Origin of the sequence: Bartonella sp. OC68QHHN (assembly GCF_042193875.1) — a bacterium.
Taxonomy (GTDB): Bacteria; Pseudomonadota; Alphaproteobacteria; order Rhizobiales; family Rhizobiaceae; genus Bartonella; species Bartonella grahamii_A.
The window spans coordinates 1-57,482 of record NZ_JBHIME010000037.1 but is presented as its reverse complement, the minus strand read 5'-3'; the positions used below and the strand labels follow the sequence as shown (position 1 = coordinate 57,482).

Here is a 57,482-nt window from a genome sequence, read left to right as displayed (position 1 = left end):
AAAGGACGTAAAACAAAACAGTCCCTTCAGGCTATTTTAGGTGTACGCTATAGTTTTTAATTATATGGTTATTTTTTGATTGATCTCAATATGTGTAGAAGGATTTTTAAACCTAGATCGAAGTGTCTAGGTTCGTCCTCTTTAAAGAAGAAGGCTTTCAAAAAGGTATATATTTTGCATGTTAGGCTTTTCTTATGATTTTTTATTGCTTCAATGATAAATTTTATGAGAAGCATTTAAGATTATGCAAGAAGATTCAATATTTATTGAAAGTCGGTAGAGCATCTTTATGATGGGATGAGCAATTACAAGTATTTCTATTAAAGTTTTCTTTATAATTCATTCTATATTTTTAAGAATTTGTGTAGATTTTTGCAGAGTCATTTGGCAAAGTCGTTCTTGTTCGTTATAGAAATAGCGAGAGAATGTTATAAATAAAATAAAGGTGGTTAAATGGCTTTAGAGCGTACTTTTTCGATGATTAAACCAGATGCAACCCGTCGTAATTTGACTGGCGCAATTACTAAAATGCTTGAGGAAGCGGAGCTACGTGTTATTGCGTCTAAACGTGTCTGGATGAGCAAACGTGAGGCTGAAAATTTTTATGCTGTTCATAAAGAACGCCCCTTTTTTAGTGAATTGGTTGAATTCATGTCTTCTGGTCCAACCATTGTACAAGTTTTGGAAGGCGAAAATGCAATAGCTAAAAACCGTGAAGTAATGGGGGCTACGAATCCTAGTGATGCAGAAGAAGGGACAATTCGTAAGGTTCATGCGTTATCGATTGGCGAAAATTCTGTTCATGGATCTGATAGCGCTGAAACGGCAAAAACAGAAATCGCCTTTTGGTTTTCTGAGGTAGAAATTGTTGGTTAATAAAGCGTTTATAATAATAAAGCGTATATAAGAAGCAAAAATCCGAAACACTATATTTCGGTTTTTTGCTTATAAGATTATAGATTTTTTTGAAAGCATAGGGAGCATTCATCATTTTTTAGCTTTCAATATTACAATTGCTTTTGCGAGAATATAAAATCTATTTACTCTTTTTTGAAGGGATTTTATCTACATGCCACCCTTATTTGTAATGTACAAAAAAGTGTTTTATTGATTTGTCATTAATAGATTTAAAATAAATCAATCTTATGCTATTCTCATCTCTTATTTAAGTATAAAAGATAAATCTCCATACTCTTCATAGGATAACGTGTTTTAAACCTGCACGAAAATAATCCCATCCTGTCCACAATGTAAGGAGAGCAGCAATCCACAGCATAGTAATGCCAAACTCTACTGTGTAAGGGAAAATTTTATTACCGGCTGGTCCAGCTAAAAGAAATACAATAGCGATCATCTGTACAAAAGTTTTCCATTTTGCAAGACGAGAGACAGGAACACTAACTTTTAACTCAGCCAAATATTCACGTAATCCCGATACAAGAATTTCTCTGCAAAGAATGATAATAGCTGCCCATAGTGTCCACCCAGCGATAGTACTGTCTGCGGCAAGCAAGAGCAAACAAGCAGAGACAAGAAGTTTATCGGCAATTGGATCTAACATGCGACCAATATTGGATGTTTGTTCCCAAATACGAGCAAGGTAACCGTCAAGAAAGTCAGTAATGGATGCAACGATAAAAATGGACACAGCAATCCAGCGAGTGATATCACTTGATTGTAGTCGCCCTTCTAAAAAAAAGCATGCAACAACCATTGGGACTGCAACAATTCGTGCATAAGTTAAAATATTTGGAAAAGAAAAAGTATGATTTTTCATGGAGCCATTTTCAATTCTTGTGAAAGAGAATATATTTCCTAAACGTAACAAGGCGAAGGTTATGAAACAAGTCTATTTTTCATGAAAATGGTTATGAATTTTTTGTGCAATTGTCATGGAGATTCCTGTAACTTTTTTTAAATCTTCAAGTGAGGCACTAGCAACAGCCTTGGCACTTCCAAAATGATGAAGCAACGCACGCTTTCTTGTCGGACCAATATTTTCGATTTCATCAAGTGGGTTTTTGAATGTTGTTTTTTTTCGTTTTATCCTATGAGCTCCAATCGCAAAACGGTGTGCTTCATCACGCAGACGTTGCAAAAAATAGAGGATAGGATCACGTGGAGGAAGTGTAAAGGGGGGGATACCTTTTATAAAAAATCGTTCACGTCCCGCATGACGGTCAACACCTTTGGCGATTCCAACAACTGTAAAGAGGTCATTTAATTGTAATTCAGCAAGTATTGCATGTACGCTGTTGATTTGTCCTTCACCACCATCGATTAAGATAAGATCAGGCCAAATGGGAAAAAGATTATCATCTTTTATGTCATGACTTCTATTTGGCAGATCATGCTCTTCGATAAGGCGTGAAAATCTTCGTTTAATCACTTCTTTCATCATGCCAAAATCATCGCCAGGCGTGATATCTATTGAGCGAATGTTGAATTTTCTATATTGATTTTTAACAAATCCCATTTGACCAGCAACAATCATAGCCCCTACAGCATTTGTTCCCATGATATGAGAATTGTCATAAACTTCTATCCGGCGTGGAGGAAAAGGTAGTTGGAATGTTTTAGCAAGACCTTGAAGCAATTTTGTATGGGTGGCTGTTTCAGAAAGCTTATGTTCAAGTGCTTCATAAGCATTGAGATAGGCGTGTTTAACAAGAGTTTTCCGTTCACCTTGTTTGGGTAAAGAGAGAGACACTTTGTGATTTACTTTGAGATTCAATGCTTCTGTAAGAAGTGTCTTTTCTTCAATTTCTTCAGATAAAAGGATGCTTTTTGGAGGTGGTTTATCATCGTAAAATTGGGCAAGAAAACTCGCTAAAATTTCAGTACGGGAAAAAGAGAGGTCTGCTTTAGGAAAATAGGCACGGTTTCCCCAATTTTGTCCCATGCGAAAAAAGAACACTTGAATACAGGTCATTCCTTCTTTTTGTGCAATTGCAAATACATCCGCTTCTTTTATCGTTTGAGGATTAATACCTTGATGGCTTTGTATATGAGAAAGGGCTGATAAGCGGTCACGATAGGAAGCTGCTTGTTCAAAATCAAGATTTTCTGCAGCTTTATGCATAGCTTGAACCATATCGTTTTTAACAGATTGATTTTTTCCCGAAAGGAACGCTTTGGCTCCTCTCACCAGTTCTTTATAATCATTGTCACTAATTTCATGGGTACAAGGTGCAGAACATCGCTTAATTTGATAAAGCAAACAGGGGCGTGTACGGTTTTCAAAAACTGAATCAGTACAGGTTCGTAATAAAAAGGCGCGTTGTAAAACATGAACTGTTTGTGTCACTGCACCAGCAGAAGCAAAAGGACCAAAATAGTGAGCTTTTCGTGTTCGAGCACCACGATGTTTGTAAAGTGCAGGCACTCGATGATCATCTGTAATCATAATATAAGGAAAACTTTTATCATCACGTAGTAATACATTAAAATGTGGATGCAATCTTTTGATGAGATTTGCTTCTAAAAGGAGTGCTTCTGTTTCTGTATGGGTGACGATAAATTCCATATGATATGTTGCACGAATCATGCGGGTAATACGATTATTGTGTCCTTGTTCACGTGTATAGTTTGAAACACGTTTTTTGAGATTACGGGCTTTGCCAACATAGAGAATATCACCATTTTTACCAATCATCCGGTAAACCCCTGGCTTATGCGGAAGGTGTCTAACAAACTCTTGTATGAATTTGATACCTTGGAATTGATTTTTTTCATTGCTTTGATTGGCATTATTCCATGTAATGTTAGAGAGAAAAGAAAGCTTTTCTCGTTCGTTTTGCGGACAATTTGTATTATGTTTCAGGACCATTCCGTTTATTAAGAATATGTTTTTTGTTTAATATATGAAATATTCTTTTTTATTAAATAACGATTATTTATGTCTTTATTAATTTTTTTCTATAAATATATCTTATAGCATAAGAGTATGATTTTAGAGAGCTGATCTTTCATAAAAAAGATGAGAGTTGTTATTCTAAGACAGCTTTATGAATTTGCCCAATTTATCCATTAAAATGATTGGAATAGGAAATCCATGATGATGAAGAGGATAGACTTTCTAAAAGGAAAAAAATTAATTCACGCTGATCGTTATTAGCGTATCATTATAATAATGTTGATCTTATCCAAAGAATGAAAGAACTTTATCATTCAAAGCCTTTATATCTTACAACATGATATTCGATTTAGGAAAAATATAGAGAAAGATCTAACATAATAGAGGTTCTTTTTGAATCCACTTATGCGTTATTTGAGCATTTTCATCTTGTCCTAGACGGTTGATAAGAAAGGGGCTGAGTTTTTTCATTTCTTCTTCCAAAAGGTAGGGAGGGTTAATAATAATCATACCACTTCCATTCATTGTCGGTGGACTTGAACTTTTTCGGATACGCATTTCAAGCTGTAGAATCTTAGGAATTCCTGTTTGATAAAGTGCGTGAAGAAAACTTTCAATTTCTTTGTCATATTTAACAGGATACCATAAAGCGTAGACCCCTCCAGAAAAGCGACGATAGGCTGTCGTTAATCCCTCAATAAGGCGGGAAAATTCTCCAGTTTTTTCAAAGGGAGGGTCAACAAGGATAAACCCACGTTTTTCTTTTGGTGGTACATGAGCATTTAAGGAAAGCCAACCATCTAAATGCAGAACTTTTGTCTGATAATCTCCTGCAAAGTTTTTTGCTAAAATATGATAATCTTCATTGTGTAATTCTATTGCGGTAAGGCGATCTTGTTTCCGTAATAATTGACGAATAAGAACAGGAGATCCAGGATAAAATACAATTTCTTTTTCTCCTTTATTGAGGGTATCAATGATATCACTCCATGGACAAAGGAGTGCTCTTAAATCTTCTGGGATAGGAGTTGAAAAAAGTCGTTGGACACCTTCGCGCCACTCTCCTGTTTTATGTGCTTCTAAAGAAGAAAGGTCATAAATACCGATTCCAGCATGTGTATCTATAACGCGAAAAGCTTTTTCTTTGCGTTTGAGATATTCTACAATGCGAGTGACAATAATGTGTTTAAAAACATCAGCAAAATTGCCAGCATGGTAAATATGCCGATAATTCATGGAGTAAACTCTATCATGTGTATAACTGTACCGGATTATTAGCATAGAATAATAGAATTGATATCCATAAAAAAACTCTTGTATAAATCAAAAAATACCCTCACTCCTAAATTATACACTACAGAAAAAAATATTAATGTCATGGGAGCATTTATTCATTGGGCTATTTTTATATTATGAGATTAATCGTTAAGATTTTAAATTTTTTATATGAAAGATAGACAGGAAGAGGACAAACATTTCAATAGAGATATTTATATTGTAAGAGAAGTTTTTTATGATCGCGGACTCTCTCAGGAAAACTATAAAAGATAATCAATTAACGAGAATATTAGTGAAGTTTGTTGAAAAATTTAAGGTTATCTTTCAAATTCATTCATAGGTTTGCTTGTTTAAAGATTAAAGAATTTAAAATGCTTGATAAAAACATTGTTACATTTATCAGTTTTTTAGCGAGCATAAAATTATGGATAGAGCAATAAAGTGCTGGTATTATAGTGATAGATTTTTGTAAAAGTGTGAATGAATCTCATTGGTTCAAGCGGAGCCCAAGCTTTATATTATACACGCTAAATGGCTAGATTATTGTGCATGATGCTAAAATAAAACTTTTAAAATTGATATGTTCTCTGCAAGCTATCTCAGTAAAATGAGGGATTTTTAACTAAAGTAAATAGGTTTATCTATCTCTAATATTGTATTATCTAGCGGCTTTATGAGATAATCTTATAAAAAAACTAGGATAAGAAATTCTTTTTACATGGATTATGTTTTGATTCCATGCTTTTGATTGAATGTAATTTTCTATTAATGCCTATTCTGTTTTCAATACTGAGATAGGTTAAGCACATGATATTATGAGAACGCATGCCTAGAATCCGGAGTCTTGTAATAGTTAGGGCATGCAGCGGTTCCGAGAGCTGGTTATATGAAGGTATTTTACTGAATAAAGGCGCAAGCTGGTACCATTTTTATTTTTTAGCAGTATTGCCATACCTCTTGGCACTTGAGCTGGTTCATAAAGTGCATTTTTACTCTTTCCGCTAATATTTTTTATTTACACGCCAGATATTTAATTGAATGCGATGATGGCTCATATTTCGTATTGTATATGGAATAATAGACGATAAAACTCCTACCAATGCAAAGAATAAACGTTGTACGTAAGATGATAGTTTTGAAGAGACTGATGATGTGTCAAGAAAGTTTTTTAGAGATTTTTCTTTCTGAATTTTTTAATTGAATACGTAAAATTTTTTACAGTATGTTATGATCTTTATCAGTAACGGATAATTTGTAGGAAATGTTTGTAATGATATGTACAACATTGTTTAAAAGGAAAGACATAAGCTATACTATTTACAGGAAGATGAGTAACCTGAGAGATCAGATGAAGTTATTTTAGAAAAGTTTTTAAGCCTTTTGAATTTTGTATGAAGCGGTTTATCATTTTTGAATGGTTTGTGTTATAATACGCTAAAAAGGGATGAGAGGATAAAAAGTTCTCTTGCAATAAAAGCGTATGATTGCTTTTAAATTAAGAAGAAAATATACAAGTAAGATATTATATTTGATACCTCCTTCAGAGGAAGCATGAATAAATGAAATCAAATTTAAAAGCATAAAGTTAGAGAGAGTAATGGGTAATATTTTTTCACCAACGCATTTAATTATAATTTTATTAATTATCTTTGTGCTTTTCGGTCGCGGTAAAATTTCTGAATTAATGGGTGATGTTGCTAAGGGAATTAAAGCCTTCAAAAAAAATATGAAGGAAGAAGATGACGGGATTGAGGATAAAGCTGAAATGGCTACTACTTCTCAAATAATTGATGTAGAATCTCAACAATCTCAGCCGTTATCGGTAAAACATGTAACAGCACGCAGAAAGGCTTCGTCTGCTTCTAAAAAAAGCAAAACATCTGTTGCTAAAAAACAACGTGTCAAATAACAAAAACGCAATCATCATTGTGCATTATTTTTTGATGAGGAAGTCTAATTAAGAGATGTTTGGGATTGATGGACCAGAGTTTGTCGTAATCTTACTTGTTCTCATCATTGTCGTTGGACCGAAAGATTTACCTAAAATATTAAAGACAATAGCAAAGGTAAGAGCTTATATGTGTTCAACAGCAAATGAACTTCGTCATCAGTTTGATGATGCAATAAGACAAATCGAGCTCGATGATTTACAAAACACATTTTCGAATATTAGCGATTCAAGCAAGAAGTTGACAGAGACTTTTGATCCCATTCAAAATACATTAGAAGATATCCACGATAATTTGGATGTTAAGATAACACACCATAAATCAGAAAAAGGTAAAGAAATTTTGGAATGCGATCACAATGTAACCAATAAAGATACGACAGTATCTATTGCTTCTAAAGATAAAGAAGATATGTCATGAATGTTAAGAAAGATGAAGTTGATGCTCATATGGCACCACTTTTAGAGCATTTAATTGAACTTCGTCAGCGAATTATTGCTGCTTTGGTTGCATTTATGATCGCTTTTATGATGTGTTTTCTTGTTAAAGATTATATCTTAAATTTTTTACTATGGCCATATCAGTGGGCAATGAAAATAGCAGGGGGTAATCCTGAGGGTATTCGTTTGCAATCAACACAAGTATGGGAAACTTTTTTAACGAAGATGAAGCTTTCTGCTTTTGGGGGAATTATTTTATCTTTTCCCTATACGGCTTTTCAGTTTTATAGCTTTATTGCACCAGGGCTTTATAAAAATGAGCGTATGGCTTTTTTACCATTTCTCATTGGGGGGCCTATTTTATTTTGTCTTGGAGGAGCGTTTGTCTATGGTCTATTAGCGCCAATAATACTATGGTTTAGCCTTTCTCAACAATTTCTTCCAGATGTTCATTTAAAAATAGAGTTTATAGTGCGTATTTCTGAATATTTGGGCTTTATGACATCGTTTATCCTAATTTTTGGTTTGATTTTTCAATTACCTCTTATCATCAGTCTTTTAACAAAAGTTGGATTTTTAACGTCTCATGATTTGGTGTCTAAACGAAAATGGGCTATTTTGTTCTCTTTTATCATTGCGGGAATCATAACGCCGTCGGATTTTTTTACGATGTTTGCAGTGGCTTTACCAACGATAGCACTTTACGAGATTTCAATTTTAATTGCTTACAGTATAGAAAAGAGAAGAAAATCCGCTTAAGAAAAGTGTATAATCTTATACGATAAGAAATGAATAAAAACAATATAAATGAGGAATTTTTATGCTTGATATTAAGTGGATTCGTGACAATCCTGAGAAATTAGATAAAGCACTCGTAAGTAGAGGTCTTGAGCCACAAGCTGAAAGGTTAATACAACTTGATCTTGCACGTCGGTCGCATATTGCTAAGGTGCAATTGGCGCAGGAACGTCGCAATGCGGTTTCAAAGGAAATAGGACAGGCTTTAGCGGTATCTGATCAGCAAATGGCTGAAAGCTTTAGAGCTGAAGGTGAAGAGATTAAAGTCTTTCTTTCCTCTGCAACAGCGGAAGAAAAACAGCTGACGGAGAGTCTTGAGAAAATTCTTTCAGCACTTCCAAATATTCCATTAGATGATGTTCCAGAAGGTAAAGATGAAAGTGATAATGTCGTCATTCGACATTTTGGGACACCTCCAACATTTAATTTTACACCAAAGGAACATTTTGATCTTGGTCAAGATCTCAAGCAGATGAATTTTGAACGAGCTAGTCGTTTGTCTGGAACACGTTTTACAGTACTTTCAGGGGCGTTAGCACGGCTAGAACGAGCATTAGGCCAATTTATGCTTGATGTGCATGTCAATGAGCATGGTTATACAGAAGTCTCAATACCTCTTCTTGTTCGTGATGAGATTGTTTACGGAGCAGCACAATTGCCGAAATTTGCTGAAGACCTTTTTCGTACAACAGATGGTCGATGGCTTATTTCTACAGCAGAAGTGCCATTAACCAATTTGGTCAACAATGAAATTCTTGAAATATCAGATTTACCACTGCGATTTTCTTCTTTATCTCCCTGTTTTCGTTCAGAGGCGGGAGCAGCCGGTCGTGATACGCGCGGTATGTTGCGTCAGCATCAATTTTGGAAAGTTGAAATGGTCTCGATTACCAGTGAAGAGCAGTCTTTAATTGAATTAGAACGTATGACGGAATGTGCAGAAGATATATTAAAACGGCTTGGTTTGCCTTTTCGCACAGTGGTTCTTTCTACGGGTGATATGGGGTTTGCAGCACGTAAAACCTATGACATCGAGGTTTGGCTTCCTGGTCAAGAATGTTATCGTGAAATTTCTAGCTGTTCAGTTTGTGGAGATTTTCAAGGTCGTCGTATGAATGCGCGCTATCGTAAAGAAGGCGATAAAAAATTACATTTTGTTCATAGCCTTAATGGTTCTGGTACAGCTGTTGGACGTTGTCTTATTGCCGTGCTTGAAAATTATCAACAGGCTGATGGATCAATTATTGTTCCAGATGTTTTACAACCTTATATGGGAGGCATGCGTTGTATTACTGCTTAATTTTACGAAAGGAGAGACAATATGCGTTTATTGCCAAGAGGTGATGATATGAAAACGCAAGTTTTTGCCATTTTAAAAGAAGCAGTTTGTCAGTATGATAAAAGTGCGCCTCCATTGGAGATTGAATGATACTATGGGGCAAAAGGGTATTTTACAATTTCGTGAGGAGTTAGCCGCTCTTGTACTGAAAATGCGTAGCAAAGGCATTGATGACGTGCGATTTTTTTCGGCATTAGAGAAAATTCCACGTCAAAAGTTTGTTTCTGCTCCTTGGTTTAATAGTGCTTATGATAATAAAGTTATTCCCCTTGAGTGTGGTGAATATATGGAACGTTTGGAAGAACAACTCTTAATTCTTTCGGCATTATCGTTGAAAAAAAGGAATCGCGTCTTAGAAATTGGTACAGGATCTGGTTTCTGTACTGCTCTTATGGCATGTTTGAGTGACCGTGTGACAACGATTGATCGTTATAAAACGCTTGTTGATTTGGCGCGCCAAAAATTTCAAACTTTAGGAATTGAAAATATTGTTATACGGCAGATTGATGGAAGTCATAGTGTGACAGGCTTGGGATCATTTGATCGCATTCTTATTTGGCCATCACGTTTTGATGAACCCAAGGAATTTTTAGAACTTTTAGCTGAAAATGGAATTCTCATTCAGGCGATAGGACCTGACGAAGGGGTACAAACGGTGACGCGCTATACAAAAATTGGAAGTCGATTTGAGTGTTTAGAACTGTTTCAAGTGCGTTACCAACCTTTTATTAAAGGCATTGCGGAGATACTTTAATTTTTAAAAGCTAAGAAATTGCTGCAAATAGTCTGCGTTAAATTCATTTTGATCTTATATAAAGATATTTATGAATAAAACATCTCATTTTAACTGTTCGGTAATTTAAAAAAGCTTTAATGGAGTGAGTTGATTATTGATGAGTGAGCAAAACGATGTGTTTAAAAGCTTTGGATAATATTTTCCAGCATAATTTTCAGAGAATAACTTTTTTAGCGGTGGTAACTATTGTTGCTGGTTGTAGTTCTGGTACACAGCGTTTTTCCAATATTATCTCTCATCGTATGGTATCATCTCAATCAAATATATCGAGCACTATGTCTACAGATCCGCGAATGCTATCGTACGGTAGTGGTATGATACAAAGCACTGAATTGCCGCCTGTGGAATCAAGTGATGATTCGTGGAGAGATGACAATTCTCCCTATGATTTTCCACATCAAGGTAGGATAACTTCTTCTGATGGGCGTGTTATGGCCCCCCCTCCACGTAATCTTGGAACACTTTCCCGTTCACAAATGGATAAATCTCCTATTTTTCAGCGAAACTCTTATATTGTCCAGAGTGGAGATACACTACTCAGTATTGCACGACAAATAGGGGTCAGTGTTGAGGCATTAAAATTAGCAAATGGTATAAACAGCAATTCCATTTATATCGGTCAGGTACTTGTTGTCCCAAGCAGGCGTACATTAGCGGCTTCAAATGCATACAATAATAACGATTGGGCAGTGTCAACAACAGAATCTGCATTCCAATCTCAAGTGGTGTCTTCTATAAAAAACAAGAAGTCCTCTCCTACATACAAAGCTCCTGTAACAACGCTACCTTCTGCAAAGATGAACAAATCAAGTTCTGAGAAAAGTTTTTCTAAGCAGATGACGCAATTGAATCATGAGACTGGTTTATCAAGTACTGTTACGAATACAGATAATATGATGACTCCGCAAGCTACAGGAATTTCTAAGATGCGGTGGCCAGTACGAGGGCGTTTATTAAGCCAGTTCGGTCAAAAAAAGGGAACAGTAATGAATCGAGGAATAGATATTGCAGTGCCTGAAGGGTCTTCGGTAAAGGCGGCAGAAAATGGTGTTGTTATTTACGCGGGAGATGGATTAAAAGAGCTTGGTAATGTTGTGATGATTCGACATGAAAATAATATTATCACTATTTATGGATGTAACAGTAAGCTTGTTGTTAACAAAGGACAAAGGATAAGACGCGGTGATGAGATTGCTAAATCTGGTGTTTCAGGAAATGTTAAAACACCACGTGTCTATTTTGAGATGCGTAAGAATTCATTACCTGTTGATCCCCTTAAATATTTAGAAAACTAATTTATTGATGATTTTTAAATTTGAATAGTCTTACAGTTTATAGAAACGTCATGAAAAACAATTGATTTTCTTAAACCAATAACACTGAAGCAAAAAATCATTGGTATAAGGAGAGTAGTTCGTTGGAGTCGTTAGATATTACCATCTTTGTGTTTATGAAAGTGTAAGACAATAGCATCATTCTTATTTGTCAGCTTTCAGTGTTCCAACTGCTCTTGCATTTGAGAGAAGCATGAAAAAAGATATTTTACGCCTTTCTTAAAAAGTTTTTATCTACAGGCTTCTTTCATATATATGACATACAAGAAAATCATTTTGATTAATTCAGAGGGTTTGAAATGAGAGCGTTTTACTGTATTTATGTCTGTCATTCGATATCAAAAACGATAAATGATCTATATAAATTAAAGTTTTTTCATTAGAAAAATTATCTTGTATCATTTATTGAGTTAGTGAAAAGATTTATATTGTAGGACATATAATGGGGAAAATGAAACTATTTTTTAAGATTTTTCTCATTGTATTTTGGTATTCTGTCTCTTAAGAATTTTTTCTGAATCGGAATTTTATTTTAATAGAGTGGGAAATACCTGAGGTTTAACTATAGGAGATAAAAATGTTTATTACGAACGCTTATGCTCAAGTTGCAGGCGATGTTTCCGGTGGAATTTCATTTGTTAGCGCTGTCCCACTCATTTTAATTTTTGCAATTATGTATTTTTTTATCATTCGTCCACAGCGTGCCCAAATGAAAAAACGCCAAGAAATGCTTAATGCAGTACGTCGTGGTGATACAGTTATAACGGGTGGTGGTATTATCGGCAAGGTTACGAAGGTTCACGACGAGAGTGGTGAATTAGAGGTTGAAATTGGTGAGAGTATGAATATTCGTGTTATTCGCTCAACATTAGCTGATGTGCGCGTTAAAGGTGAGCCGATTGCAGAAAAAAAATCAAAGCTTAATGCTAAAGCAAAAACACCACAAAAGCCTAAATCTAAAATGACAACGAAAGAGGATATGAGTATCTCTAAAGAGAAAAAAACTATATCAAAGGAAAATGCATCTTAAGGTGTAATAGCAGTTTATTCCATTTTTTAGGCATTTTTATAAAAAGCTTGGCAAGATCAAGACAATTTCATTGGAAAAGTGGCTTTTATAGTGGCTACAGAAAATGGGTTTTTGTTTTCTTGAGATTATTAAAGTAGTTGCTTTATTTATAAAATGTTACACAATTTTTTCTGTTTTTTAAACAAGATCATTGCTTCTATAAAAAGAAATTTATGAGTAAATAAGCTGAGGAAACTTTTTAAAAGATAGATTTATTTAAACAGGTATAGCATTTGATCGCGGTTTATTGTCAAATTTTCATATATTTATTGTATGAGTAGATCAGGGTTTTAAATAAAAATTTACCTCAATATAAGCTATGGTTAATATATCAATGTTTGTATCAGCTTTCCTTTAATTTTTATGGTGAGAAGTAGAAAAGACAATTGGATTATTCAAAAATAAAGGGTGCTTGTTCATGTTCGATGCAATTCAAATTCGTGAAGCACATTTTCCAAGTCGCGCGCCTATTGATGCTTATGGAAATGGTGGATTTCGTTTTGCTGATATGTCTCATAGAGGTTCTATTATTTGTGTTCCATCAGGTATTTATGGCATTGACATGGTAGGTCCTATTCCCACTCAAGGGGATATATCTCGTATTTTAGAAGAAGCTTCTGAAATCGAAGTTTTATTAATAGGTACTGGAATTGAATTATTGCGATTACCTGAAGAGTTACGGGTGCTTTTATGGGAAAAACGTATTTCATCAGATACAATGAGTACGGGAGCAGCGGTGCGTACATTTAATGTTTTATTGGCTGAAGATCGCGCTGTTGCAGCGTTATTATTTGCTGTAGAATAGAGTATTGTTTAATAAAACAAATGCTCTCATCTAGTATAAAAGACTTGTGTGATTATTTTGCAGCGCCGTAAAATACTGTCGTTTAAGGTGGTAATATAAGGGGTATAGAATATACATAACTTAACACATTAAGTGTTTTTAAATACAGCAGCAAGTATTCAGGGGAGAGCTTTGCTCGTAGTTCCTAATGAATCACATGAGTGATCAACTCTTAGCACTTGAGACAGTTCATAAGAGGCAGTTTTAATTCTGTCTTATACAGTTTTTATCTACAAGCCAGCCCGGCTTGTGATGTGCAAGGGAATAGTTTTGATTGATTCAACATGGAATTGGTTTGAAATGAAAGCATTCTACGATATTTGGGATTCTAATTTAACATATAAAACAACAAATTATGATTATAAATCAATGTATTGATAGTAATAGAAACTCACCGAGAGCAATTGTATTTTTTACAAATTGGTGTTGGTAGGAATCTTTGACCTTTAGGATGGGGAGGAGGTCAATGATTTAATGAAGTTTTTGTGATCAGTGCATTTTTTATAAAATAACATTGTTATCTATTCAGTGAAAAAGTGTTTTGCGTTTTTTGTTGATCTAAGTTTTACTATGCATGTTACAATTAGTTTTCAGCTTTTTTTACTGCAAATGAAAACTTTAGTCCGATAAGATAAGTTTTATCAGAAAAATTATTTATTTAATTTTTTTCGTTCTAAAACGAAAAGTGACTAGAAAAGAAATTTTAATTCATAATACAGTTAAGAGACACATTTAAAAATCTTATTTTCTGAACTGTATTTGCTTATCCCTTATTTTTTAATATGAATAAAAAGAGGATAGTCATTTAATTGCTAAAAAAGGGACGTTGATAGGTTCATAGAATGATAGGCTCTCTTCCTTATTGTCTTGATATTTTACGTACCATGGATCGTGATCGCTATATATCGGTTTTATTTGCACCTAAAAAAAAGCGCCAAGCATTGGCTGCTCTTTATGTATTTAATGCTGAAGTTTCTCGTATTCGCGAAAGTGTACATGATCCACTCATAGGAGAAATACGGTTACGTTGGTGGTATGATTCTATTGCTCATGGTGAAATGCAAACGAGTGGCAATAATCCGATTTTGATTGATTTATTGAAAGCAATGACTCTTTTTAATTTACCTAAGACAGCTTTTTTACGTTATTGTAATGCACAAATTTCAGATCTTTATCACAATCCAATAGAAACACTTCATGATCTAAAGCATTATTGTGGTGAGACAGCAAGCATAATTTTACAACTTTCTTGTCAGATATTAGATCCTGATACTGCACAAGAGTTTACAGATATCTATGAACATGGAGGGATTTCTCAAGGATTAAGCGGTGTATTGCGTCTTTTATCATTCATGCAATCACGATATCAATATTATTTACCTACTGATATATTAAAGGCTGTAGGAGTGAATAGGGAAGATTTGGAATCTCATCGTCTCAGTGATCAACAAAAGGGTCGTATTGTTGAAGCTATGGTAGCATTATCGCGCGATCATTATACCCAATTTTACGAGTATTCTTGTGCTTTACCGAGAATTCTTAAGCCAGCTTTTCTTCCATTGGTCATTGTACCGGCTTCTCTTCAAAAAGCTATACAGCTGGGGGCTGCAATTTTTCAAGAGAGCGCAACTTTGCCATTGATATATCGCTATTGGTTGATAACAAGGGCAGCAATAAGCGGCAACTTTCCAAAGATATTGTAAAAGAATATTAGCACGTTGGAATGGGTAACATATAGACTGATTTTCTCATATGAAGATAAAAAGAGCTATTGTGATTCCAAACCATTTTTTTGTTATAAAAAATGTTGATGTTTTGGTTGTTATGAACGCAAAAGAATAAGAAATTTTATGATCTTAAAAATACGGTATATTTCTTCATCAGTAATACCTTTTATTTAGTGTATCGGTTGGGTGAGATGCAGAGAAAGAAAAACATGAGATAAAGTTCAATACATTGGTTTGTTTGATGAAGAACTTTTAAGTACTCTGAATGTATTGATTGTATCTCATTTGCAAATGAAATAAAATTTCTATTTTATGAGAGAAGTTATCTTGCCAGTCTATAAGTCTATAAAAACTCTTATTTTTGAGAAATGATAACATCATAATTGATGACTGTTATGATTTATGAATATATTGATTTATAATGATAATTCGTTTTTTCTCATATTGAATAAGAGTCTTGAATAGAAAAAGATTTCTTCATTTTTATAATGAATTTTAAAAATAGTTTTTTTGTATATCATAAGCTGGGTGTGTAAATGAAATCATTTAAGGAAGAAGCAATACGCTCCTTATGAATGAATATTAAGAGTAGCAATACGATGACCTATAAATGAATGACGATAGTGATGACCTTTATAGCTTAATGGATGACAATCTTTACAACCTTTGGATGGATAATATTTGTTAATGCGTTGCAAAAACGACTCTACATTCCATTGGCTATTTTCTCGCAAATCTATACATGCACTGATTTGCAAGAGAATTAATCATTATACAAATGCTGATCCTAAGATATCCAAACAAGAGATCTATCTCACCACTTCAACTATATACGAAGAGCTGATGGAAACTTTATCAAATAAGTTCTTTAAATTATGCATAATATTTTTATTGGAGAGCGTTAAAGATCTGATTATAATTTGTGCTATTAATTTCCAAAGGATGTTCTTTATTGGCAACTTGTAGCATTTCTAGCCTGAGATCTTCTCTTATCATCATATCTATATTGGCGCGGACCTCAGTTGGAAGAGTATGAGGGGTGATATCTTTAGGCATGGTTACAGTCTTTATTTGATAAATGATACGGTTTGTTGCAACCGGACCTTTTATGACGCCATAATGACCTTTGGGAGCTGCAAATAATGCTTTAATTCCTTCAACGCCAAGGGTTTCAGATGAGTCTTGACGCCGGAGGGCTGGTGTTGTTTGTTTTATAACACCAAGGGTACGAGCAAGAGCAACGAGACTTTTTCCTTCCGTGAGCTGTTTGAGAGCATTTTGGGCTTTATCATCAAGAAGACGTTGGATTTTCTCACTTTTCCATTGAGAAAGAACATCTAGCTTAGCCTCTTCAAATGTCTTATCGCGGGCAGGAATAATTTTATTGACCTTATACCAGAGATATCCACCATTTTGAAAAGAGAGAGGATCAAGATTGACTCCTTCGTTTGATTGATAGATGGCATTCAGTAAAATATCTTTTTGAGGTAAATCCGTGAGTATTGCACCTTCAAGCGTTTTTCCCGTTTTATCGATGGTAATTGTGCGCAAAGATAACTTATATTGGTCAGCCAGCTCTTTGAGAGAAGCACCCTCAAAAAGAGCATTTTCAATGGCTACATAATTGTTACGGATATCATCAGTAGCACGATTTTTGGCAAGTGTTTGGCGAATATTTTCTTCTACACTTTCAAGAGGAAGAGAGCTTGAGGGTTCAATATGCGTGACGCGAATGATAACAGGTCCCTGTAAGTCATTTATCACAGTGCTGACTTGGCCTTGTTGAAGTTCAAAAATTTCAGATTTTAGATGATTAGGAAGTTCATTTTCTGTGAGAGGTCCTTTTTTTATGTCGCTAAGAGTCTTTTTTTCAGCTTTTACCAGTTCATCAAAACTCAATCCATCAGCTATTTTTTTTGCTGCATTATCGGCTTCCTCACGTGAGGGGAATCGCAGTTCTTCGAATGTACGCTTTTCAGGCGTTACAAAACGTGAAGCATTTTGTGTATAATAGGCTTTCACCTCATCTGTGGAGATATCTTTAGGTTTTACGAAATCATTAAGCTCCATAGATAATAAAGAGACAGTACGGTATTCTGGAGCACGAAATTGACTTTGATGTGTTTCAAACCATTTTTGTAGTGTTTCGTGATCAGGATCAGCAATTGTTTCCTTTTCTTTTAGATCAATAACGAGATAATCAGCAATACGCATTTCTCCTTGATAAAGAGCAAGTGCTTTATAAAAGAGATTTGGTGCTTTCATATCAGAAAGCAAAGCTGAAATAAGTTGGTTACGTTTTTCTTGTTTGGTGTAATAATTAAGAAAAGCACTTTCACTAATACGTAAATGCTGAAGATAGTTATAAAACAAATTTTTATCAAAAGTGCCATTTACCTGGAACATCTTATCAGAACCAATTGTATGAGCTATTGTATCTTTTGAAAGACTTATTTTCATTTTACGTGCTTGTTCATCAAGCAGTACATTTTGTTGTAATTGTTTAAACACAAAAGCAGGAATTTGGTATTGTTGCATTTCATTTGCTGTAAACATTCGTCCAAGATGAGCAGCATATGCTAAACGTGCGCTTTGATCGGAAAGTGCAAGACGATAATCATCGACAGTTACTGTGGACTTTCCAGAAGTAATAAGATCTCTTTCACTTTTTTTGTGTAACTGCGGTATTCCCCATAGAAGAATGAAGCATAAGAGTAAAATAGCAAGGAAAATTCTAGAAATCCAAGAATTCGTAGCATTTCTTATGATGTCAAGCATTGTTCAAGTCCATTTTTGTGTGAGTTATTATCAAAGCTATAATGGAATTTGCAATAAAGAGATGAAAGATGCAAGCTTTAAAGACTTGCTTTCATGTTATAATTTGGTACCTACAGATAAACAATGTATTGTAAGAGTTCTTGAGGTGAAAATATGTCTCCAAATATTCGGCCTTTTCTTGCTGGAAATTGGAAAATGAATGGAACGAGTGAATCGCTTGGAGAGTTGTGTGCTATTGCTACAGGCGTTAGCTCTGATCTCAGTCATCTTTTTGAGGCGCTTATTTGTGTCCCAGCAACGCTTTTATCTCGTGCTTCTGATATGCTGGATGGTGAAAATCTCCTTTTGGGAGGACAAAATTGTCATTTTGATGATTATGGCCCCTATACTGGAGATATTTCAGCTTTTATGCTTAAAGAAGCAGGAGCAAGTCATGTCATTATTGGGCATTCAGAACGTCGTACAGTGTATCAGGAAAATGATGCGATTGTCTGTGCCAAAGTGCAAGCTGCGTGGCGAGCAGGTCTTGTGGCTCTTGTGTGTATTGGTGAAGCATTGGAGGAGCGTAATAATAATAAAGTACTGGATATTCTTACGCAGCAGCTTGAAGAATCTTTACCAGATGATGCAACAGCAGAGAATACCATTATCGCTTATGAACCTGTTTGGGCGATAGGCACCGGCAATACAGCGACTCCAGAAGATATTGCAAAAATACATCATTTCATTCGTGATAAGGTGCGTTCTCGTTTTGGTGATGAAGGCAATAAGATACGTTTGCTTTATGGTGGATCTGTAAAGCCATCCAATGCATTTGAGCTTTTAAGCATTCCTCATGTTAATGGCGCTTTGATAGGTGGAGCAAGCTTAAAAGCGGTTGATTTTTTAACTATTGGCGATGTTTGTCGTAAACTATAGCAGAGAAATTTGAGTTTCCCCTTGGATTGTGTGTTATTTATGTGTAAATAGCTATGAAAGAGTTATTTGAAGAGCAGGGTTTATGCAAACAGTACTTATAGTTATTCATTTGTTGATTGTGATTACTTTGGTTGGTGTTATATTAATCCAACCTTCAGAAGGTGGTGGGCTGGGTGTGAGTAATAGCTCAGGGTTGATGAAAACTCGTGGATCTCGGAACCCTTTAACACGTTTGACTGCTATTTTAGCTTGTTGTTTTTTTGTTGTGTCTATTGGACTTACTGTGGTGGGTAATATATCAAGTTCTAGTTCTGATATTTTAAAGCGTATACCGGTTAATTCAGAGCAGAATTCTAACAATAAAGGCTCAGGATCAGTCCCATCATCAGATGGTGAGTCTTCCCCTTCTATTCTTGAACAGCTAGGAGGCACTTCGAATTTTCCGCAAGAACAGAAACAGTCGACAAATCCTGAAGCAGAAAGTCCAGTTCCACCAGTTCTTGAAAATACAGTTCCGGATAACAGTGCAAAATAGTTTTTTTAGAAAATATAGACTTTTTTAAAAGGTGATTTTTTCACCTTTTTTATTTTAGAAGAAAAATTGTTTCTTTTTGCATTTTTTGCTGGAAAAATCATTATAAATTGCGTATCACCATAAGCCCATGGCACGTTATGTTTTTATTACTGGTGGTGTGGTTTCTTCCCTTGGAAAAGGCATCGCAGCGGCGGCGTTAGCAGCGTTATTACAGGCTCGTGGCTATCGTGTACGTCTTCGCAAACTTGATCCTTATTTAAATGTTGATCCAGGTACGATGTCACCTTATCAACATGGTGAAGTATTTGTGACCGATGATGGTGCAGAAACGGATCTTGATCTTGGTCATTATGAGCGTTTTACTGGGCGTTCTGCAAATAGCCAAGATAATATTACAACAGGGCGTATTTATCGCAATATCATTGAACGAGAGCGGCGTGGTGATTATTTGGGTGCAACAGTCCAAGTTATTCCTCATGTTACGGATGAAATTAAGAGATTCATTACGATGGGAAATGAAGAATTTGATTTTGTTTTGTGTGAAATAGGTGGAACGGTTGGTGATATTGAAGCAATGCCTTTTCTAGAAGCGATTCGTCAGCTTCGCAATGAGCTACCAAGACAACATGTCGTTTATGTCCATCTCACATTAATGCCTTATATTCCTTCGGCAGGTGAATTAAAAACGAAACCAACACAACATTCTGTCAAAGAATTGCAAGCAATTGGTATTTCTCCTGATATTTTGCTTGTGCGTGCAGATCGATCTATTCCAGAAACAGAACGGTGCAAATTATCACTTTTTTGCAATGTTCGCTCCAATGCAGTCATTCAAGCATTAGATATGCCAACAATTTATGATGTTCCTATGGCATATCATAAGGAGGGTTTGGACTCTGAAGTTCTTTGCGCTTTTGGAATCGATTCGGCACCTTCCCCTCAGATGGATCGTTGGGAAGATATTACGCATCGGATTCACCATCCTGAAGGAGAAGTTACGATTGCTGTTGTAGGAAAGTATACGGGTTTAAAGGATGCTTATAAATCTCTTATTGAAGCGATTGCGCATGGTGGTTTAGCGAATAAAGTGAAAGTTAATATTGAGTGGATTGATTCGGAACTTTTTGAAAAAGAAGATTCTGTTTCAGCTTTACAAAAATCCCATGGAATTTTGGTTCCAGGTGCTTTTGGGGCACGAGGGGCAGAAGGAAAGATTCGAGCAATTCAATTTGCACGAGAGCGTAAAGTTCCATTTTTAGGGATTTGTTTTGGGATGCAATTAGCTTGTATAGAAGCTGCGCGCAATATTGCACAGATTAAGAATGCTTCATCAAGTGAGTTTTGCGAAACAGAAAATCCAGTTGTAGGTTTAATGACAGAATGGCTTAAAGGAGATGTTCTTGAAAAACGTACAAGAAATGGTGATTTTGGCGGATCAATGCGTCTTGGTGCTTTTGCTGCTGAATTAAAAGAAGAGAGTCATATTGCTCAAATTTATGGGATGACGAAGATTGTCGAGCGACATCGTCATCGTTATGAGGTCAATATTGATTATAAGGATAAGTTAGAACAGTGTGGTTTAATTTTTTCTGGGATGTCTCCTGATGGTATTTTACCAGAAACTATAGAATATGCAGATCATCCATGGTTTATTGGTGTTCAATATCATCCAGAATTAAAATCCCGTCCTTTTGATCCACATCCGCTTTTTTCTTCTTTTATTGAAGCCGCTGTAGAACAAAGTCGATTAGTTTAATGCAATAAATAGGGTTACTTTGCTTTTGAGAGATAAAATGACTAAACCAAATGCTTGTGTGAAAGTTGGAAATATTACTTTTTCAAATGAAATGCCTCTTTCATTAATTGCAGGGCCGTGTCAGATGGAAAGTCGCGATCATGCTTTTGAAATGGCGGGTCGTATTAAAACAATTACCGATCAGCTTGGTATCGGGTTTGTTTATAAATCAAGTTACGATAAAGCTAACCGAACTTCTTTGGGAGCAGTACGTGGTATTGGTCTTGAAAAAGCAATGGCTGTTTTTTCTGATTTAAAAAAGGAGTTTAATTGTCCCATATTAACTGATGTGCATACAGAAGAGCAATGTAAAATTGTTTCTTCTACGGTTGATATTTTACAAATACCGGCTTTTTTATGTCGTCAAACAGATCTTTTGGTAGCAGCCGCCAAAACAGAGTGTGTTATTAATATTAAAAAAGGTCAGTTTTTAGCGCCGTGGGACATGGAGAATGTTTTAAAAAAGGTTGTTTACAGTGGTAATCCGAATGTTATGCTTTGTGAGCGAGGCACGTCATTTGGTTACAACCGACTTATTTCTGATATGCGTTCGTTGCCTATTTTACGTTCATTTGGTGCTCCTGTTATTTTTGATGCAACGCATTCTGTTCAAGAACCTGGGGGGCAGGGTGCTTCATCTGGTGGACAGCGTCAATTTGTTGAAGTTTTAGCACGTGCGGCTGTTTCTGTTGGGGTAGCAGCTGTTTTTTTAGAAACGCATCAAGATCCAGATAATGCGCCTTCTGATGGACCCAATATGGTAAAAATTGATGATTTACAAAGATTGCTTGAGACTTTAATGGAATTTGATTATCTGTCAAAGAAGTTGAATTGAGAAGAGAAAAAATATTTCATTAATAGGGCATTAGAAATGAATCGAGACCTTTATTGGATAAGGAAACACATATGACTATAATTGTCGATATCATTGGACGTGAAGTTCTTGATAGCCGTGGTAATCCAACGGTAGAAGTTGATGTTCATTTGGAGAATGGAGCTTTTGGTCGTGCTCTGGTTCCCTCGGGAGCTTCAACAGGAGCACATGAGGCTATAGAGCTTCGTGATGGTGGTTTGCGCTATCAAGGGAAAGGTGTTGAAAAAGCGATTGCTGCAGTTAATGGCGAAATTCTTGAAGAACTTGGTGGGCGGGATGCAACAAATCAAATTGCTATTGATCAAGCAATGATTGCTTTAGATGGAACGCCAAACAAAGCCCGTCTTGGTGCCAATGCACTTCTTGGTGTTTCATTAGCTGTGGCAAAAGCCGCTGCGGATTCATTAAATTTACCTTTGTATCGTTATATTGGTGGTACACAAGCGCATATTCTTCCAACCCCCATGATGAATATTATTAATGGTGGCGTTCATGCTGATAATTTGATTGATTTTCAAGAGTTTATGATTATTCCTATAGGAGCACCTACTGTAAGAGAAGCCATTCGTTATGGCGCTGAAATTTTCCATGTGTTGAAAAAGCGTTTAAAAGATGTGGGTTATAATACCAATGTTGGTGATGAAGGTGGTTTTGCACCTCAATTTAAAAGTGCTAATCAAGCAATTGATTTTATTATGGAATCTATCATAACATGCGGCTATAAACCAGGTGAACAAATTGCTATTGGTTTAGACTGTGCTTCAACCGAATTTTATAAAAATAGTTCGTATTTTTATAAAGGTGAGGGGAAATGCCGTGACACCCAAGAGCAGGTAGATTATTTAGCGCAACTTGTGAAAAATTATCCTATTGTTACAATTGAAGATGGAATGGCAGAGGATGATTGGGAAGGTTGGAAGTTACTCACTGACACAATTGGAGAAAAATGTCAGCTTGTTGGCGATGATTTGTTTGTAACAAATTCAGCACGTTTGCGTGATGGTATCAAAATGGGGGTAGGCAATTCTATTCTCATAAAAGTTAATCAAATTGGTACATTGAGTGAAACACTTGATGCTGTAGAAGTAGCACATAAAGCAGGTTATCGTGCCATTATATCTCATCGTTCAGGCGAAACAGAGGATTCTTTCATTGCAGATCTTGCTGTTGCAACGAATTGTGGACAAATTAAAACAGGTTCTCTTGCACGTTCGGATAGATTAGCAAAATACAATCAACTTATTCGTATTGAAGAAATGCTAGGAGCCCAAGCGCGTTATGCTGGTGATTTATATCGTGTATAGTTGTGATCACAAAATATGAAAGTATAAGATCATTTGGATTATGAAATTGAGATTTCTTATCAAAGGCATATACGCAATAATTTTTAAGTGTTTAAATTTATAGGGATTAAGATGAGAGGTATAATTATTAGTCAAGATCAGGGAACTTATCTCGTTTCGGGTGATGATGGTAAACGTTATCAGTTTGCGACTTGGGATTGGATGGGAAAGAATCCGCCAAGGATCGGTTATACTGTTGATTTTGTCTGTGAGGGGGGGGGTGTCAGTTCTGTTTTTCCATTGTTGAGACCAGGTACAGAGAACTCAAAGATAATGTTCGCACTCCTTTGTTGGTGTTCGGGTATCTTTGGTGTTCATCGCTTTATGGTTGGTAAAGTTCGGACTGGTGCTTTAATGCTGGTTCTATCTTTATCATTGTTTGGATTGATAATTACCGGTATTTGGGCAATTGTTGATTTTATAGTCATTCTTGGTGGAAGATTTACGGATAAAGATGGGAATCAGATTACAGATTTGTAAAAAATTTATAATAAAGAGAAAGTAATTTAGTTCGATTTTTATTTTTATCAATGTATTAAGTTCATAATGCCGAACTATTGTACTATATGTCTTTAATGTGATATATTAAGAAAAATATGCACAGTTAAATAAAAATATTGAAAAAGACAATGCTATTTTATACGGGTAAAAAAACGACGTAAATCTACCAAGATGTATTTTGTATTGCTGCTTATAGCAGCAGAAAACATTAGATCATTGGGCGGGCAAAACTATTTTAATTTCACGTTTATCACGGCTGCTACAAATTTTATTTACGCCGTGAGTTAATCAACATATTATAAAAAGAAATAATCTCTTTATGAATAACACATGAGGAGCAGTTTTATAGGTGGTTGAGGATGAAAGGTAAGACTATTGGTCAGGATCAAGGAGATTATTTCGTTTCAGGGGCTGATGGTAAGCGTTATCAATTTGCAAGTTGGGATTGGTTAGGAAAAACAACACCAAAGGTAGGGGATACCGTTGATTTTGTATATGAAGATAATGTTGTTAAATCTGTTCTCCCTCTTTTGAGTGAATCGCAGTCAGAAAAATCAAGATTGGCGATAGCACTTGTTTGTTGGTTTTTTGGATTGTTGGGAATTCATTGCTATTATGGCAGGTAAAACCGGAACGGGCATTGTAATGCTTCTTATAAGTGTACTAAGTATAATAACTCTACCATTTACTCTGGGGTTAGGGATTATAGTGATTTTTTTTATAATTACACCTTGGTCATTTATTGATTTTATAGTTATTTTATCTGGGTATTTTAGGGATGAAAATGGGGATAAAATTACAAATTGGTAGAAATTTTAGAATAATATAAAATGGAAAGAGCTAGGAATTTTCTTTACTTTTAATGTTGTCAATATATTAATTTAATAATGTAAATTATTTTAATATATGTCTTTAGATGTGAAATATTAAAGAAAATTATGAATATTTAAATAAAACTATTGAAAAAGACTGTACTATTTCATATGAAAAAAGCAAGAGTGCAAATCGAACAGTGTGCTTTGTATTACCACCTATAATTGCGGGAATTTTAAGTTGTTGGGGGATTTTTAGCTTTTTAAATTGTCATATATCACGGTGAATACAGATTGTATTCATGCAGTGAGGTTTATTCAACATATTATCATATTAGAAGAAAAACTTCTTTATGAATAATAATTTTATAGGTGGTGAAGATGAAAGGTAAGCTTATTGGTCAGGATCAAGGAGATTATTTCATTTCAGGGGCTGATGGTAAGCGTTATCAATTTGCAAGTTGGGATTGGTTAGGAAAAACGCCGCCGAAGGTTGGTGACGTCGTTGATTTTGTGTGTGAAGGGGATACCATTAAATCTATTTTCCCTATATTAACTGAAGTTCAGTCACAGCAATCAAAAGTGACGTTAGCGGTCGTTTGTTTTTTTCTAGGTGGACTAGGAATTCATCGTTTTATGGTTGGTAAAGTTGGAATTGGCATTGCAATACTTCTTATAAATATACTAAGTATAATCAGTTTACCATTTACTTTTGGGTTAGGGATTATAGGGATCATTTTTATAATTACACCTTGGGTATTGATTGATTTTATAGTCATTTTAACAGGAAATTTTAAGGACAAAGATGGGTGTAAAATCACAAGTTAGTGGGATGTCCAATATTTGTCATATAAAAAGTGAGGCATTCAGCTTACTTTGATCGTATTAAGGGGGGGATAAATTGAAGTACAAATTATTTTGGTGTAGATTTGGTAATGAGGTATTAATCAAAATCATGCATAGTTGAGCAAAATATTAAGAAATTTGAGCTGTAAAGACTGTGCTATTTTATGTGGACAAAGCAGAAACGTCGATCAATCAAAGTACGCTTTGTACTACCTCTTATGACGGTGGGAGTCTTAAGCTATTTCAGTTATCACATTTATCATGGTGAGTATGGGTTGTATTCACGCAGTGAAGTTAATCAGCATATTAGCGAATTAGAAAAGGAGCTTCATAAAATAGAAGCTAAGCGGATATTTATGGAAAAGCGTATTTCTCTTTTACGCAATGGGCATATAGAAAAAGATATGTTGGATGAGTATGTCCGAAAAAACTTAAACTTTTCTAAGCCAAATGAACTGACAATCTTAATACTTCGAAATGATACCAAAGGTAAATGAAAAATCGCTTAATTTAAACGACAATCAGCAATGATATTGTTTAAGCCGATTGATAAGGCTTGTAACTTTTGTTCGTAAAGGTTATTCCTAAATAATCATAAAAGGGAGTTTAATATGGCAGAACGACTTAAAAAAAATTCTGCGTCGGCGGCGCGCACTGCATTATCAAGCACCACAAAGAAAGCACCAATAGCAGATTTTACAAAAGAAGAAGAAATTGATGCTTATCGTGAAATGCTTTTAATTCGCCGTTTTGAAGAAAAAGCAGGACAACTTTATGGTATGGGGCTTATTGGGGGATTTTGTCACCTTTATATTGGTCAGGAAGCTGTTGTTATAGGAACATTGAAAGCGGCAAAAGAAGGTGATCAGGTTATTACGTCTTACCGTGATCATGGTCATATGTTAGCCGTTGGGATGAGTCCGCGTGGTGTCATGGCAGAATTAACGGGACGTCAAGGTGGCTTTTCCAAAGGGAAAGGTGGCTCGATGCATATGTTCTCTAAAGAAAAGAACTTTTATGGAGGACATGGTATTGTTGGTGCGCAGGTTCCCATTGGTTCAGGTTTGGCATTTTCGAATCAGTATCTTGGTAAAGATAATGTGACATTGGTTTATTTTGGTGATGGCGCTGCGAATCAGGGACAGGTTTACGAGAGTTTTAATATGGCGTCACTTTGGAAGCTTCCCGTTGTTTATATTATTGAAAACAATCAGTATGCTATGGGAACGTCAGTTTCACGTGCATCTGCAGAAACTGATTTTTCCCGACGTGGTCTTTCTTTTGAAATTCCAGGTATTGTTGTTGACGGTATGGATGTTCGATCAGTAAAAGGAGCTGCTGATGAAGCAATTTCTTGGGCACGATCAGGTAAAGGACCGATCATTCTTGATATGCAGACCTATCGCTATCGTGGTCATTCCATGTCTGATCCAGCAAAATATCGTTCAAAGGAAGAAGTCCAAAAAATAAAAGAGGAGCACGATCCGATTGATCAAGTAAAAAGTCGGATTCTTAAAAAAAATTGGGCGAGCGAAGACGATTTAAAATCTATTGAGAAAGAGGTCCGTGCAATTGTTGCTGATGCGGTAGATTTTGCACAAAGTGATCAAGAGCCAGATGCTTCTGAGCTCTATACTGATATTTTAGTTTGATGCGAGGGAAGCAAGTATGTCTATTGATATTTTGATGCCGGCGCTTTCACCAACTATGGAAGAAGGTAAACTATCTAAATGGCTCAAGAAAGAAGGTGATAAGGTTAGCTCTGGCGATGTTATTGCTGAAATTGAAACGGATAAGGCTACAATGGAAGTAGAGGCCGTTGATGAAGGTACTCTTGGTAAAATTTTTGTGCCTGAAGGTTCTGAAGGCGTAAAGGTTAACACTGTTATTGCGATTTTGTTAGAAGAAGGCGAGCGTGCTGAGGATATTTCGCAACCTACTGATACAGCACAAAAAACTAAGGAATCTGCTCTTCCTCTGGCATCGTCAGTTCCGCAGGTTGCTCCTACTTTTGATACATCTCTTAATTTTGATATTCCAGCGGGAACACAAATGGTTACAATGACAGTTCGTGAAGCGCTTAATCAGGCTTTGGCTGAAGAAATGCGGCGTGATGAAAAAGTTTTTCTCATGGGGGAAGAGGTCGCGCAATATCAAGGTGCCTATAAGGTTAGTCAAGGTTTGTTGGAAGAATTCGGGGAACATCGAGTTATTGATACCCCAATTACAGAGCACGGCTTTGCTGGGTTGGCTGTTGGGGCTGCTTTTGGAGGGTTACGTCCCATTGTCGAGTTTATGACCTTTAATTTTGCGATGCAGGCGATGGATCAAATTATTAACTCTGCAGCAAAAACACGTTATATGTCTGGTGGACAAATGACCGCTCCTATGGTTTTCCGAGGTCCCAATGGTGCGGCTGCCCGTGTTGGTGCTCAACATTCTCAATGCTATGCTGCATGGTATAGTCATGTGCCAGGTCTGAAAGTTGTCATGCCTTATAGTGCTGCAGATGCAAAAGGTTTACTGAAAGCTGCTATTCGTGATGATAATCCTATTATTTTTCTTGAAAATGAGATTTTGTATGGGCATCAATTTGATGTTCCTCAACTGGATGATTTTGTTTTGCCTATTGGGAAGGCGCGTATTCATAAGTCTGGACAAGATGTGACGATTGTCGCGTGTGGAATTGGAATGCATTATGCTGTTCAAGCGTTGTCGGAAATTGAACAACTTGGTATTGATGTTGAATTGATTGATTTACGAACCATTCGCCCGATGGATCTTCCAACAATTCTTTCTTCAGTTAAAAAAACAGGTCGTTTGGTAACAATTGAAGAGGGATTTCCTCAGTCATCCGTGGGAACTGAAATAGCAACGCGTGTTATGCAGCAGGCTTTTGACTATCTTGATGCGCCAATTGCTACGATTTCTGGTAAAGATGTTCCGATGCCGTATGCCGCTAATCTTGAGAAGTTGGCTTTGCCTAATACTGCTGAAATTATTGAGGCCGTTAAGGCTGTGACATACAGAGCATAACGGAGGAAAGCATAATGCCCATTAAAATTACAATGCCAGCGCTTTCCCCTACGATGGAAGAGGGAAATTTAACAAAATGGAATATTAAGGAGGGAGATAAGGTTTCCTCTGGTGATGTTATTGCTGAAATTGAGACGGATAAAGCGACAATGGAAGTCGAAGCCGTTGATGAAGGTAGGGTTGCCAAAATTGTTGTTCCTGCCGGAACACAAGGCGTTAAAGTAAATGCTTTAATTGTTGTTTTAGCAGAAGAAGGTGAAGATTTAACTGAAGCTGCAAAAATTGCGGAAGAAATCTCTTCTTCTACAAGACAAGAACAAGAGGGCATCAAACAGACAGATTCTCTGAAACAGACGGACTCAAAGGGTACAAAAATGTCTCATGAATCATCAGCTCAGCAATTAATACAGCAAGATAAAAAGGAAGCGCGTCTTTTTGCCTCTCCCTTAGCGCGGCGATTAGCATCTCAGGAAGGTCTTGATTTATCCCTTATTTCTGGAAGTGGTCCGCATGGGCGTATTATCAAGCGCGATGTAGAAAAAGTTGTGAGCAGTGATATTTCTAAAGTGTCTTATTCATCACAGATAGGGGAGCTAGTAGCTACAGGTGCTTCTGACAAACAGATATTGAAACTCTTTAAAGAGGATGAATATATCTTCGCACCCCATAATAATATGCGTAAAACAATCGCGACACGTTTGATGGAATCAAAACAGAGAGTTCCACATTTCTATGTAACGGTAGATTGTGAACTTGATGCGCTATTAGCACTGCGTACACAACTGAATGCTGCTGCACCAATGGTTAAGAGGAACGAAGAAAATCAGCCTACTTATAAGCTTTCTGTTAATGATATGGTGATCAAAGCTGTCGCACTTTCGTTGAAAGCGGTTCCTGATGCGAATGTCTCTTGGCTTGAAGGCGGAATGCTTCATCATAAACATTGTGATGTTGGGGTTGCTGTTTCTATTCCCAATGGATTAATTACACCGATTATTCGCCATGCAGAGGAAAAGCCGTTATCACTTATTTCCAAAGAGATGAAGGATTTTGCAAAGCGTGCGCGTGAGGGCAAGTTAAAAATGGAAGAATATCAGGGTGGAACAACAGCTGTATCAAATATGGGGATGTATGATATAAAAAGTTTTTCTGCTATCCTTAATCCACCGCATGCAACGATTTTTGCGATTGGTGCAGGGGACCAACGCGCCGTTGTTAAAAATAATGCATTAGTCGTTGCGACAGTTATGTCAGTTACACTTTCTGTGGATCATCGTGCTGTCGATGGTGCTTTAGCAGCAGAGCTCGCGCGGACTTTTAAGAAGATGATTGAAAACCCATTAGCTATGTTGGTTTGAACTGTTTAACAGTTCTTCAGGTAAATTGTGAGAAAGTGTGTTAAGAGAATAAAAACAAATTTAAAGAGTTTGAAGAGCAATGCTATTGCTATTTCTGGTTTGGGTAAAGCATTTACTTGAAGCTTAAAGCAAAAGACATAGGATAATGCTGTCATGTTGTTTTTCAGTCTTAAGTTCAAAAAATGCATATCCGTTTTATATATATATCCATGGAGGAATTACTGTGGCAAATCTTTATGATGTAATTGTGATTGGATCAGGTCCAGGGGGATATGTAACCGCAATTCGTGCGGCACAATGTGGCTTTAAGACTGCGATTGTTGAACGTGAACATTTAGGTGGGATTTGCTTAAATTGGGGATGTATTCCAACAAAGGCTCTTCTACGTTCAGCGGAAATGAAACATTTTGCTGAACATGCGAAAGATTATGGTTTAAAGCTTAACGGTTCAATTGAAGCAAATATCAAAGATGTTGTGGCACGTTCGCGTGGAGTTTCAGCACGTTTAAATGCTGGTGTTGGTTTTTTGATGAAAAAAAACAAAATTGATATTATTTGGGGTGAAGCTAAGCTTACCAAGAAGGCGGAAGAGAGTGAGCTTGCGGAAATTATGGTTTCTTCATCTGCCAAACCGATTATGCAACCGCAAAATCCGGTCCCTAAAGGAACATTAGGAGAGGGGAACTATCAAGCAAAGCATGTCATTATTGCAACGGGTGCACGCCCTCGTTATCTTCCTGGTATTGAGCCAGATGGAAAGCTTATTTGGACTTATTTTGAAGCTATGATTCCTCACACAATACCGAAATCGCTTTTGGTAATAGGATCAGGGGCAATAGGTATTGAATTTGCCTCTTTTTATCATGATATGGGGGCGACGGTAACTGTTGTTGAAATGATGCCTCATATTATGCCAACTGAAGATGTTGAAGTTTCAACATTTGCTCGTAAGCAGTTAGAGAAAAGAGGTATACGAATCCTTACGCAAGCAAAATTAACAAAGGTTGAAAAAGCCTCTGATTCTCTCACCGCACATATTGATGTAAAGGGTAAGACAGAAAAAATCACAGCTAATAGGCTCATTTCAGCTGTTGGGGTTCAGGGTAATATTGAAAATCTTGGATTGGAAGCATTAGGTATAAAAACCGATCGCGGATGCATTGTAACCGATGAATGGAGTTGGACGGGAGTGGAAGGCATTTATGCTATTGGTGATGTAGCTGGTCCTCCTATGTTGGCACATAAAGCAGAAGAAGAAGGTGTAATATGTATTGAGCATCTTGCAGGTTTGAAGAGTGCTCATCCGCTTGATAAAAGAAAAATACCAGGGTGTACATATTGTACACCACAGGTTGCTTCTGTAGGGCTTTCAGAAGCTACAGCAAAAGAAGCAGGTTATGATATACGGATTGGTCGTTATTCTTTTGCTGCGAATGGCAAGGCGATTGCTTTGGGTGAAGATCAGGGGTTAGTAAAAACGATTTTTGATAAAAAAACAGGACAGCTTCTTGGGGCCCATATGGTAGGGGCTGAGGTAACAGAATTGATACAAGGTTTTGTTATTGCCATGAATCTTGAAACAACAGAAGAAGAATTAATGCATACTGTCTTTCCACATCCGACCTTATCGGAAATGATAAAAGAAAGTGTATTGGATGCTTATGGTCAAGTTTTAAACGCTTGATGACTAGATTGTATGGAAGATTTTATATTTTTGATTGTTACTTCGTATTTATAAGGCAAAGGCTTAAATGGTTACGGTTGTTGATAGAGTTACAAATAGACGTTTGCGTCATCCTGAAAAGGCACATCGTCCTGATACAAGCGTTCAAAAAAAGCCAGATTGGATTCGTGTAAAAGCGCCAACATCACCAATTTATAAGGAAACACATGGTATTGTACGTACGCATAAGTTAGTGACTGTATGTGAAGAAGCTGGTTGCCCTAATATTGGCGAATGTTGGAGCCAGCGGCATGCTAGCTTTATGATTTTAGGTGAAATATGTACGCGTGCTTGTGCTTTTTGTAACGTTGCAACAGGTATTCCACTTGCCGTTGATGATAATGAGCCAGAACGTGTAGCGGATGCTGTTGCGCGGATGGAATTAAAACATGTTGTGATTACATCTGTTGATCGCGATGATCTTGCAGATGGTGGTGCACAGCATTTTGCAAAAGTTATTTATGCTATTCGTCGAAAAGCTCCCAAGACAACAATTGAAGTTCTTACGCCTGATTTTCGCCATAAGGATGGCGCGTTAGAAATCGTTGTTGCTGCTAAGCCTGATGTTTTTAACCATAATTTGGAAACAGTTCCCTCTAAATATTTAAAGGTCCGTCCAGGAGCGCGCTATTTTCATTCAATTCGGTTGTTACAACGCGTTAAAGAACTTGACCCAACAATCTTTACAAAATCAGGTATTATGGTTGGGCTTGGGGAGGAGCGAAATGAAATTCTTCAATTGATGGATGATTTACGTTCTGCTGATGTTGACTTTATGACAATAGGGCAATATTTGCAGCCTACACGAAAGCATCATCCGGTTATTCGTTTTGTGCCTCCTGAAGAATTTGAGTCTTTTGCAAAGATTGGTAAAGTAAAAGGATTTTTACATATGTCCTCTAATCCTCTGACGCGTTCATCTCATCATGCTGGAGATGATTTTGTCATTTTGCAAAAAGCGCGTGATGAAAAATTTTCCTTACAGAGATAATTATGCCGATTTTTACAATACATCGGCAGATCACCCATAGTGCCAGTGAAATGTTTGATCTGGTTTCAGATATTGAGCGTTATCCTGAATTTTTACCAATGTGTGAGTCTTTAATAGTACGTTCTCGAAAAGAATATGGGAAAAAAATATTACTTCTTGCGGATATGACCGTTGGCTATAAGATTATCCGTGAAACTTTTACGACTCAAGTATTTCTTCAGACAGAAAAAAATCTTATAGAAGTTAAATATATTGATGGTCCATTCAAATATCTTGAAAATCGTTGGGCTTTCCATGATATTGAAAATACCAATGCATGTAATGTAGAGTTTTTTATTGATTATGAATTTAAAAGTAAAACTCTTGGATTAGTGATGGGCTCAATGTTTGATATTGCGTTTCGTAAATTCACCGAGGCTTTTGAGAAGCGTGCGCATCAGATTTATGGCTCTACGGTAACATAGTCTATTCTGTTATTTTTTAACAATACGTATTGCTTATAACAGCGTGAAAGTAAAAACCGGTTTCCATCTTTACTATTTGTTTTTAATTCAGCTTTCAAAAGAATATTGAAGGAATATTATTTAAAAGGATGAAGATGATGCACAGCCTCACGCTTTTATTTCTCTTTTTTAATGAAGGCACATCCGTTAAACAAAACGCCCCAATAGAATATGCTTGCGTCATATCCATTTCATAATAGCGCTCATAATAAATGGTATAGATCTCGTAAAAGTATATAAAGTCCACATCTTTACACTTATGAAGAAGTTAGCCTGCACCATTTATTTGCCATCTCTCAAGATGTTACGCCAGCTCTTAGCACTTAAGAGAGTAGGTACAAGTATCTCTTTCTTGAATCATTTTATTTATACAGTTTTTTTCTCTTGTAGTGTGCAAGTGAATAAATTTGATTAATTCAACCTACATAGGATTGAAGTGAGATAACTTTACGATATTCAGGTCTTTTATTTTCAAGTTGTGATACAATAAATTATTTTTTCAAGATGTTGACGATTATAGACTCAATGTGGAATAGAGAGTTTTGAAATTGGTATGGGGAATTCAGTGAAGCAATTCCAGAATCATTTTAAAAACATTTTCAACAGTTGCATGGCGGACAGCATTGCGATTAAGATGACCAAAGTGCATTTCTTTGTGCAAGGGGGAGTGATTTTTGTAAGCAACTGCGCAATGCACAAGTCCTACAGGTCTATCAAGACTTGCACCTCCTGGACCAGCAATTCCTGTTACAGAAACTGCCATGTCAGCTCGTGAATGTTTTAATCCACCCTCAGCCATTGCAAGAGCAACTTCTTTTGAAACGGCACCATAGGTTCTTATAAGTTCAGCACAAACGCCAATAAGGCGTGTTTTGGATTCATTTGAATAAACAACAAATCCACAATCGAGAACATCTGACGATCCTGCAATATTTGTGAGGCTTGCAGCAATGAGTCCTCCTGTACAAGACTCTACAGTTGTTAACAGCAAACCTTTTTGGCGAAAGATATTAAGGACTTCATGTGCTTGTTTTTCACAAAGATATGTCATTGGAGAAGTTCTCCTGAATAAAGAACGCTCGCTGTTGCAAGAGCAGCAATTCCTTCACCACGACCAATAAATCCAAGCCTTTCATTTGTTGTTGCTTTGATAGAGATTCGATCAGGTGTCATTGCAAGTATTGTCATAAGATTTTCTGTCATGGCATGACGATAGGGACCAATTTTAGGATTTTCAGCGATAATTGTGATATCAACATTGGCGATACGACCACCTGCTTGTTTTAGAATATCAAGAGCATGACGGAGAAAAATTTCTGATGATACATTTTTCCATTGAGGATCAGAGGGAGGAAAATGTGTACCGATATCTCCTGCACCTTGAGTTGCAAGAAGGGCATCTGTTAATGCATGAAGAGCAACATCCGCATCGGAGTGTCCATTTAATTTTTTATGAAAAGGGATTTTTATACCACATAATATAAGAAAATCACCATCCTCGAAAGAGTGAACATCATAACCATTGCCGGTGCGGATATCAGGAAACATTTGCATTTTTTTTTGGAGATATAAATGTGCAGTATTAAAATCTTCATGCCATGTAATTTTTATGTTGTTAGGATCCCCAAGAACGGTACGCATAGGAATTCCAAACCATTCAGCAATCGCAGAGTCGTCAGTAAATTCTTTTTTGCAAGCTTGTTTCGCTTGTTTATGGGCCGCTAAGATATGTTCAAAGGGAAAACACTGTGGAGTTTGTGCACTATAAAGATGGGTACGGGGAATTGTTTCTAAAACATGCTGATTATTTACACGTTTAAGGGTATCAGAGATGGGCAGAACAGGAAGAACACCTTCTTGAGGCGTAATCGTGTTATGAATGTTATCAAGAAGCTTGTTTTCGATAAAGGGGCGTGCACCATCATGAATATGCACATATTGGAGATTGAATTTTTTGAGTGCCTGGAGTCCATGTAAGGTAGAGATTTGACGTGTATTGCCTCCTTCAACGATAATAAGGCGCTCTTTTAAATCGCCAATAGCTTGTTCACAGATTTGTCGATCTTCTGGATGAATAACAAGGATAATTGTTGTGATAGCTGGATGCTGCAAAAAACAATGCACGGTATGATAAATAATCGGCTTTTGTCCTAGAAGCCGATATTGTTTTGGAATTTTATGGGGAGATCCTGCTCTTTCACCACGTCCAGCGGCTAATATTATTGCTGCAATAGAAATACTTAATCTCCTTGTATTGTAATCCTAGTTTGCTTTTTTGTCATTAATTTTAAAATGATTTTGAAAGGATGGTTGTTGTAGATCAGCAAGGGATATCACGGATAACACCTCAAAAAAAGCATTTAATGCTTTTTGAAGTGCGGTATTTAAACCACAAAAATCGATCAAGGGGCAAGTCGGTTCTGCAGTATCAAAACATTCTGCGAGGGAAAAGTTGTCTTCTGTTACTTTCACAACATCAGCGACTGAAATCTCTGCTGCGGGTTTAGCCAATCTAACTCCACCATTGCGTCCACGCACTGTTTGTATAAAACCGGCTTGAACAAGCAGCTGAAGGATTTTAAATAAAAAAAGTTCTGAAACGGCATATGCTTTAGCAATTTCTGGAACACGACTGAGAGTTCCCTGATTATCTGCACAATACATGAGCATTCTAAGAGCATAATTTGTTTGTTTTGTTAATCGCATCTCATTTCCTTCGTAAAGTATCGTCGAACGCAGTTTATTTTAAAGATATTTTACAAAATATAGAAGTTCTTTCTCATTGACTATATTTGCCCTATTTTAAATGTAGTATTAGTATTGTCAATTTTTGCTACAAAAGGTTATATGAGAATAATGGGATAAGGGTACGTAAGCTCATGATGAATATAACATCTGTGACGAATCTTCAAGACAAAAATACTTATAACGATGAGTTGTATCATTTAAGTAAGGTATATATTTTTTTAGGGATTACAATTATTGTATTGGCTTTACTTACGGCCTCTGTTTCATTTATTATTCTTATTGGATTAACCCCTGTTGTTCCCAGTAGAACAGTAACTCTTATTCTTATAGGGATTAATAGTTTTTGGGTTTTAGGGCTTATTGTCATCGTTTTTTATGAGATGATTCCGATCATTCGTGCTTGGCGTTCAAGGCGTGCAGGATCGCGTCTTCATGTGCGCCTTATTTCATTGTTTGCACTTGTTGCGACAATGCCAGCTGTTGCTGTAGCTCTTGTATCGGGTCCAGCTCTAAATTTGGGACTTGATCGATGGTTTGATACAACAACGCGGCAAATTGTGGGCTCTTCTATTGACTTAGCAAATGCTTATGCAGATGAAATGCTTCAAAATTTAAAAAATTTATCCTACGCGATGGCATTTGCACTTGATAACAAAAAACTCTTAGAACGTAATCCTGCTGAATATAGGATGCAATTGACGCGTCATGCTATAGGACGCAATTTGCGTGGTGCGTTTTTGTTAAGTTCTAGCGGAGCTATTTTTGTATCGAGTGCTCTTGGTGATGAAGATAAACTGCCAATTCCTCCTTCCAATCTTATTAAACGTGCAACCAGTGCAAGGCCTTTTTCTTTTCAACCAGGCGTTCATGATTATTTTGGTATTATTTTAAAATTTACCAACATTCCAAACACATTTTTATATTTGGTGCGTGACGTTGATAAAGGTGTTTTATCTGCTTTGCGTTTGACAGAAGTCAATACAGATCGTTATCGTGATTTAAATGCAAATCGCCTGCTAACGCAAGTTGCATTTGGTATGCTTTATTTATGTCTTTTTTTTAGTTTATTCTTATCAGCTATTTGGGCCGCTATTGCTGTCGCTGATCGCTTAGTAAGTCCTATTCGTCTTCTCATTAGTGCTGCTGATGATGTTGCTACTGGAAATATGGAAATTTTCGTGCCAGTGCGCGCGAAGGACGGAGATATTGGGCAATTATCCAAAACTTTTAATTATATGGTTAGTGAATTGAAAAGTCGGCGCAATGAGTTGATTGCAGTGCGTGATCAAATTGATGAGAGGCGGCGTTTTTCTGAAGCAGTGTTATCTGGTGTAACAGCAGGAGTAGCAGGTATAGATGATAATGGTGATATTACAATTATTAATCGGTCTATTGAAGCGATGTTTGATATTCGCTCTGAACACGTTGTTGGACAAAGTCTGTTATCTTTAAGTGCTGAAATTTGGCAGGTTTTTCAGTTTGCACGTTCATTGGATCGTAAAAATCATCGTGAGCAGGTGACTTTAAATGTTGCAGGAAAAGAGCGTGTCTGTAATGTCCAAGTGACGATGGAAGAGGATGATGGACAGGGGCAATCTTGGGTTCTAACAATTGATGATATTACAGACCTTGTTGCAGCACAACGTACAGCGGCGTGGGCGGATATTGCACGGCGTATTGCACACGAAATTAAAAATCCTCTCACACCTATTCAGTTATCCGCTGAACGCATTCGTAAACGTTATAACAAAGTTATTACACAAGATAGAGAGGTCTTTGAGCGGTGTATTGAGACAATTATTCGACAGGTTGGAGATATTGGGCGTATGGTTGATGAGTTTTCCTCTTTTGCACGTATGCCCAAACCACAAATGCATATTTTAGATATACGAGAATTGTTGCGCGAAGCATGTTTCTTGATAGAAGTGACGCGACATGATATTCATTTTGAGCAAGATTTAGGAAGTCTACCACTTATGGGTGCATTTGATAACCGTCTCATTGTACAAGCTTTTTGCAATGTTATCAAAAACGCGAGCGAATCCATAGATTCAGTTATGCGAGAGGAAAATATTCACGGTCATATTCTTGTCCGTTCTTATCGTCAAAAGGAATGGATGGTTGTGGATGTTGTTGATAATGGGAAAGGACTTCCTAAAGAGCAAAGACAAAAGTTATTAGAACCCTATATAACAACGCGAGAAAAAGGAACAGGGCTCGGGTTAGCCATTGTGCGCAAAGTTATTGAAGATCACGGTGGTTCCATGGAGCTTCATGATGCACCGGAGAGTTTTTATGAAGGTCGTGGTGCGATGATCCGTTTGATATTTCCGGCGGATGGGGGTAAGCAGGGTAGTATTATACAAGCCATAAATCATAAGATAGGGGAATAGTATGGTATCAGATATCTTGATTGTTGATGATGAAGCAGATATTCGTGAGCTTGTTGCTGGTATTTTAGATGATGAAGGTTATGAAACGCGTGTTGCTTGTAACTCTGATGAAGCATTGGCTCAAATCAGTGAGCGTATTCCAAAGCTCATTTTTTTGGATATTTGGCTCCAGGGTAGTCGTCTCGATGGTTTAGCACTGCTTGATGAAATTAAAACGCAATATCCGGCTCTTCCGGTTGTTATGATCTCTGGTCATGGTAATATTGAGACGGCTGTTTCCGCTATAAAGCGAGGGGCATATGATTTCATTGAAAAACCTTTTAAAGCTGATAGACTCGTATTGGTTGCAGAGAGAACACTTGAAAACTCAAATTTAAAACGTGAGCTTTTAGAATTGCGAAAGCGTTCGAACGAGACATTAGAGTTGCTTGGAAAATCGACAGTTGTAAAAAATTTGCGTCAAATCATAGAAAAAGTAGCACCAACCAATAGTCGCATCATGATAACAGGTCCTTCAGGGGCAGGAAAAGAAACTGTTGCACGAAATATTCATGCGCTCTCAACGCGTTCGAATGGGCCATTTGTTACAATAAATGCTGCAACGATTACTCCGGAAAGAATGGAAATAGAGCTGTTTGGCAGTGAAATGGAAGGAAGAGAGCGCAAGATCGGTGCCTTAGAAGAAGCTCATGGCGGTATATTATATCTTGATGAAATTGCTGACATGCCACGTGAGACTCAAGGTAAGATTCTTCGGGTGTTAACGGGGCAGACATTTGAGAGAGTTGGCGGCACAAAACGTGTTAAGGTGGATGTCCGTATTATTTCTTCGACAGCGCAAAATCTTGAAAATCTCATTTCCGATGGGCGCTTTAGAGAAGATCTTTTCCACCGTCTTTCCGTTGTTCCTATTGCTGTTCCGCCTCTTTCAGCGCGTCGTGAAGATATTCCAGAACTTGTACATTATTTTGTAAAAACAATATCACAGCAAGTTGGGATTAAACCGCGTGCAATCAGTGATGATGTGATTGCTATTTTGCAAACGCACGCTTGGCCGGGTAATGTGCGGCAATTACGTAATAATATTGAGCGTCTTCTTATTCTTGTGCGGGATGGTGATGGTCCTATAACAGCGGACTTTCTTCCCAGTGAAGTAAGTGATTCTTTGCCACGTCTTCAAATGGATTCAGATGAAAGTATAATGGATTTGCCGTTACGTGAAGCACGAGAATTGTTTGAAAAGAGATATTTAGTGGCGCAGATTGGGCGTTTGGGTGGAAATATATCACGTACTGCTGAATTTATAGGCATGGAACGTTCAGCTTTGCACCGTAAACTTAAAGCGCTTGGAGTTTCTTAAAGCGATGCGTGTTATTATTTGCGGAGCAGGACAGGTTGGTTATGGGATAGCAGAGCGTCTTGCTGCTGAAAATCACGATGTTACTGTTATTGATATTGAAACGAGATTAATTGAAAAGATTCGCGATACATTGGATGTGAGAGGTTTTGTTGGTCACGGTTCACGTCCTGAAGTTCTTTTGGCTGCAGATGCAGACAAAGCTGATATGTTGATTGCTGTCACTTTGTTTGATGAAGTCAATATGGTAGCTTGCCAAGTAGCACATTCATTATTTAATGTGCCTACAAAAATTGCTCGTATTCGTTCACAATCTTATTTAGAACCACGTTATAAGACGCTTTTTTCCAGAGAGAATATTCCCATTGATGTGGTTATTTCGCCAGAAGTTGAAGTTGGTGAAATGGTTTTGCGCCGTATTGCTTTACCTGGTGCAATAGATGTTCTTTATTTTTGTAATGATGATATTGTTGCGCTAGCTTTGGAATGCATGGAAGATTGTCCAGTTATTAATACACCTTTGCGTCAATTAACAGAGCTTTTTCCAGATCTTCATACGACGGTTACTGCTATAAAACGTGGCGCAGAATTATTGGTTGCACATTCAGAAACGCAATTACGCGTTGGTGATATAACCTATCTTGTTGTTTCTCGTGAACAGATGCGTCGTGCTGTTGGGCTTTTTGGTCATCAAGAACAAGATGCCCACCGCATGATTATTGCAGGGGGGGGGCACATTGGCCTTTATGTTGCACAGGCTATTGAAAAGCGTTTCCATAAATTAAAATTGAAGATTATAGAATCGCATAGAGAAAGAGCCCTCACAATTGCTGATCAGCTTGAAAAAACAACAGTTTTATACGGTAACGTGTTAGATCCAGTGATTCTTCAAGATGCGGGAATTGATCAGTCCGATTTAATGATTACATTGACCAATCAAGATCAGGTTAATCTCTTAAGCGCTATTATTGCTAAAAGATTGGGCTGCAAAGCCAATATGGTGTTGATTAATAATGTTGCCTACCAAGAATTTAGTCGTGCTGTTGGTGTGGATGCATACCTTAATCCCCATAGCGTTACAATATCGAGAATTTTGCAACAAATGCGCCGTGGGCGTATTCGTTCTGTTCATTCAGTTTTTAATGGTCGAGCAGAAATTATTGAAGCTGAAGTGATGCAAACATCTTCATTGGTTGGTAAGTCATTATCAGAGCTCAATTTATCAGATGGTTTGAGAATTGGTGCAATTTATCGCAATAAGACAATAATACAGCTTTCCGCAGATACGCGTATTTTGTCTGGTGATAGAATAGTGATTTTTGCTCTTGCTGATAAGGTTCGTGATGTTGAACAACTCTTTCGCGTAAGTTTAGAATATTTTTGATATATTATCTATGGATATTTGTACTTTTGGGTATAGTGGACAATTAAGATTGGTGGATAGGCTTTGTTTGTCCTCAATGGTTAAAACTGGACAGCGCGTTAAGCTTTTTAGTTATGATAAAAAAATAGATAATCTCCCTGCTGGTGTTGAGTTGCATGAAGCCGAATCAATTTTACCACGCTCAGCAATTGATCGCCTTGATCCCGATTTTTCTGATGATAAACCAGGGTGTACAATTGTTCAGTTCTCGTATTTTTTTCGTGTTATGCTGATGAAATATCAACAAGGTGTTTGGTTAGATACAGATGTTTACCTTGTTAAACAATTTCATCCAGATGCAGATAAGGTTTGGTTGGCAAGAGAAAATAATACAAGAGTAGGCGTTTCTGCACTTTATTTTCCGCCCAATAACCCTATTATAAAAATATTTGAAGATTATTGGGTAGGCACAGAAATTATTCCGCATTGGCTTGGATTTAAGCGTCGTGTTTGGAGATCGTTCTGGTTAAAGAGGAAAAAAATACCGCGTTTACCAGGAAGTCTTGGCGTTACGATATTTGGCAATGATGGTATTTCACGATTAGCAAAACGATATGGTTTTTTTATGAAGCAAAGGAAAAGGAAACTTTTTATTATTGGATTGGGCGAAAAACTGAACGTATTTTTGAACCAACTTTTGGTGTAAAGCCACTTACAGATTCACGCTTGATAGGCTTTCATATTCACAGAAAGACAAAGACCACGAAAAGACCTCAGGAAGGAAGTTTTTACCATTGGCCGGTATCTCGCATTCCTGATGTTCATCATTTGTTTAGGTAGAGTTATTATTGCTATTTTAACTATTGAGATTTTAATCTATCTTAAACAGCTCTTGATTGTAGCTTGCGCAAGAGAGTAATGTTAACATATGGATAAAAACATTGAATGTGTAAAGAGCTGTTGTTATATGAACGGAAAGTAAAAATATGAGTGATCCAATGAAAACAGCATTAAGCCTTGTTCCTATGGTTATTGAACAAACCAATCGTGGTGAACGGGCCTATGATATTTTTTCCCGTCTTTTAAAGGAGCGGATTATTTTTATTAATGGGCCTGTCGAAGATGGTATGGCAATGCTTGTTTGTGCACAATTGCTTTTCTTGGAAGCAGAAAATCCTAAAAAAGAAATTAGTCTTTACATTAATTCTCCAGGTGGTGTCGTAACATCTGGTATGGCTATTTATGATACTATGCAGTTTATTCGCCCTCCTGTTTCTACGCTTTGCATGGGGCAGGCGGCATCTATGGGGTCTTTATTGTTAACAGCTGGAGCAAAAGGTCATCGTTTTACATTGCCAAACGCACGTATTATGGTGCATCAACCATCTGGTGGTTTTCAAGGTCAAGCTTCAGATATTGAGCGACATGCGCAAGATATTATAAAGATGAAACGGCGTTTAAATGAAATTTATGTTCAACATACAGGTCAAGATTATGAGGTTATTGAGAGAACTCTCGATCGCGATCATTTTATGACAGCAGAAGAAGCCAAAGCGTTTGGCTTAGTTGATGATGTTATACAATATCGTGCAGAAACTGAAAAAGAAGAAAAAGATTAAGAATTTTTATAGAAAAAACAGCTACTTTAAATCAAAGAGTTTTATAAAAAATATCGCAAAATAAGAGAAACACCTAAAAATATTAAGACATGCATGGTTTTCTATATGTCTTTTAGTTTTCATGATAAAAAGCTTCCTTTGAAAAGGTAAAGTATTCATGTATCGTGGTGAAAGGAAAGAAAAATGAGCAAAATTAGCAATAGCGGGAACGAATCAAAAAATACTCTCTATTGCTCGTTCTGCGGCAAGAGCCAGCATGAGGTGCGTAAGCTCATTGCGGGGCCTACTGTATTTATCTGTGATGAATGTGTAGAGCTTTGCATGGATATTATTCGGGAAGAAAATAAGTCTTCTGGGGTTAAGGTGCGTGATGGTGTGCCTACGCCACAGGAAATTATAACAGTTCTTGATGATTATGTTATTGGTCAGCAGCATGCGAAGCGTGTTCTTTCTGTTGCTGTTCATAATCATTATAAACGGTTGGCGCATCAGTCTAAAAGCAATGATATTGAGTTGGCTAAATCAAATATTCTTCTTGTTGGTCCCACGGGCTGTGGTAAAACTTATCTTGCACAAACATTAGCACGTATTATTGATGTGCCTTTTACGATGGCGGATGCAACCACTTTGACTGAAGCAGGTTATGTGGGTGAAGATGTTGAAAATATTATTCTTAAGCTTCTGCAAGCAGCAGATTATAATGTTGAACGTGCGCAGCGTGGTATTGTTTATATTGATGAGGTTGATAAGATTTCTCGTAAAGCAGATAATCCTTCTATTACAAGAGATGTTTCGGGGGAAGGAGTTCAGCAAGCATTATTAAAAATTATGGAAGGAACGATTGCTTCTGTTCCTCCTCAAGGTGGACGTAAACATCCGCAACAAGAGTTTCTTCAGGTTGACACCACAAACATTTTATTTATTTGTGGGGGAGCTTTTGCAGGTTTAGAACGGATTATTTCAGGGCGTGGTGAAAAAACTTCTATTGGTTTTTCTGCGACCGTTAAAGCTCCTGATGAGCGTTGTGTCGGTGAAATTTTTCGTGATTTAGAGCCTGAAGATCTTATAAAATTTGGTTTAATACCAGAGTTTATTGGACGCCTTCCTATAGTCGCTACTTTAGAGGATTTAGATGTTAACGCCCTCATGCAAATTTTATCACAACCTAAAAATGCGTTAGTAAAGCAATATCAGCGTCTTTTTGAAATGGAGAATGTTGAGTTAGCATTTCATGAAGATGCTTTACGTGTTATTGCAAAGAAAGCAATTGAACGTAAAACTGGTGCTCGTGGTTTACGTTCTATTATGGAGAAGATCCTTCTTGAGACGATGTTTGAGCTACCGGCTCTTGAAGGCGTTCAAAAAGTGGTTATTTCGAGTGATGTCGTTGATGGGAAGGCGCGTCCTCTTTATATTTACTCAGAACGTGCAGACGATAAAGAAAATGTATCAGCATGACATTGTGCGATGCACAATATAAAAGATGGTAATGAACGGTATTTGAGGGGTATTTCTAATAATATCATTATAATGCTTGATTTATGTATTAGTAATTACCACTTCATGTACTGTGAAGAGCTGAGGTTTTCTAAAGGTGGGCTGGTTGTTGTAGATAGCTCATAGGCTCCAGAAAGGAGAGTTATGCAATATATTGATGAAAAGACAGATGAAGTGAGAGATGGGGTTTATGCTGTTTTACCTCTTCGTGATATTGTTGTCTTCCCCCATATGATTGTTCCACTTTTTGTGGGCCGCGAAAAATCAATTCGTGCTCTTGAAGAAACGATGGCGGTTGACAAGCAAATACTATTGGTGACACAAAAAAATGCCTCTGATGACGATCCAAAATCAGAGGATATTTATCATATTGGTACATTTGCTAATATTCTTCAACTTTTAAAGCTTCCTGATGGTACTGTAAAGGTTTTGGTTGAAGGAACTGCACGTGCAAAAATTAGTCAATTTGCTTTAAGTGAAGGTTATCATCAGGCTTTTGCAACTGTTACAGAAGAACCTAGAGAGAGTGATGTTGAGATTGAAGCTCTTTCAAGGTCAGTGATTGCTTATTTTGAAAACTATGTAAAGCTTAATAAAAAAATCTCTCCTGAAGTTGTCAATGCGATTGGCCAGATCGATAATCCTTCTAAGCTTGCTGATACGATTGCTTCTCATTTGATGATTAAACTGGCAGAAAAACAGGAATTATTAGAGCTCTTACCTGTACGGGCCCGTCTTGAACGTGTTCTGTCTTTTATGGAAGGAGAAATTTCTGTTTTGCAGGTTGAAAAACGTATTCGTTCGCATGTTAAACGGCAAATGGAAAAAAACCAACGAGAATATTATCTCAATGAGCAGATGAAGGCTATTCAAAAAGAGTTAGGAGCAGGAGATGATAGCCGAGATGAACTCTCTGAATTAGAAGAACGTATCAAGAATACAAAACTATCCAAGGAAGCACAGGAAAAAGCTGGGGCAGAATTGAGAAAATTACGGAATATGTCTCCTATGTCTGCAGAAGCGACAGTTGTACGTAACTATCTCGATTGGTTATTAGCAATGCCTTGGGGTAAAAAATCTAAAATTAAAAACAATTTAGATTTTGCTGAAAAGGTCATGAATAATGAACATTTCGGTCTTGAAAAAGTTAAGGAGCGAATTATTGAATATTTGGCCGTACAAAGTCGCGCGTCAAAGATAAAAGGTCCCATTATTTGTTTGTTAGGTCCTCCTGGTGTAGGAAAAACATCATTAGCGCGCTCCATTACAAAGGCGACGGGGCGTGAATATGTTCGTATCTCATTGGGAGGTGTCCGGGATGAAGCAGAAATTCGCGGACATCGCCGAACATATATTGGTTCGATGCCTGGAAAAATTATCCAGTCTATGAAAAAAGCAAAAAAATCTAATCCGCTTTTCTTGCTTGATGAAATTGATAAAATGGGACAAGATTTTCGTGGAGATCCTTCATCTGCTTTATTAGAAGTTCTTGATCCTGAACAAAATAGTACATTCATTGATCACTATTTGGAAGTTGAATATGATCTTTCTGATGTCATGTTTATCACAACTGCCAATACGCTTAATATTCCAGGTCCGTTAATGGATCGTATGGAAATTATTCGTATTGCTGGTTATACTGAATGTGAGAAAATGGAAATTATTAAACAGCATCTTTTACCAAAGGCACTAAAAGATCACTGTTTGTCTAAAAAAGAACTCAGTATTTCTGATGGAGCACTAAGGTCGATTATTCAGTTTTACACGCGTGAGGCAGGCGTTCGTAACCTTGAGCGTGAACTCATGAAAATTTCCCGCAAATCCGTTACAAAAATTCTCAAAACGCATCAAAAATCTGTAAAAGTTACAGAAAATAATATTCATGATTTCTTGGGTGTTAAACGTTATCATTACAATCAGATTGAAGGAGAAAATCAAATTGGTGTTGTAACAGGCCTTGCGTGGACAGAAGTCGGTGGAGAGTTATTGACCATTGAAGGAGTTATGATGCCCGGCAAAGGTAAGATGACTGTAACTGGAAATTTACGTGATATAATGAAAGAGTCCATTTCAGCGGCAGCATCTTATGTACGTTCTCGTGCTGTTGATTTTGGTATTGAACCTCCACTTTTTGAAAAACGCGATATCCATGTTCATGTTCCAGAGGGAGCGACACCAAAAGATGGCCCATCTGCTGGGGTTGCAATGGTGACAGCAATTGTTTCGGTCCTTACAGGAGTAGCTGTGCATAAAGATATTGCAATGACTGGTGAAATTACTTTACGTGGACGCGTTTTACCAATTGGTGGATTAAAAGAAAAACTCCTAGCAGCTCTTCGAGGAGGGATAAAAAAGGTACTTATTCCTGAAGACAACGCAAAAGATTTGGTTGATATTCCAGATGATGTCAAAAATAATATGGAAATTATTCCGGTAAATCATGTGAGTGAAGTTTTGAAACATGCTTTGGTTCGTTTTCCAGATACTATTGAATGGAAAGAACCCTCTACAGTGGCTGTCCCGATCCGGTCAGAGAGCAGTGATAGTGAAGGAATACAGATTGCGCACTGATTCACTTATCTCATTTATAACGGCATTTTTTAGGTGGCAGAAGGCGTTGTTGAGGTTATTATTCTGTTTTTTGTTGGAAAAAGTGAAAAATTCCGTGAATAACTGTGATTATTGCTAAAAAAACAATGTTTCGAATAAAAATAAGACTTCTGTTTGCTGTACTTTTCAATAAACTGACCAATAACATGATTAAGTTATGTTGTCAGGTAATATAGGGAAAGGAAATATTTTATGAATAAAAGTGAATTGGTTAGCTCCGTTGCTGAAAAGGCAGGTGTTTCGAAAGCGCAAGCTGGTGCTGCTGTTGATGCTTTTATGGCTTCTGTAACAGAAGCTTTGGCTTCAGGGGGAGATGTTCGTCTTCCAGGTTTTGGCTCTTTTGAAGTTTCTCATCGTGCTGCAACAAAGGGGCGTAATCCTTCAACGGGTGCTGAAATCGATATTCCAGCACGTTCTGTACCCAAATTTTCTGCAGGAAAAAGCCTTAAAGAAGCAGTTAATAAAAAATAATTTAAGCTACATTAAAAAAACCCGATTTATTTATAAGCGGGTTTTTTTAAACACATGTGTTATGCGTGTTTTTCATATAAAACTTTGAGATATTTTTTAGCCTTTTCAACAAAATATTGCACTGGATTAATGAATCACTGGTATGGCTTATAAAATGTAATGTTAACTTTTATTATGCTGAAGTGTCACGGTGTTTATTTCAAAACAAGATCCGTAAATAGTGTGAGGCAAAAAACTCTGTAAAGTCTATAAAAGTTATTATATACTACCATTTACGCTTAATAAAAGCGCATGTTGGTGCCACCGTACTATTTTCTCAGTTCCTATAATGTTGCGACCACAGCCCTCAATATCTGAGACGCGTGCATAAAGGATAGTTTTATTTTTTTACTTATACGCTAACTTTGCTTGTGATACACTAAGAGGATAATTTTCATTGATTTATTATAAGAGAGTCTGAAATAAAAGAATCTTATGATATTCAGATTTCGCTTTCAATATTGTGATTTTTCTTGGCATTTGAGAGGGAAGAGATAGATCAAGCTCTATCCTACAAATATTCTTTCCATATCTTTATTTCACTTGTGATATGCAAGCGAGCGCTTTTTCTTCATCACACAAGAGTTAAAATGAGAGAATATCACAAATTTTGAGAGAGGAAGTTAAAAAACGGAAAAATTACTCTTATGAATAATGTATATTACGTAATATCTCTCGATAGAGATAATATAGTATTGCTTGTGTATTTTCCATCTATTTTACGTTTAGTCATTAAATCATAATTGTTAATAGCAGTAAAGGTTTTTTATAGCTAAAAGTTATTTTACAGCACCTACATAATTGAATAAATGATGAAACGTAGGGTAGTATTTATTGATTGGGGGAGACAGTCTTTAAAAGGCTTTAGAATGATTTTTTCACGAGAGTCACAAAAATCTATTCAATAGGTGAGAGGCGAATTGTGTGCTTTTTATAAACAGGAACTCTTTGATTCTTTATCTGCTAACCACTGAGTACAATCATTGAGAGCTCTCGCTGTTATGGCTTGTTTTTTTACTAATTTTTTTTCTTTACTTGGTAAGTGCTTTCCTGAATCTTTAATCGAAGTAATAGGGGGAAATAGTCCGAAATTAATATTCATTGGCTGAAAGGACTGTGTTTCTGCTTTTTCATCTATGATGTGTCCCCCCGTAATATAATTCAAAAGGGCTCCGAATGCTGTAGTTTGTGGGGGTAGGTAAGGAGAAATATGATGATATTCGGCAGCAGCAAAACGTCCAGCAAGAAGCCCTATTGCCGCCGATTCTACATAACCTTCACATCCGGTAATTTGCCCTGCAAAGCGTAGTTGTTTTTTTTGTTTTAAACGAAGGGTTTGATCAAGAATGATTGGCGAGTTAAGATAGGTATTGCGGTGAAGACCACCAAGACGCGCAAACTCTGCTTTTTCAAGACCGGGAATCATTCTAAAAATACGAATTTGTTCACCATATTTCAGTTTTGTTTGAAAGCCGACCATATTGTAAAGTGTTCCAAGTTTATTATCTTGGCGTAATTGAACGACAGCATAGGGTTTAACTGTAGGGTTATGGGTATTGGTTAAGCCCATAGGTTTCATAGGACCATGTCTTAATGTTTCAAGTCCGCGCTCAGCCATAATTTCAATGGGGAGGCATCCATCAAAATAGGGCGTTTTTTCAAAGTCACGAAACTCTGTTTTTTCAGCATTTTTTAATGCTTCAACGAATGTTTTATATTGTTCTTTGTTGAGGGGACAATTAAGATAATCTTTTCCTGTTCCCTCAGGACCAATTTTATCATAGCGAGATTGATACCAACAAATGTTGATATCAATACTATCGGTATGGATAATAGGTGCAATCGCATCAAAAAAAGAAAGAGCTTTTATACCGGTTATTGTTTGTAATTCCTGAGCAAGTGCAGGCGATGTAAGAGGACCCGTTGCAATGACAACATGTTTCCAAGTTTTAGGAATTTCTTGAACTTCTTCACGTTTGATTGTTATAAGAGGATGGTTTTCGAGTGCTGTTGTAACGGTTTTTGAAAATCCATCACGGTCAACAGCAAGGGCACTACCTGCGGGAACTTTGTTGGCATCAGCAGCTTTCATAATTAACGATTTCGCTAATCGCATTTCAGCATGTAAAAGCCCTACGGCATTTGTTAATGAATCATCGCAACGAAATGAATTTGAACAAACCAGTTCTGCCAATTTATCGGTTTTATGGGCATCTGATTTTTTTTCGGGTCGCATTTCATGCAAAACAACAGGAATTCCTGATTGAGCGATTTGCCAGCTCGCTTCACACCCCGCAAGACCGCCACCGATGATATGAATTGGGATATCAAATGTCTTTAACATAATTGACTTTTAGCGTAAGGAGTTATGTATGAAAAGCATAGATTTTGTTTTTTTTAATATATTTGTTTGCTTTTTTTCTGTAATTAATGGTATAGAGACGCCGCTTGTATAAGGTTATTAGCTTGTAAGTTTGAGCGGATGTGGCGAAATTGGTAGACGCACCAGATTTAGGTTCTGGCGGGAGACCGTGGGGGTTCGAGTCCCTTCATCCGCACCAAAGCAATCCCTTAAGTGCTACGGATTTCTACGTGTCTGAAATTCCGCTTCATGGTAAATGTAACACTCGAAGTGTTAGAATGTAATGATTATTAGAGTGGGTTTATCCCTCTCCTTAGAAAAATGAAGGTGTTTAATGCAGGTTACCGAGACGCTTAATGAAGGACTGAAGCGCGAAATTAAGATCGTGGTTCCAGCGAAAGATTTAGAAGAAAAGTTGAATGAACGATTGGATGATACCAAGGGAAAAATCAAGCTTAATGGTTTTCGTCCCGGTAAAGTACCTGGTGCGCATTTGCGAAAAATGTATGGTAAATCCTTTATGGCGGAGATTCTCAATGAGATACTTAGTGATGCACCCCGTTCTATTTTAGCAGACCGCAATGAACGTGCAGCGATGCAGCCAAAAATTGATATAGATGAAGATGAAAAAATTCTAGATGGCAAAGCCGATTTTACTTTTAGTATAAAGTATGAAGTTTTACCAAAAATTGAAATTAAAGATTTTGAACATATTGAGATTGTTCGTGAAATTGCAACTATTTCTGAACAGGATATTGATGATCAAGTCAATCGCGTCCTTTCTTCTACGCGTAATTATTCCCTAAAAGAGGGGGCTTCTGAAGAAGATGATCGTATTACCATAGATTATCAAGGTAAGCTTGAAGGCGTTCCATTTGAGGGTGGGACAGATAGTGATGCACAACTGATTCTTGGGTCAAAACAATTTATTCCTGGTTTTGAAGAGCAATTGGTTGGTGTTAAAGCTGGGGATGCAAAAACCATTTCTGTTAAATTTCCTGATAATTACAGTGCAGCACATTTGGCGGGACGGGAAGCAGAGTTTGACATTAGTGTCAAAGCTGTCTTTAAACCAGATGAGTTAAAAATTGATGATGAAGCAGCGCAAAAAGTTGGTTTAGAATCTCTAGATCGCTTACGGGAGGTTGTTCGTGGGCAGATTGAAAGCCAATATGGTTCAGTAACACGTCAAAAAGTTAAGCGTCAAATTCTTGATGCTTTGGATGCTGATTATAATTTTGAAATTCCTGAAGAACTTTTAGAGATTGAATTTAATAATATATGGGCTCAGGTTAATGATGATTTGAAAAAGGCTGGGCGCAGTTTTGAAGATGAAGGTATTATAGAAGAAAAGGCACGGGAGGAATATCGTGTCCTTGCGCAACGTCGTGTTCGTCTTGGTTTGGTGCTTTCTGAAATTGGAATGAAGGTTGGTGTTAAAGTTAGTGAGGATGAGCTAAAAGCAGCCGTTTTTGATCAGGTTCGCCAGTATCCTGGACAAGAGAAAGAGATTATGGATTTTTTCCGTAGGACTCCGGAAGCTGTTGAAAATCTACGTGCTCCAATTTTTGAAGAAAAGGTCATTGATTATTTATTAGCACAGATAAAAGTCACAGATAAAAAAGTGACGGTTGAAGAATTGATGAAAGAATATGACGAATCAGATGTACCTGAAGAAAAGCCGGCAAAGAAAAAATCTGCAGTGAAAGAAACGTCTACAGAGAAAACATCAGCTAAGAAAAAGGCTCCTAAAAAAGCTTAATACTTATGCAAAAAGAAAAAGCTCGATGGAATCGGGCTTTTTGTAAGATTATATCCTAGGATTGCACTGAGAGAATGGTTTTAGATAAGCCATGAGTATATTTTAAAATATTAGTAGTGGATTGGCAATGAGCATCATTGATACGCGTACTCCTGATTCTAAGCGTTTTATTTCTGGAGTTACAGGTGATTGGGAAGTCATCATTGGCATGGAAGTTCATGCGCAAATCATATCAAATTCGAAACTTTTTTCAGGAGCATCAACCAAATTTGGTGCAGAGCCGAACAATCATGTATCACTTATTGATGCCGCCATGCCAGGTATGTTGCCTGTTCTTAATCAAGAATGTGTTCGTCAAGCGGTTCGAACGGGGTTAGGATTAAAGGCGCATATTAATTTAAAATCTGTTTTTGATCGCAAAAATTATTTTTATCCAGATTTACCGCAGGGGTATCAGATTTCTCAATTTCGCTATCCCATTGTGGGAGAAGGAAAAATTATCATATCTGTTGGTCCAGATTCGAATGGACAATTTGAGGATATTGAAGTGGGAATTGAGAGGTTGCATCTTGAACAGGATGCTGGAAAATCGATGCATGATCAACATCCAACGATGTCTTTTGTAGATCTTAATCGTTCTGGTGTTGCTCTTATGGAAATTGTTTCCAAACCTGATATGCGCTCATCAGATGAAGCCAAAGCCTATATGACAAAATTGCGTACAATTGTTCGTTATTTGGGCACTTGCGATGGCAATATGGATGAAGGTTCTATGCGTGCAGATGTCAATGTATCTGTTCGTCGTCCTGGTGAAAATTTTGGAACGCGCTGTGAAATTAAAAACGTTAATTCTATTCGCTTTATTGGTCAAGCAATTGAGTATGAAGCGCGTCGTCAGATCGCAATTTTAGAAGATGGAGGCATCATAGATCAAGAGACTCGACTTTTTGATGCCGCTAAAGGCGAAACACGCTCTATGCGCTCAAAGGAAGAAGCGCATGATTATCGTTATTTTCCTGATCCTGATCTTGTACCATTAGAATTTGATCAAGCATTTGTGGATGCTTTGGCAGCAGACTTACCAGAATTGCCTGACGCTATAAAAGCACGTTTTGTTAAGGAAATGGGATTGACAGTGTATGATGCTTCCATTCTTGTGACAGAAAAGGCTATTGCTGATTATTTTGAAGAAGTAGCACGTGGGCGTGATGGAAAAATAGTTGCTAATTGGGTGATTAATGACCTTTTAGGGGCTTTAAATAAAGATAATCGTGAGATTGAAGAGTCACCGGTATCGCCAAATCAATTGGGAAGTATTATTGATCTCATAAAAGAAGGAGTTATTTCTGGAAAAATTGCCAAAGATCTTTTTGAGATTATTTGGAATGAGGGGGGAGATGCACGCCAAATTGTAGAAGAGCGAAATATGAAGCAGGTAACGGATACGAAGGCTATTGAAAGAGCTGTTGATGAGATCGTTGCCAATAATTCTGATAAAGTTGCGCAAGCAAAACACAAACCTGCTTTAGCTGGTTGGTTTGTTGGACAGGTAATGAAAGCAACAGGTGGTAAGGCAAATCCTCAAGCTGTTAATGAATTGGTTAAGATGAAACTTGGCATAGATTAAATTTTATGAGGTGGAGAAGAAGCCATATATATGATATCTTCTTGAAATTAAGGGATAGCACGTTATCCTATCAATTGGGATTGTAGCTGAATTTACGAGTAAATTTTTCGGGAATTTCAATCGTTAACAATTTTATTCCAATGATTAATTTCATGAGCGCACTAAATGAATGGAATAGCAGATGGCTCGTTTTTTTAAGCAAATCTTCACATGGTGGAATGGCAACACCATTGGTACGCGTTTTTTCACATGGCGCAAAGGTAAGCGGATAGGGGAAGATCAATTTGGAAATATATATTATGAAGGAGGACTTCATAAGGATGGTTATCCGCATCGTTGGGTTATCTATAAAGACTATTCTGAGGCCTCTACTATTCCACCAGGCTGGCACGGCTGGATTCATCATCGCTGTGAGTGTCCACCAACACAGGAAGATTATCGTCCTTATGAATGGGAAAAGCCTCATGTTGCAAATATGACAGGAACAAGTGAGGACTATCGACCGAAGGGGGCTATCACCTCCAACGGAGAACGTTCTCGTGTGCATGAAGATTATGATGCGTGGTCACCTAAAAAATAAAATGTTTTAATGTGCGCGTGTATTTTTGTCTTACTTGACTCTATGTTATGAAAAGAATTATTTTTTAAGGTACGATTGTTTTGATATGATGAGATTTTTTTTATTGTTAGGGGTGAGGTATTTTATATATATTTCTTTAATGGGAGTGTTAGTGTTTTTGTCCTTAAATAGTGGAGTGCGGGCTGAGCGTATTAGCAATGGAATTGCTGTTTTTTCAGGTCTTGACAAAATCACGGGGCGGACTACACGTTTTGAAGTTACTCTTGGTAAAATTTATCAGTATGGTGCATTACAGGTAACGCCACGTGCGTGTTATACGAGCTCTAAAGATGAACCAACGCGTACAACTGGTTTTGTTGAAGTCAGTGAAGTGACATTAGATAAAAAAATACGGCGTATTTTTACAGGATGGATGTTTGCAGATAGTCCTGGTTTGAACGCTGTTGAGCATCCTATTTATGATGTGTGGTTAAAGGATTGCAAGCAGAATTCTCAAGATCTTCCTCTTTAATGATTAGTGTGTTATCTATTATACATTGATTTATAATGCTCCTTTATCATTTTACAACTTAATAAGAGGTTCAAATCCCTATGATTGCCTCATTTAATTTTTTTATATTGAATTAATTCAAACTATTCTCTTGCGCGTTACAAGTGGCGGATGTGTAGATGAGATTGTCTAAGAAAGGAATAAAAATTTCCTTCATGAACTGTTTAAATTCAAAGATGCATCATTAAAATCAACATATTTTTTCAGTAGTTCATAGGAGACAGTTCTTGAATTATATCTGTTAGAGGTTGAAATGAAAGGCTTGTTTATATTTGTTAAAGAGATGGATTGACGCTTTTGCATTTATGAGGGAAATAGACTATCAAGTGAGTAATTCATCATGAAACACCAATTACTATATCAGAAAACGCAGTGTTGGTAGTTTTTTCTCATAGAGATGTCGTTTTTCATTCAAAGAGTAGAAGAAATGCAAGCTATATTAATGAAAAAATTGAGACTTAAGATTATTTAAAGTTTATCAATCGAAGTGAAGTATAGCTTGGTTAAAAAATGCAATGATCAATATATTTCTAGTAAAAAAACAATGTTTATATATTTTTATTATACACTACCTCATAAGTGAGTTTGTCTATTCGTAAGTTCTTGTATATTGCATGATAACTTTACATTTAAATAAGCAGGATATCACTAAGTTTGTAAATCATATTCTTGATATTCATGCTTTTAAAAATCTTTTGTATCAAATACACGTATTTTCATGTAGAGCTATTGAAAATTTAAAAAGTGGCTTCGAAGAGGTGTTGAAAAGATTCTGCATCACTGGGAGTGGTATATTTATTTTGTATAAAGAATAACCCATTCTCTAAAGAATACGAGATTTTATACAATGAAAGTTTCTAGTCACCAACATGATGATGTTTCCCGATTGCCGAAACAACCTAAAGAACCCTTGTTGAATGTTCCATTTATTATAGTTGTTTTGATAGCATTTTGTTTTTGTCTTTATTGTATTTCTCAGTATTTTTTTTCTCATCAGGTTTATGTTGAAGGTCTTGAGTTTTTTTTATTTATACCGGCATTGTTTAAGAGGGATCCTGTAGCATTTTGTTATACCATGGTGAGTTATTCATTTATGCATAGTAGTTTTAAACATGTTGCTCTTAATATGGTTTGGCTTTTGGTTTTTGGCTCTCCTTTAGCAAGGCATTTTGGTGTTTTACGTTTTTTAATTTTTTGGGTGTTAACGGCAGTTATTTCTGTTTTGACTTATTTTACATTTCATCAAGAAAGTACCATATCACTTATTGGGGCGTCAGGTGCCGTATCTGGAATGATGGGGGCTATTGCACGTTACGGTTTTTTTAGTGGTTATCTAGGTGTCAATGCGCAGAACGAAAAACTTTTGGGATCTTTATTGTCCGTCAAAAAAGCTCTGTGTTCTAAGGGGGTGCTTATTTATGTGAGTGTATGGCTGACGGCTGATTTTATCATAGGTATTTCTTCTATTTTGTTTGAAGAAAATGGCATCTCAATAGCATGGGAAGCTCATATTGGCGGGTTTCTTGCGGGTTTTTTGTTGGTTGGTTTTTTTGATGTTTCACAAAAAAATTAAAAACTAGAATCTAAGATATTTATGTGCCACATAAAGCGCTATTGTTGCTGCATTTGAAACATTTAATGATTTAATATTTCCAGGCATATCAAGACGTGTTAAAGCGCAAACGGTTTCACGTGTTTTTTTACGTAAACCTTTACCTTCTGCTCCTAAAACAAGAGCAATTTTATTCCCTGTTAATGCTATTTCCAGAGGTTTGTCACCTTCTGAATCGAGACCAAAGCTTGTAAAACCTGTTTGATGAAGTTCTTGAAGAGCTTCAGCGAGGTTTCGTACGGTAATATAATGAATCATTTCCAGAGCTCCAGATGCTGCTTTCGCAAGGATACCGCTTTCGTGGGGAGAGTGACGGCAAGTTGTAATAAGTGCTTTAGCTTTCAATGCAACTGCAGAGCGCATAATAGCGCCAACATTATGTGGATCGGTAATTTGATCCATGACAATGACCAGATCAGTATTGGTTAGTTCCGACAGTTTGCATGGTTTGAGGGGAAGAGTTTCCAAAACAATACCTTGATGAACAGCCTCACTTCCAACAAGCGAATCAAGATATTTGGGGGTGCATAATGTAACAGAGCAAGGATAATCTGATTCGGATATATTTAATCGTTTTAAGGCATTTTGTGTGACGTAAAGACATTTTAAAATTCTTTTTGGGTTTTCTAAAGCAGCCTGAACAGAATGAATGCCATAAAGATGGATTATCCCTTGCTGTAAAGAAGTAGTTTTCTTCTTTAGGTGTGTAAAAGATCGAGAAGGAGAGCCTTTTGTATCGCGATATCGGCGACGTAAACGAGCATAATGAGAATTTTGTGATGTTTTTTCTTTCATAGCTTCTTTATAGCGTGTTAATAAGAAAAATAGAGGAAAAAAATCTATGATTTAAAGTTATGAGCAGGAAATTTGTACAGAATTGTATTTATTCTGTTGACAGATACAATAGTAATCGTCATAACCACTTCGCAATCAGATTGAATTGAATGGGTATTCAAGATGGTTGTCGTGTTGTCTCATTGCGCGACTTTACCGGTGTAATGGAGGGGTGCCCGAGTGGTTAAAGGGGGCGGACTGTAAATCCGTTGCGTATGCTACGTTGGTTCGAATCCAACCCCCTCCACCATTCATCGAAGGAGAGTTAGTGCGTGGGTCATGCGGGTATAGCTCAATGGTAGAGCAGCAGCCTTCCAAGCTGAATATGCGGGTTCGATTCCCGCTACCCGCTCCAAAGGGTTGTTGTGATTGGGCAAATAGGTATGATGGAGGATATTCCATTTATAGCTTGGGTGGGGTTTTCCGTCTAAGAGTTGTGGTGATTGGGCTGGTTACAGTCTGGTCAGACTCAGTTTTGAAGGACTGTCCCTAGGTGCTAACAAAAATAGGGAATAAAACAAGAGATTAATAACAATGGCGAAGAGCAAGTTTGAACGAACAAAACCGCATGTTAATATTGGTACGATTGGTCACGTTGATCATGGGAAGACCTCG

46 protein-coding genes, 3 tRNA genes and 3 pseudogenes are annotated in these 57,482 nt (G+C 36.9%); 42 read left to right on the top strand and 10 right to left on the bottom strand.

The window, feature by feature from the left end; all coding sequences use genetic code 11:
- The first annotated feature begins 453 nt into the window (after positions 1 to 453).
- Positions 454 to 876, top strand: coding sequence for a nucleoside-diphosphate kinase (ndk, locus tag ACFIJ0_RS06000; protein WP_375623098.1), 423 nt, complete (start codon positions 454 to 456; stop codon positions 874 to 876).
- 319 nt (positions 877 to 1,195) lie between these two features.
- Here the strand turns inward: ndk and pgsA are convergent, their stop codons facing one another.
- The 3 genes from pgsA to ACFIJ0_RS05985 form a co-directional block, all read right to left on the bottom strand.
- Positions 1,196 to 1,777 (bottom strand): CDP-diacylglycerol--glycerol-3-phosphate 3-phosphatidyltransferase, encoded by a 582-nt coding sequence (pgsA, locus tag ACFIJ0_RS05995; RefSeq protein ID WP_012754979.1) that lies wholly within the window; start codon positions 1,775 to 1,777, stop codon positions 1,196 to 1,198.
- A 72-nt stretch (positions 1,778 to 1,849) separates the two neighbouring features.
- Entirely contained in the window at positions 1,850 to 3,829 is a 1,980-nt protein-coding gene (gene uvrC / locus ACFIJ0_RS05990) for an excinuclease ABC subunit UvrC (RefSeq protein WP_375623100.1), read from the bottom strand.
- 399 nt (positions 3,830 to 4,228) lie between these two features.
- A complete protein-coding gene (locus tag ACFIJ0_RS05985) occupies positions 4,229 to 5,092 on the bottom strand; it encodes a 23S rRNA (adenine(2030)-N(6))-methyltransferase RlmJ (protein WP_375623102.1) in 864 nt (287 codons plus the stop codon).
- A 1,639-nt stretch (positions 5,093 to 6,731) separates the two neighbouring features.
- Here ACFIJ0_RS05985 and tatA point away from each other — a divergent pair.
- The 9 genes from tatA (at position 6,732) to ACFIJ0_RS05940 (ending at position 15,406) form a co-directional block, all read left to right on the top strand.
- A complete protein-coding gene (tatA, locus tag ACFIJ0_RS05980) occupies positions 6,732 to 7,043 on the top strand; it encodes a twin-arginine translocase TatA/TatE family subunit (RefSeq protein WP_375623104.1) in 312 nt (103 codons plus the stop codon).
- A 55-nt stretch (positions 7,044 to 7,098) separates the two neighbouring features.
- Complete coding sequence (locus ACFIJ0_RS05975; protein WP_375623106.1) at positions 7,099 to 7,503, top strand: twin-arginine translocase subunit TatB; 405 nt, start codon at positions 7,099 to 7,101, stop codon at positions 7,501 to 7,503.
- The gene (gene tatC, locus ACFIJ0_RS05970) at positions 7,500 to 8,282 is read left to right on the top strand and encodes a twin-arginine translocase subunit TatC (RefSeq protein WP_375623108.1); all 783 of its coding nucleotides are present in this window, start codon (positions 7,500 to 7,502) and stop codon (positions 8,280 to 8,282) included. Before ACFIJ0_RS05975 ends, tatC begins: the two co-directional genes overlap by 4 nt.
- Before the next feature lie 61 nt (positions 8,283 to 8,343).
- Complete coding sequence (gene serS, locus ACFIJ0_RS05965) at positions 8,344 to 9,621, top strand: serine--tRNA ligase (protein WP_375623110.1); 1,278 nt, start codon at positions 8,344 to 8,346, stop codon at positions 9,619 to 9,621.
- A gap of 133 nt (positions 9,622 to 9,754) precedes the next feature.
- Positions 9,755 to 10,414, top strand: a complete 660-nt coding sequence (locus tag ACFIJ0_RS05960; RefSeq protein WP_375623166.1) for a protein-L-isoaspartate(D-aspartate) O-methyltransferase — start codon at positions 9,755 to 9,757, stop codon at positions 10,412 to 10,414.
- A 155-nt stretch (positions 10,415 to 10,569) separates the two neighbouring features.
- Complete coding sequence (locus ACFIJ0_RS05955) at positions 10,570 to 11,751, top strand: peptidoglycan DD-metalloendopeptidase family protein (protein ID WP_375623111.1); 1,182 nt, start codon at positions 10,570 to 10,572, stop codon at positions 11,749 to 11,751.
- A 616-nt stretch (positions 11,752 to 12,367) separates the two neighbouring features.
- Complete coding sequence (yajC, locus tag ACFIJ0_RS05950; RefSeq protein ID WP_375623113.1) at positions 12,368 to 12,820, top strand: preprotein translocase subunit YajC; 453 nt, start codon at positions 12,368 to 12,370, stop codon at positions 12,818 to 12,820.
- 457 nt (positions 12,821 to 13,277) lie between these two features.
- Complete coding sequence (locus ACFIJ0_RS05945; protein ID WP_375623114.1) at positions 13,278 to 13,664, top strand: Mth938-like domain-containing protein; 387 nt, start codon at positions 13,278 to 13,280, stop codon at positions 13,662 to 13,664.
- An 881-nt stretch (positions 13,665 to 14,545) separates the two neighbouring features.
- Positions 14,546 to 15,406, top strand: a complete 861-nt coding sequence (locus ACFIJ0_RS05940; RefSeq protein WP_375623116.1) for a phytoene/squalene synthase family protein — start codon at positions 14,546 to 14,548, stop codon at positions 15,404 to 15,406.
- Between the two features lie 593 nt (positions 15,407 to 15,999).
- Here ACFIJ0_RS05940 and ACFIJ0_RS05935 read toward each other — a convergent pair.
- Complete coding sequence (locus tag ACFIJ0_RS05935; protein ID WP_375623118.1) at positions 16,000 to 16,188, bottom strand: hypothetical protein; 189 nt, start codon at positions 16,186 to 16,188, stop codon at positions 16,000 to 16,002.
- A gap of 130 nt (positions 16,189 to 16,318) precedes the next feature.
- Positions 16,319 to 18,208, bottom strand: coding sequence for a peptidyl-prolyl cis-trans isomerase (locus ACFIJ0_RS05930; RefSeq protein ID WP_375623120.1), 1,890 nt, complete (start codon positions 18,206 to 18,208; stop codon positions 16,319 to 16,321).
- Between the two features lie 153 nt (positions 18,209 to 18,361).
- On the opposite strand from ACFIJ0_RS05930, the gene tpiA reads away from it, so the two are divergent.
- The 15 genes and pseudogenes from tpiA (at position 18,362) to ACFIJ0_RS05855 (ending at position 33,404) form a co-directional block, all read left to right on the top strand.
- The gene (gene tpiA, locus ACFIJ0_RS05925; protein ID WP_375623122.1) at positions 18,362 to 19,126 is read left to right on the top strand and encodes a triose-phosphate isomerase; all 765 of its coding nucleotides are present in this window, start codon (positions 18,362 to 18,364) and stop codon (positions 19,124 to 19,126) included.
- 82 nt (positions 19,127 to 19,208) lie between these two features.
- Positions 19,209 to 19,661, top strand: a complete 453-nt coding sequence (gene secG, locus ACFIJ0_RS05920; protein WP_375623124.1) for a preprotein translocase subunit SecG — start codon at positions 19,209 to 19,211, stop codon at positions 19,659 to 19,661.
- Positions 19,662 to 19,788: 127 nt separating this feature from the next.
- Positions 19,789 to 21,417: a CTP synthase gene (locus ACFIJ0_RS05915; RefSeq protein WP_375623126.1), complete on the top strand. Its 1,629-nt coding sequence runs from the start codon at positions 19,789 to 19,791 to the stop codon at positions 21,415 to 21,417.
- Between the two features lie 37 nt (positions 21,418 to 21,454).
- Entirely contained in the window at positions 21,455 to 22,291 is an 837-nt protein-coding gene (kdsA, locus tag ACFIJ0_RS05910) for a 3-deoxy-8-phosphooctulonate synthase (protein WP_375623128.1), read from the top strand.
- A 71-nt stretch (positions 22,292 to 22,362) separates the two neighbouring features.
- Entirely contained in the window at positions 22,363 to 23,634 is a 1,272-nt protein-coding gene (gene eno, locus ACFIJ0_RS05905; protein WP_375623130.1) for a phosphopyruvate hydratase, read from the top strand.
- Positions 23,635 to 23,745: 111 nt separating this feature from the next.
- Entirely contained in the window at positions 23,746 to 24,153 is a 408-nt protein-coding gene (locus ACFIJ0_RS05900) for a TM2 domain-containing protein (RefSeq protein WP_375623132.1), read from the top strand.
- A 380-nt stretch (positions 24,154 to 24,533) separates the two neighbouring features.
- Positions 24,534 to 24,984, top strand: a pseudogene (locus tag ACFIJ0_RS05895) (TM2 domain-containing protein).
- A gap of 383 nt (positions 24,985 to 25,367) precedes the next feature.
- On the top strand, positions 25,368 to 25,814 hold the full coding sequence (locus tag ACFIJ0_RS05890) for a hypothetical protein (RefSeq protein ID WP_375623133.1): 447 nt from the start codon (positions 25,368 to 25,370) through the stop codon (positions 25,812 to 25,814).
- A 182-nt stretch (positions 25,815 to 25,996) separates the two neighbouring features.
- Positions 25,997 to 26,329, top strand: coding sequence for a septum formation initiator family protein (locus ACFIJ0_RS05885; protein ID WP_375623135.1), 333 nt, complete (start codon positions 25,997 to 25,999; stop codon positions 26,327 to 26,329).
- Between the two features lie 114 nt (positions 26,330 to 26,443).
- A complete protein-coding gene (gene pdhA, locus ACFIJ0_RS05880; RefSeq protein ID WP_273791144.1) occupies positions 26,444 to 27,484 on the top strand; it encodes a pyruvate dehydrogenase (acetyl-transferring) E1 component subunit alpha in 1,041 nt (346 codons plus the stop codon).
- A 16-nt stretch (positions 27,485 to 27,500) separates the two neighbouring features.
- Positions 27,501 to 28,868: a pyruvate dehydrogenase complex E1 component subunit beta gene (locus ACFIJ0_RS05875; RefSeq protein ID WP_375623137.1), complete on the top strand. Its 1,368-nt coding sequence runs from the start codon at positions 27,501 to 27,503 to the stop codon at positions 28,866 to 28,868.
- A gap of 14 nt (positions 28,869 to 28,882) precedes the next feature.
- Positions 28,883 to 30,226 carry a pyruvate dehydrogenase complex dihydrolipoamide acetyltransferase gene (locus tag ACFIJ0_RS05870; RefSeq protein WP_375623139.1) on the top strand — a complete coding sequence of 448 codons (1,344 nt, stop codon included), beginning with the start codon at positions 28,883 to 28,885 and terminating at the stop codon, positions 30,224 to 30,226.
- Between the two features lie 223 nt (positions 30,227 to 30,449).
- On the top strand, positions 30,450 to 31,910 hold the full coding sequence (gene lpdA, locus ACFIJ0_RS05865; RefSeq protein WP_375644145.1) for a dihydrolipoyl dehydrogenase: 1,461 nt from the start codon (positions 30,450 to 30,452) through the stop codon (positions 31,908 to 31,910).
- Positions 31,911 to 31,977: 67 nt separating this feature from the next.
- Positions 31,978 to 32,940: a lipoyl synthase gene (gene lipA / locus ACFIJ0_RS05860; protein ID WP_375623142.1), complete on the top strand. Its 963-nt coding sequence runs from the start codon at positions 31,978 to 31,980 to the stop codon at positions 32,938 to 32,940.
- Between the two features lie 2 nt (positions 32,941 to 32,942).
- Positions 32,943 to 33,404, top strand: a complete 462-nt coding sequence (locus ACFIJ0_RS05855; protein ID WP_375623144.1) for a type II toxin-antitoxin system RatA family toxin — start codon at positions 32,943 to 32,945, stop codon at positions 33,402 to 33,404.
- Positions 33,405 to 34,005: 601 nt separating this feature from the next.
- Here ACFIJ0_RS05855 and ACFIJ0_RS05850 read toward each other — a convergent pair.
- From ACFIJ0_RS05850 to rirA, 3 genes are read right to left on the bottom strand one after another with little or no spacing between them, the layout of a single operon-like run.
- Positions 34,006 to 34,494 carry a CinA family protein gene (locus tag ACFIJ0_RS05850; RefSeq protein ID WP_375623146.1) on the bottom strand — a complete coding sequence of 163 codons (489 nt, stop codon included), beginning with the start codon at positions 34,492 to 34,494 and terminating at the stop codon, positions 34,006 to 34,008.
- Positions 34,491 to 35,681 (bottom strand): bifunctional 2-C-methyl-D-erythritol 4-phosphate cytidylyltransferase/2-C-methyl-D-erythritol 2,4-cyclodiphosphate synthase, encoded by a 1,191-nt coding sequence (locus ACFIJ0_RS05845; protein WP_375623168.1) that lies wholly within the window; start codon positions 35,679 to 35,681, stop codon positions 34,491 to 34,493. The genes ACFIJ0_RS05850 and ACFIJ0_RS05845 overlap by 4 nt, the downstream gene beginning before the upstream one ends.
- Before the next feature lie 24 nt (positions 35,682 to 35,705).
- Entirely contained in the window at positions 35,706 to 36,149 is a 444-nt protein-coding gene (gene rirA / locus ACFIJ0_RS05840) for an iron-responsive transcriptional regulator RirA (protein ID WP_273788340.1), read from the bottom strand.
- Between the two features lie 176 nt (positions 36,150 to 36,325).
- Here rirA and ACFIJ0_RS05835 point away from each other — a divergent pair, with 176 nt between their 5' ends.
- From ACFIJ0_RS05835 to ACFIJ0_RS05800, 8 genes and pseudogenes are all read left to right on the top strand, one after another.
- The gene (locus ACFIJ0_RS05835) at positions 36,326 to 38,584 is read left to right on the top strand and encodes an ATP-binding protein (protein ID WP_375623170.1); all 2,259 of its coding nucleotides are present in this window, start codon (positions 36,326 to 36,328) and stop codon (positions 38,582 to 38,584) included.
- Between the two features lies 1 nt (position 38,585).
- Positions 38,586 to 39,944 carry a sigma-54-dependent transcriptional regulator gene (locus ACFIJ0_RS05830; protein WP_375623148.1) on the top strand — a complete coding sequence of 453 codons (1,359 nt, stop codon included), beginning with the start codon at positions 38,586 to 38,588 and terminating at the stop codon, positions 39,942 to 39,944.
- 4 nt (positions 39,945 to 39,948) lie between these two features.
- Positions 39,949 to 41,325: a Trk system potassium transporter TrkA gene (gene trkA, locus ACFIJ0_RS05825; RefSeq protein ID WP_375623150.1), complete on the top strand. Its 1,377-nt coding sequence runs from the start codon at positions 39,949 to 39,951 to the stop codon at positions 41,323 to 41,325.
- Between the two features lie 10 nt (positions 41,326 to 41,335).
- Positions 41,336 to 42,144 (top strand): annotated as a pseudogene (locus tag ACFIJ0_RS05820) (hypothetical protein).
- A 146-nt stretch (positions 42,145 to 42,290) separates the two neighbouring features.
- Positions 42,291 to 42,923: an ATP-dependent Clp endopeptidase proteolytic subunit ClpP gene (gene clpP / locus ACFIJ0_RS05815; RefSeq protein WP_005773677.1), complete on the top strand. Its 633-nt coding sequence runs from the start codon at positions 42,291 to 42,293 to the stop codon at positions 42,921 to 42,923.
- A 183-nt stretch (positions 42,924 to 43,106) separates the two neighbouring features.
- Positions 43,107 to 44,381 (top strand): ATP-dependent Clp protease ATP-binding subunit ClpX, encoded by a 1,275-nt coding sequence (clpX, locus tag ACFIJ0_RS05810; RefSeq protein ID WP_375623152.1) that lies wholly within the window; start codon positions 43,107 to 43,109, stop codon positions 44,379 to 44,381.
- Between the two features lie 183 nt (positions 44,382 to 44,564).
- Positions 44,565 to 46,991, top strand: coding sequence for an endopeptidase La (gene lon / locus ACFIJ0_RS05805; protein WP_375623153.1), 2,427 nt, complete (start codon positions 44,565 to 44,567; stop codon positions 46,989 to 46,991).
- 231 nt (positions 46,992 to 47,222) lie between these two features.
- Positions 47,223 to 47,501: an HU family DNA-binding protein gene (locus ACFIJ0_RS05800; RefSeq protein WP_375623155.1), complete on the top strand. Its 279-nt coding sequence runs from the start codon at positions 47,223 to 47,225 to the stop codon at positions 47,499 to 47,501.
- A 970-nt stretch (positions 47,502 to 48,471) separates the two neighbouring features.
- Here the strand turns inward: ACFIJ0_RS05800 and trmFO are convergent.
- Positions 48,472 to 49,884, bottom strand: coding sequence for a methylenetetrahydrofolate--tRNA-(uracil(54)-C(5))-methyltransferase (FADH(2)-oxidizing) TrmFO (gene trmFO, locus ACFIJ0_RS05795; RefSeq protein ID WP_375623157.1), 1,413 nt, complete (start codon positions 49,882 to 49,884; stop codon positions 48,472 to 48,474).
- Between the two features lie 134 nt (positions 49,885 to 50,018).
- Here trmFO and ACFIJ0_RS05790 point away from each other — a divergent pair.
- The 6 genes from ACFIJ0_RS05790 to ACFIJ0_RS05765 all read left to right on the top strand — a co-directional run bounded on the left by ACFIJ0_RS05790 (position 50,019) and on the right by ACFIJ0_RS05765 (position 55,994).
- Positions 50,019 to 50,101: transfer RNA gene (locus tag ACFIJ0_RS05790), tRNA-Leu, on the top strand.
- 135 nt (positions 50,102 to 50,236) lie between these two features.
- Complete coding sequence (tig, locus tag ACFIJ0_RS05785) at positions 50,237 to 51,664, top strand: trigger factor (RefSeq protein WP_375623158.1); 1,428 nt, start codon at positions 50,237 to 50,239, stop codon at positions 51,662 to 51,664.
- A 127-nt stretch (positions 51,665 to 51,791) separates the two neighbouring features.
- Complete coding sequence (gene gatB, locus ACFIJ0_RS05780; RefSeq protein WP_375623159.1) at positions 51,792 to 53,291, top strand: Asp-tRNA(Asn)/Glu-tRNA(Gln) amidotransferase subunit GatB; 1,500 nt, start codon at positions 51,792 to 51,794, stop codon at positions 53,289 to 53,291.
- A 181-nt stretch (positions 53,292 to 53,472) separates the two neighbouring features.
- Positions 53,473 to 53,871: an NADH:ubiquinone oxidoreductase subunit NDUFA12 gene (locus ACFIJ0_RS05775; RefSeq protein WP_375623161.1), complete on the top strand. Its 399-nt coding sequence runs from the start codon at positions 53,473 to 53,475 to the stop codon at positions 53,869 to 53,871.
- Between the two features lie 88 nt (positions 53,872 to 53,959).
- Positions 53,960 to 54,382 (top strand): DUF2155 domain-containing protein, encoded by a 423-nt coding sequence (locus ACFIJ0_RS05770; RefSeq protein WP_375623172.1) that lies wholly within the window; start codon positions 53,960 to 53,962, stop codon positions 54,380 to 54,382.
- Between the two features lie 886 nt (positions 54,383 to 55,268).
- Positions 55,269 to 55,994: a rhomboid family intramembrane serine protease gene (locus ACFIJ0_RS05765; RefSeq protein WP_375623163.1), complete on the top strand. Its 726-nt coding sequence runs from the start codon at positions 55,269 to 55,271 to the stop codon at positions 55,992 to 55,994.
- A gap of 3 nt (positions 55,995 to 55,997) precedes the next feature.
- Here ACFIJ0_RS05765 and ACFIJ0_RS05760 read toward each other — a convergent pair whose 3' ends face one another.
- Positions 55,998 to 56,828 (bottom strand): TrmH family RNA methyltransferase, encoded by an 831-nt coding sequence (locus ACFIJ0_RS05760; protein WP_375644147.1) that lies wholly within the window; start codon positions 56,826 to 56,828, stop codon positions 55,998 to 56,000.
- Between the two features lie 205 nt (positions 56,829 to 57,033).
- Between ACFIJ0_RS05760 and ACFIJ0_RS05755 the strand changes: the two genes are divergently transcribed.
- The 3 genes and pseudogenes from ACFIJ0_RS05755 to ACFIJ0_RS05745 form a co-directional block, all read left to right on the top strand.
- Positions 57,034 to 57,117 (top strand) — tRNA-Tyr (locus ACFIJ0_RS05755).
- 31 nt (positions 57,118 to 57,148) lie between these two features.
- Positions 57,149 to 57,222: transfer RNA gene (locus ACFIJ0_RS05750), tRNA-Gly, on the top strand.
- A 179-nt stretch (positions 57,223 to 57,401) separates the two neighbouring features.
- Positions 57,402 to 57,482: pseudogene (locus tag ACFIJ0_RS05745) on the top strand (elongation factor Tu); the annotation flags it as partial.

What these genes read in the sequence shown, in the direction of transcription:
- clpP (WP_005773677.1), top strand. Translation starts at nt 42,291, where the DNA reads ATGAGTGATCCAATGAAAACAGCATTAAGCCTTGTTCCTATGGTTATT.
- ACFIJ0_RS05960 (WP_375623166.1), top strand. Translation starts at nt 9,755, where the DNA reads ATGGGGCAAAAGGGTATTTTACAATTTCGTGAGGAGTTAGCCGCTCTT.
- tpiA (WP_375623122.1), top strand. Translation starts at nt 18,362, where the DNA reads ATGTCTCCAAATATTCGGCCTTTTCTTGCTGGAAATTGGAAAATGAAT.
- ACFIJ0_RS05835 (WP_375623170.1), top strand. Translation starts at nt 36,326, where the DNA reads ATGAATATAACATCTGTGACGAATCTTCAAGACAAAAATACTTATAAC.
- ACFIJ0_RS05940 (WP_375623116.1), top strand. Translation starts at nt 14,546, where the DNA reads ATGATAGGCTCTCTTCCTTATTGTCTTGATATTTTACGTACCATGGAT.
- ACFIJ0_RS05800 (WP_375623155.1), top strand. Translation starts at nt 47,223, where the DNA reads ATGAATAAAAGTGAATTGGTTAGCTCCGTTGCTGAAAAGGCAGGTGTT.
- ACFIJ0_RS05770 (WP_375623172.1), top strand. Translation starts at nt 53,960, where the DNA reads ATGAGATTTTTTTTATTGTTAGGGGTGAGGTATTTTATATATATTTCT.
- tatC (WP_375623108.1), top strand. Translation starts at nt 7,500, where the DNA reads ATGAATGTTAAGAAAGATGAAGTTGATGCTCATATGGCACCACTTTTA.
- tatA (WP_375623104.1), top strand. Translation starts at nt 6,732, where the DNA reads ATGGGTAATATTTTTTCACCAACGCATTTAATTATAATTTTATTAATT.
- trkA (WP_375623150.1), top strand. Translation starts at nt 39,949, where the DNA reads ATGCGTGTTATTATTTGCGGAGCAGGACAGGTTGGTTATGGGATAGCA.
- ACFIJ0_RS05830 (WP_375623148.1), top strand. Translation starts at nt 38,586, where the DNA reads ATGGTATCAGATATCTTGATTGTTGATGATGAAGCAGATATTCGTGAG.
- ACFIJ0_RS05885 (WP_375623135.1), top strand. Translation starts at nt 25,997, where the DNA reads ATGTGGACAAAGCAGAAACGTCGATCAATCAAAGTACGCTTTGTACTA.
- trmFO (WP_375623157.1), bottom strand. Translation starts at nt 49,884, where the DNA reads ATGTTAAAGACATTTGATATCCCAATTCATATCATCGGTGGCGGTCTT.
- lipA (WP_375623142.1), top strand. Translation starts at nt 31,978, where the DNA reads ATGGTTACGGTTGTTGATAGAGTTACAAATAGACGTTTGCGTCATCCT.
- ACFIJ0_RS05975 (WP_375623106.1), top strand. Translation starts at nt 7,099, where the DNA reads ATGTTTGGGATTGATGGACCAGAGTTTGTCGTAATCTTACTTGTTCTC.
- ACFIJ0_RS05890 (WP_375623133.1), top strand. Translation starts at nt 25,368, where the DNA reads ATGAAAGGTAAGCTTATTGGTCAGGATCAAGGAGATTATTTCATTTCA.
- ACFIJ0_RS05915 (WP_375623126.1), top strand. Translation starts at nt 19,789, where the DNA reads ATGGCACGTTATGTTTTTATTACTGGTGGTGTGGTTTCTTCCCTTGGA.
- serS (WP_375623110.1), top strand. Translation starts at nt 8,344, where the DNA reads ATGCTTGATATTAAGTGGATTCGTGACAATCCTGAGAAATTAGATAAA.
- kdsA (WP_375623128.1), top strand. Translation starts at nt 21,455, where the DNA reads ATGACTAAACCAAATGCTTGTGTGAAAGTTGGAAATATTACTTTTTCA.
- ACFIJ0_RS05955 (WP_375623111.1), top strand. Translation starts at nt 10,570, where the DNA reads ATGTGTTTAAAAGCTTTGGATAATATTTTCCAGCATAATTTTCAGAGA.
- ACFIJ0_RS05765 (WP_375623163.1), top strand. Translation starts at nt 55,269, where the DNA reads ATGAAAGTTTCTAGTCACCAACATGATGATGTTTCCCGATTGCCGAAA.
- ACFIJ0_RS05875 (WP_375623137.1), top strand. Translation starts at nt 27,501, where the DNA reads ATGTCTATTGATATTTTGATGCCGGCGCTTTCACCAACTATGGAAGAA.
- rirA (WP_273788340.1), bottom strand. Translation starts at nt 36,149, where the DNA reads ATGCGATTAACAAAACAAACAAATTATGCTCTTAGAATGCTCATGTAT.
- ndk (WP_375623098.1), top strand. Translation starts at nt 454, where the DNA reads ATGGCTTTAGAGCGTACTTTTTCGATGATTAAACCAGATGCAACCCGT.
- lon (WP_375623153.1), top strand. Translation starts at nt 44,565, where the DNA reads ATGCAATATATTGATGAAAAGACAGATGAAGTGAGAGATGGGGTTTAT.
- yajC (WP_375623113.1), top strand. Translation starts at nt 12,368, where the DNA reads ATGTTTATTACGAACGCTTATGCTCAAGTTGCAGGCGATGTTTCCGGT.
- ACFIJ0_RS05870 (WP_375623139.1), top strand. Translation starts at nt 28,883, where the DNA reads ATGCCCATTAAAATTACAATGCCAGCGCTTTCCCCTACGATGGAAGAG.
- uvrC (WP_375623100.1), bottom strand. Translation starts at nt 3,829, where the DNA reads ATGGTCCTGAAACATAATACAAATTGTCCGCAAAACGAACGAGAAAAG.
- ACFIJ0_RS05985 (WP_375623102.1), bottom strand. Translation starts at nt 5,092, where the DNA reads ATGAATTATCGGCATATTTACCATGCTGGCAATTTTGCTGATGTTTTT.
- ACFIJ0_RS05855 (WP_375623144.1), top strand. Translation starts at nt 32,943, where the DNA reads ATGCCGATTTTTACAATACATCGGCAGATCACCCATAGTGCCAGTGAA.
- eno (WP_375623130.1), top strand. Translation starts at nt 22,363, where the DNA reads ATGACTATAATTGTCGATATCATTGGACGTGAAGTTCTTGATAGCCGT.
- pgsA (WP_012754979.1), bottom strand. Translation starts at nt 1,777, where the DNA reads ATGAAAAATCATACTTTTTCTTTTCCAAATATTTTAACTTATGCACGA.
- ACFIJ0_RS05850 (WP_375623146.1), bottom strand. Translation starts at nt 34,494, where the DNA reads ATGACATATCTTTGTGAAAAACAAGCACATGAAGTCCTTAATATCTTT.
- tig (WP_375623158.1), top strand. Translation starts at nt 50,237, where the DNA reads ATGCAGGTTACCGAGACGCTTAATGAAGGACTGAAGCGCGAAATTAAG.
- ACFIJ0_RS05775 (WP_375623161.1), top strand. Translation starts at nt 53,473, where the DNA reads ATGGCTCGTTTTTTTAAGCAAATCTTCACATGGTGGAATGGCAACACC.
- ACFIJ0_RS05900 (WP_375623132.1), top strand. Translation starts at nt 23,746, where the DNA reads ATGAGAGGTATAATTATTAGTCAAGATCAGGGAACTTATCTCGTTTCG.
- secG (WP_375623124.1), top strand. Translation starts at nt 19,209, where the DNA reads ATGCAAACAGTACTTATAGTTATTCATTTGTTGATTGTGATTACTTTG.
- ACFIJ0_RS05760 (WP_375644147.1), bottom strand. Translation starts at nt 56,828, where the DNA reads ATGAAAGAAAAAACATCACAAAATTCTCATTATGCTCGTTTACGTCGC.
- pdhA (WP_273791144.1), top strand. Translation starts at nt 26,444, where the DNA reads ATGGCAGAACGACTTAAAAAAAATTCTGCGTCGGCGGCGCGCACTGCA.
- clpX (WP_375623152.1), top strand. Translation starts at nt 43,107, where the DNA reads ATGAGCAAAATTAGCAATAGCGGGAACGAATCAAAAAATACTCTCTAT.
- ACFIJ0_RS05930 (WP_375623120.1), bottom strand. Translation starts at nt 18,208, where the DNA reads ATGCTTGACATCATAAGAAATGCTACGAATTCTTGGATTTCTAGAATT.
- gatB (WP_375623159.1), top strand. Translation starts at nt 51,792, where the DNA reads ATGAGCATCATTGATACGCGTACTCCTGATTCTAAGCGTTTTATTTCT.
- ACFIJ0_RS05945 (WP_375623114.1), top strand. Translation starts at nt 13,278, where the DNA reads ATGTTCGATGCAATTCAAATTCGTGAAGCACATTTTCCAAGTCGCGCG.